The organism is Pseudacidovorax sp. DMC4 (assembly GCF_056314265.1).
Genome location: NZ_JBQUYR010000013.1, coordinates 1 through 55,630 on the forward strand (window position 1 = coordinate 1; position 55,630 = coordinate 55,630).

51 protein-coding genes (1 of these 51 cut by a window edge) are annotated in these 55,630 nt (G+C 70.2%); 28 read left to right on the forward strand and 23 right to left on the reverse strand.

The annotated features are described in order from the left end of the window. Nucleotides 1-259 precede the first annotated feature (259 nt). Complete coding sequence (gene glgX, locus ACT54X_RS21720; RefSeq protein WP_294366396.1) at nt 260-2,401, reverse strand: glycogen debranching protein GlgX; 2,142 nt, start codon at nt 2,399-2,401, stop codon at nt 260-262. Nucleotides 2,402-2,606: 205 nt separating this feature from the next. Between glgX and ACT54X_RS21725 the strand changes: the two genes are divergently transcribed. Continuing rightward, complete coding sequence (locus tag ACT54X_RS21725) at nt 2,607-3,506, forward strand: NUDIX hydrolase (protein WP_294366397.1); 900 nt, start codon at nt 2,607-2,609, stop codon at nt 3,504-3,506. Nucleotides 3,507-3,671: 165 nt separating this feature from the next. Here the strand turns inward: ACT54X_RS21725 and ssb are convergent, their stop codons facing one another. Then, a complete protein-coding gene (ssb, locus tag ACT54X_RS21730; protein ID WP_476348529.1) occupies nt 3,672-4,238 on the reverse strand; it encodes a single-stranded DNA-binding protein in 567 nt (188 codons plus the stop codon). Between the two features lie 169 nt (nt 4,239-4,407). Between ssb and ACT54X_RS21735 the strand changes: the two genes are divergently transcribed. Next, nucleotides 4,408-5,874: a chloride channel protein gene (locus tag ACT54X_RS21735; RefSeq protein ID WP_476348531.1), complete on the forward strand. Its 1,467-nt coding sequence runs from the start codon at nt 4,408-4,410 to the stop codon at nt 5,872-5,874. 51 nt (nt 5,875-5,925) lie between these two features. Then, nucleotides 5,926-8,988, forward strand: a complete 3,063-nt coding sequence (uvrA, locus tag ACT54X_RS21740; RefSeq protein ID WP_476348532.1) for an excinuclease ABC subunit UvrA — start codon at nt 5,926-5,928, stop codon at nt 8,986-8,988. 119 nt (nt 8,989-9,107) lie between these two features. On the opposite strand, the gene ACT54X_RS21745 is transcribed toward uvrA, so the two are convergent. After that, nucleotides 9,108-9,398, reverse strand: a complete 291-nt coding sequence (locus tag ACT54X_RS21745; protein WP_294366404.1) for a nucleotidyltransferase family protein — start codon at nt 9,396-9,398, stop codon at nt 9,108-9,110. A 183-nt stretch (nt 9,399-9,581) separates the two neighbouring features. Between ACT54X_RS21745 and ACT54X_RS21750 the strand changes: the two genes are divergently transcribed. After that, nucleotides 9,582-9,788 (forward strand): type II toxin-antitoxin system VapB family antitoxin, encoded by a 207-nt coding sequence (locus ACT54X_RS21750; protein WP_476348535.1) that lies wholly within the window; start codon nt 9,582-9,584, stop codon nt 9,786-9,788. 64 nt (nt 9,789-9,852) lie between these two features. On the opposite strand, the gene ACT54X_RS21755 is transcribed toward ACT54X_RS21750, so the two are convergent. The 7 genes from ACT54X_RS21755 to metC all read right to left on the reverse strand — a co-directional run bounded on the left by ACT54X_RS21755 (nt 9,853) and on the right by metC (nt 19,022). Beyond that, a complete protein-coding gene (locus tag ACT54X_RS21755) occupies nt 9,853-10,776 on the reverse strand; it encodes an ABC transporter permease subunit (RefSeq protein ID WP_476348537.1) in 924 nt (307 codons plus the stop codon). Nucleotides 10,777-10,906: 130 nt separating this feature from the next. Further along, nucleotides 10,907-11,692 (reverse strand): taurine ABC transporter ATP-binding protein, encoded by a 786-nt coding sequence (locus ACT54X_RS21760; protein WP_476348539.1) that lies wholly within the window; start codon nt 11,690-11,692, stop codon nt 10,907-10,909. Nucleotides 11,693-11,720: 28 nt separating this feature from the next. Further along, nucleotides 11,721-12,743 carry a taurine ABC transporter substrate-binding protein gene (gene tauA, locus ACT54X_RS21765; protein WP_476348541.1) on the reverse strand — a complete coding sequence of 341 codons (1,023 nt, stop codon included), beginning with the start codon at nt 12,741-12,743 and terminating at the stop codon, nt 11,721-11,723. Between the two features lie 251 nt (nt 12,744-12,994). Further along, the gene (locus tag ACT54X_RS21770) at nt 12,995-13,972 is read right to left on the reverse strand and encodes a tripartite tricarboxylate transporter substrate binding protein (protein ID WP_476348543.1); all 978 of its coding nucleotides are present in this window, start codon (nt 13,970-13,972) and stop codon (nt 12,995-12,997) included. 56 nt (nt 13,973-14,028) lie between these two features. After that, complete coding sequence (locus ACT54X_RS21775) at nt 14,029-15,651, reverse strand: hydantoinase B/oxoprolinase family protein (protein WP_476348545.1); 1,623 nt, start codon at nt 15,649-15,651, stop codon at nt 14,029-14,031. After that, nucleotides 15,648-17,756: a hydantoinase/oxoprolinase family protein gene (locus ACT54X_RS21780; RefSeq protein WP_476348547.1), complete on the reverse strand. Its 2,109-nt coding sequence runs from the start codon at nt 17,754-17,756 to the stop codon at nt 15,648-15,650. Before ACT54X_RS21780 ends, ACT54X_RS21775 begins: the two co-directional genes overlap by 4 nt. Before the next feature lie 45 nt (nt 17,757-17,801). Beyond that, entirely contained in the window at nt 17,802-19,022 is a 1,221-nt protein-coding gene (gene metC, locus ACT54X_RS21785) for a cystathionine beta-lyase (RefSeq protein ID WP_476348549.1), read from the reverse strand. 108 nt (nt 19,023-19,130) lie between these two features. Between metC and ACT54X_RS21790 the strand changes: the two genes are divergently transcribed. Further along, nucleotides 19,131-19,589 carry an Lrp/AsnC family transcriptional regulator gene (locus tag ACT54X_RS21790; protein ID WP_476348551.1) on the forward strand — a complete coding sequence of 153 codons (459 nt, stop codon included), beginning with the start codon at nt 19,131-19,133 and terminating at the stop codon, nt 19,587-19,589. A 58-nt stretch (nt 19,590-19,647) separates the two neighbouring features. Here ACT54X_RS21790 and pdxR read toward each other — a convergent pair whose 3' ends face one another. Then, on the reverse strand, nt 19,648-21,198 hold the full coding sequence (gene pdxR / locus ACT54X_RS21795) for a MocR-like pyridoxine biosynthesis transcription factor PdxR (RefSeq protein ID WP_476348553.1): 1,551 nt from the start codon (nt 21,196-21,198) through the stop codon (nt 19,648-19,650). Between the two features lie 178 nt (nt 21,199-21,376). Between pdxR and ACT54X_RS21800 the strand changes: the two genes are divergently transcribed. From ACT54X_RS21800 to ACT54X_RS21850, 11 genes are all read left to right on the forward strand, one after another. Beyond that, nucleotides 21,377-21,778 (forward strand): nuclear transport factor 2 family protein, encoded by a 402-nt coding sequence (locus ACT54X_RS21800; protein WP_476348555.1) that lies wholly within the window; start codon nt 21,377-21,379, stop codon nt 21,776-21,778. Between the two features lie 20 nt (nt 21,779-21,798). Further along, the gene (locus ACT54X_RS21805; RefSeq protein ID WP_294366433.1) at nt 21,799-23,199 is read left to right on the forward strand and encodes an NAD(P)/FAD-dependent oxidoreductase; all 1,401 of its coding nucleotides are present in this window, start codon (nt 21,799-21,801) and stop codon (nt 23,197-23,199) included. Between the two features lie 45 nt (nt 23,200-23,244). Further along, nucleotides 23,245-24,843 carry an ABC transporter substrate-binding protein gene (locus tag ACT54X_RS21810; protein WP_476348557.1) on the forward strand — a complete coding sequence of 533 codons (1,599 nt, stop codon included), beginning with the start codon at nt 23,245-23,247 and terminating at the stop codon, nt 24,841-24,843. A 7-nt stretch (nt 24,844-24,850) separates the two neighbouring features. Beyond that, nucleotides 24,851-25,825, forward strand: a complete 975-nt coding sequence (locus ACT54X_RS21815; RefSeq protein ID WP_476348558.1) for an ABC transporter permease — start codon at nt 24,851-24,853, stop codon at nt 25,823-25,825. Between the two features lie 3 nt (nt 25,826-25,828). After that, nucleotides 25,829-26,731, forward strand: a complete 903-nt coding sequence (locus tag ACT54X_RS21820; RefSeq protein ID WP_017758606.1) for an ABC transporter permease — start codon at nt 25,829-25,831, stop codon at nt 26,729-26,731. Between the two features lies 1 nt (nt 26,732). After that, nucleotides 26,733-27,764, forward strand: a complete 1,032-nt coding sequence (locus ACT54X_RS21825) for an ABC transporter ATP-binding protein (RefSeq protein ID WP_476348560.1) — start codon at nt 26,733-26,735, stop codon at nt 27,762-27,764. A 20-nt stretch (nt 27,765-27,784) separates the two neighbouring features. Continuing rightward, nucleotides 27,785-28,834: an ABC transporter ATP-binding protein gene (locus tag ACT54X_RS21830; protein WP_476348562.1), complete on the forward strand. Its 1,050-nt coding sequence runs from the start codon at nt 27,785-27,787 to the stop codon at nt 28,832-28,834. Nucleotides 28,835-28,916: 82 nt separating this feature from the next. Next, nucleotides 28,917-30,566, forward strand: coding sequence for an amidohydrolase (locus ACT54X_RS21835; protein ID WP_294366445.1), 1,650 nt, complete (start codon nt 28,917-28,919; stop codon nt 30,564-30,566). A gap of 40 nt (nt 30,567-30,606) precedes the next feature. Next, on the forward strand, nt 30,607-31,647 hold the full coding sequence (locus ACT54X_RS21840) for a CobW family GTP-binding protein (protein WP_476348565.1): 1,041 nt from the start codon (nt 30,607-30,609) through the stop codon (nt 31,645-31,647). Beyond that, complete coding sequence (locus tag ACT54X_RS21845) at nt 31,644-32,579, forward strand: EamA family transporter (protein WP_476348567.1); 936 nt, start codon at nt 31,644-31,646, stop codon at nt 32,577-32,579. Before ACT54X_RS21840 ends, ACT54X_RS21845 begins: the two co-directional genes overlap by 4 nt. Nucleotides 32,580-32,626: 47 nt before the next feature. Next, nucleotides 32,627-33,511, forward strand: a complete 885-nt coding sequence (locus ACT54X_RS21850) for a DMT family transporter (RefSeq protein ID WP_476348569.1) — start codon at nt 32,627-32,629, stop codon at nt 33,509-33,511. A gap of 33 nt (nt 33,512-33,544) precedes the next feature. On the opposite strand, the gene andR is transcribed toward ACT54X_RS21850, so the two are convergent. Further along, complete coding sequence (andR, locus tag ACT54X_RS21855) at nt 33,545-34,573, reverse strand: anthranilate 1,2-dioxygenase regulatory protein AndR (RefSeq protein ID WP_476348571.1); 1,029 nt, start codon at nt 34,571-34,573, stop codon at nt 33,545-33,547. A 210-nt stretch (nt 34,574-34,783) separates the two neighbouring features. Here andR and andAc point away from each other — a divergent pair, with 210 nt between their 5' ends. The 7 genes from andAc (at nt 34,784) to ACT54X_RS21890 (ending at nt 41,258) form a co-directional block, all read left to right on the forward strand. Continuing rightward, entirely contained in the window at nt 34,784-36,070 is a 1,287-nt protein-coding gene (andAc, locus tag ACT54X_RS21860; protein ID WP_294366453.1) for an anthranilate 1,2-dioxygenase large subunit AndAc, read from the forward strand. A gap of 13 nt (nt 36,071-36,083) precedes the next feature. Continuing rightward, on the forward strand, nt 36,084-36,596 hold the full coding sequence (gene andAd, locus ACT54X_RS21865; protein ID WP_476348573.1) for an anthranilate 1,2-dioxygenase small subunit AndAd: 513 nt from the start codon (nt 36,084-36,086) through the stop codon (nt 36,594-36,596). Between the two features lie 98 nt (nt 36,597-36,694). Then, nucleotides 36,695-37,873: an ABC transporter substrate-binding protein gene (locus ACT54X_RS21870; RefSeq protein ID WP_476348575.1), complete on the forward strand. Its 1,179-nt coding sequence runs from the start codon at nt 36,695-36,697 to the stop codon at nt 37,871-37,873. 13 nt (nt 37,874-37,886) lie between these two features. Next, a complete protein-coding gene (locus tag ACT54X_RS21875) occupies nt 37,887-38,807 on the forward strand; it encodes a branched-chain amino acid ABC transporter permease (protein WP_114801859.1) in 921 nt (306 codons plus the stop codon). Between the two features lie 5 nt (nt 38,808-38,812). Further along, entirely contained in the window at nt 38,813-39,790 is a 978-nt protein-coding gene (locus ACT54X_RS21880; RefSeq protein WP_476348577.1) for a branched-chain amino acid ABC transporter permease, read from the forward strand. Continuing rightward, nucleotides 39,787-40,539, forward strand: coding sequence for an ABC transporter ATP-binding protein (locus tag ACT54X_RS21885; RefSeq protein WP_476348579.1), 753 nt, complete (start codon nt 39,787-39,789; stop codon nt 40,537-40,539). The genes ACT54X_RS21880 and ACT54X_RS21885 overlap by 4 nt, the downstream gene beginning before the upstream one ends. Further along, nucleotides 40,536-41,258 (forward strand): ABC transporter ATP-binding protein, encoded by a 723-nt coding sequence (locus tag ACT54X_RS21890; protein WP_476348581.1) that lies wholly within the window; start codon nt 40,536-40,538, stop codon nt 41,256-41,258. The genes ACT54X_RS21885 and ACT54X_RS21890 overlap by 4 nt, the downstream gene beginning before the upstream one ends. 40 nt (nt 41,259-41,298) lie before the next feature. Here the strand turns inward: ACT54X_RS21890 and ACT54X_RS21895 are convergent, their stop codons facing one another. After that, nucleotides 41,299-42,183: an acyl-CoA thioesterase gene (locus ACT54X_RS21895; protein WP_476348583.1), complete on the reverse strand. Its 885-nt coding sequence runs from the start codon at nt 42,181-42,183 to the stop codon at nt 41,299-41,301. Nucleotides 42,184-42,275: 92 nt separating this feature from the next. On the opposite strand from ACT54X_RS21895, the gene ACT54X_RS21900 reads away from it, so the two are divergent. Further along, nucleotides 42,276-42,593 carry an N-acetyltransferase family protein gene (locus ACT54X_RS21900; protein WP_476348585.1) on the forward strand — a complete coding sequence of 106 codons (318 nt, stop codon included), beginning with the start codon at nt 42,276-42,278 and terminating at the stop codon, nt 42,591-42,593. 12 nt (nt 42,594-42,605) lie between these two features. Further along, entirely contained in the window at nt 42,606-42,776 is a 171-nt protein-coding gene (locus tag ACT54X_RS21905) for a GNAT family N-acetyltransferase (RefSeq protein ID WP_476348587.1), read from the forward strand. On the opposite strand, the gene ACT54X_RS21910 is transcribed toward ACT54X_RS21905, so the two are convergent. Beyond that, a complete protein-coding gene (locus tag ACT54X_RS21910; RefSeq protein ID WP_476348589.1) occupies nt 42,719-43,153 on the reverse strand; it encodes a VOC family protein in 435 nt (144 codons plus the stop codon). The two genes, ACT54X_RS21905 and ACT54X_RS21910, sit on opposite strands and share 58 nt — an antisense overlap. A gap of 125 nt (nt 43,154-43,278) precedes the next feature. Between ACT54X_RS21910 and ACT54X_RS21915 the strand changes: the two genes are divergently transcribed. Then, nucleotides 43,279-44,265, forward strand: coding sequence for a hypothetical protein (locus ACT54X_RS21915; RefSeq protein WP_294366472.1), 987 nt, complete (start codon nt 43,279-43,281; stop codon nt 44,263-44,265). A gap of 19 nt (nt 44,266-44,284) precedes the next feature. On the opposite strand, the gene ACT54X_RS21920 is transcribed toward ACT54X_RS21915, so the two are convergent. The 5 genes from ACT54X_RS21920 to ACT54X_RS21940 form a co-directional block, all read right to left on the reverse strand. Beyond that, the gene (locus ACT54X_RS21920; protein ID WP_476348591.1) at nt 44,285-45,643 is read right to left on the reverse strand and encodes an FAD-dependent oxidoreductase; all 1,359 of its coding nucleotides are present in this window, start codon (nt 45,641-45,643) and stop codon (nt 44,285-44,287) included. Nucleotides 45,644-45,752: 109 nt separating this feature from the next. Continuing rightward, complete coding sequence (locus ACT54X_RS21925; protein ID WP_476348593.1) at nt 45,753-46,436, reverse strand: hypothetical protein; 684 nt, start codon at nt 46,434-46,436, stop codon at nt 45,753-45,755. Then, a complete protein-coding gene (locus tag ACT54X_RS21930) occupies nt 46,423-46,968 on the reverse strand; it encodes a hypothetical protein (protein ID WP_476348595.1) in 546 nt (181 codons plus the stop codon). The genes ACT54X_RS21925 and ACT54X_RS21930 overlap by 14 nt, the downstream gene beginning before the upstream one ends. 136 nt (nt 46,969-47,104) lie before the next feature. Beyond that, nucleotides 47,105-48,079: a Bug family tripartite tricarboxylate transporter substrate binding protein gene (locus tag ACT54X_RS21935; protein ID WP_476348597.1), complete on the reverse strand. Its 975-nt coding sequence runs from the start codon at nt 48,077-48,079 to the stop codon at nt 47,105-47,107. An 83-nt stretch (nt 48,080-48,162) separates the two neighbouring features. Then, on the reverse strand, nt 48,163-49,071 hold the full coding sequence (locus ACT54X_RS21940; RefSeq protein WP_476348599.1) for a LysR family transcriptional regulator: 909 nt from the start codon (nt 49,069-49,071) through the stop codon (nt 48,163-48,165). A 115-nt stretch (nt 49,072-49,186) separates the two neighbouring features. Between ACT54X_RS21940 and ACT54X_RS21945 the strand changes: the two genes are divergently transcribed. Together ACT54X_RS21945 and ACT54X_RS21950 are read left to right on the forward strand one after the other, a co-directional pair. After that, entirely contained in the window at nt 49,187-50,173 is a 987-nt protein-coding gene (locus ACT54X_RS21945) for a Bug family tripartite tricarboxylate transporter substrate binding protein (RefSeq protein ID WP_017758682.1), read from the forward strand. Between the two features lie 17 nt (nt 50,174-50,190). Then, nucleotides 50,191-51,378, forward strand: coding sequence for a M20 aminoacylase family protein (locus ACT54X_RS21950; RefSeq protein WP_476348739.1), 1,188 nt, complete (start codon nt 50,191-50,193; stop codon nt 51,376-51,378). A gap of 12 nt (nt 51,379-51,390) precedes the next feature. On the opposite strand, the gene ACT54X_RS21955 is transcribed toward ACT54X_RS21950, so the two are convergent. The 4 genes from ACT54X_RS21955 to ACT54X_RS21970 form a co-directional block, all read right to left on the reverse strand. Beyond that, on the reverse strand, nt 51,391-52,338 hold the full coding sequence (locus ACT54X_RS21955; protein ID WP_476348741.1) for a Bug family tripartite tricarboxylate transporter substrate binding protein: 948 nt from the start codon (nt 52,336-52,338) through the stop codon (nt 51,391-51,393). Between the two features lie 181 nt (nt 52,339-52,519). After that, the gene (locus tag ACT54X_RS21960) at nt 52,520-53,662 is read right to left on the reverse strand and encodes a cupin domain-containing protein (RefSeq protein WP_476348601.1); all 1,143 of its coding nucleotides are present in this window, start codon (nt 53,660-53,662) and stop codon (nt 52,520-52,522) included. Between the two features lie 172 nt (nt 53,663-53,834). Next, on the reverse strand, nt 53,835-54,536 hold the full coding sequence (locus ACT54X_RS21965) for a fumarylacetoacetate hydrolase family protein (RefSeq protein WP_294366486.1): 702 nt from the start codon (nt 54,534-54,536) through the stop codon (nt 53,835-53,837). A gap of 118 nt (nt 54,537-54,654) precedes the next feature. Then, nucleotides 54,655-55,630, reverse strand: the 3' portion of a protein-coding gene (locus ACT54X_RS21970; RefSeq protein ID WP_294366488.1) for a 3-hydroxybenzoate 6-monooxygenase. The gene runs 251 nt beyond the window's last position; 976 of the gene's 1,227 nt are visible here — the last part of the coding sequence; the start codon falls outside the window, past its right edge; the stop codon is at nt 54,655-54,657.

Sequence of the window (55,630 nt, forward strand, 5' to 3'; positions counted from 1 at the left end):
CCTGCTTCGTGAACTGACTCGCGGCAGTTGTTTGAGCGCAGCGCGAAGCGCGTAGCGAGTTCTGCCGCGGCCCGTTCGTCCGAGCACCGCAGCGGAGTCGGCCCACAGGGCCGACCGACCCCGTATGAGCCCGCGCGCCCTGGGCCCGGCGCCGGCGCGCGCCCCCACAGGCAATGCGCCTCAGTGTCCCGAAAGCGCGACCACCCCAGGACCCAGGTACACAGGCACCGAGGCCCAGGAACCCGGACGCCTGAACGCCTCAGCCCGCCACCATCACGATCATCGACCGCGCCGTCACCGTATACGTCTGCCCTGCCTCGAACGCAGCGCCGACCTGATCCACCGGTGCCTGCGGATCGACGTCATGCGCCGTGTCCACCGCCAGCGTCCACTGCGTGCCCTCGCCATGCTCGGGCAGCTTGAAGTCCAGCGCATCTTCCCAGGCGTTGAAGACCAGCAGCACACTGCGGTCCAGGCTGCGGCGCGCGATGGCGGTGGCGCGGGCGTGGCCTTCCAGCAGCATGCCGAAGCAGCGTGTGCGCGAATCGTCCCAGTGGCTGGAGTCCATCTCGGAGCCGTCGCACGACAGCCAGGTCACGTCCTTGACCTGCAGCTCCTCGTCGAAGGCACCGGTCAGGAAGCGGTTGCGCCGCAGCACCGGCAGCGTCTGGCGCAGGTGCGTGAGCCGCTTGAAGAAGGCGATCAGCGAGCGGCCCCGGTCGTCGATGCCCTCCCAGTCGAACCAGGAGATTTCGTTGTCCTGGCAGTAGGCGTTGTTGTTGCCCTGCTGCGTGCGGCCGAACTCGTCGCCGGCCAGCACCATCGGCGTGCCCTGCGACAGCAGCAGCGTGGCCAGCATGTTGCGCTGCTGGCGGGCCCGCAGTGTCAGCACGGCCTCGTCGTCGGTCGGCCCCTCGGCACCGCAGTTCCAGCTGCGGTTGTCCGAATGGCCGTCGCGGTTGCCCTCGCCGTTGGCGTCGTTGTGCTTGTCGTTGTAGCTGACCAGGTCGGCCAGCGTGAAGCCGTCGTGCGCCGTCAGGAAGTTGACGCTCGCCCACGGCCGGCGCCCACGCCGGTTGAAGCGGTCGGCGCTGGCCGTAATGCAGCCGGCCAGGTCGGCCACCATGCCCTCGTCGCCCTTCCAGAAGGCGCGCACGGTGTCGCGGAAGCGGTCGTTCCATTCCGCCCAGCCGGGTGGAAATCCGCCCACCTGGTAGCCGCCCGGGCCGCAGTCCCAGGGCTCGGCGATCAGCTTCACGCTGCTGAGCACCGGGTCCTGCCGGCAGCTGTCCAAAAAGCCGTGGCCCTCGTCGAAGCCGTAGGGTTCGCGCGCCAGGATGGTCGCCAGGTCGAAGCGGAAGCCGTCGACATGCATTTCGGTGACCCAGTAGCGCAGACTGTCCGTCACCATCTGCAGCACGCGCGGATGACTGAGGTTGAGCGTGTTGCCGGTGCCGGTGTCGTTGATGTAGTAGCGCGGGCCGGGGCCGCCGTCGCCACCGGGCATCAGGCGGTAGTAGCTGGCGTTGTCGATGCCCTTGAAGCTCAGCGTGGGGCCCAGCTCGTTGCCCTCGGGCGTGTGGTTGTAGACCACGTCCATGATCACTTCCAGGCCCTGGCCGTGCAGCAGGTCGACCATGCCCTTGAACTCGTCGATGGAAGGCTCGCTCAGGTAGCGCGGCTCCAGCGCGAAGAAGCCGATGGTGTCGTAGCCCCAGTAGTTGCGCAGGTCCTTCTCCTCGAGGAAGGACTGGGTGATGAAGCGCTGCACCGGCAGCAGCTCCACGCTGGTCACGCCCAGCTCGCGCATGTGGCGCATCACCTCGTCGTTGGCCAGGCCGGCGAAGGTACCGCGCAGGTGCTCGGGCACGGCGGGGTGGCGCATGGTGTGGCCGCGCACATGGGTCTCGTAGACGATGGTGCGCTCCCACGGCACACGCGGTGCACGCGGCTGCTTCCATTCGAAGCGCGAGTCCACCACCACGCACTTGGGCACGAAGGGCGCGCTGTCTCGCTCGTCGAAGCTCAGGTCGCCGTCCTCGTGGCCCACGGTGTAGCCGAAGATCTCGGGCGCCCACTTGAGCTCGCCCATGTGCGCCTTGGCATAGGGGTCGAGCAGCAGCTTGTTGGGGTTGAAGCGGTGCCCGTTCTCGGGCTCGTAGGGGCCGTGCACGCGCAGGCCGTAGCGGGCGCCGGGCAGCAGGCCGGGCACGAAGCCATGCCAGACTTCGTCGGTGTATTCGGGGAGGGTGACGCGGCCGGTCTCGTTCTGGCCGGCCTCGTCGTAGATGCAGACCTCCACGCGCGTGGCGTGGGCGGAAAAGACAGCGAAGTTGACGCCGTCGCCGGTGAACGTGGCGCCCAGGGGATGTGGCAGGCCTTCCCGGACTTCGAGAGACATGGTGGGGGCTCCTTCAAGCATGCGACATGGCCCGAGCGTTGTGCCCCCACAGGGGAGGACTGGCGACCGCCAGCCGGTGCGCTTCGAGGCGAGGCCGTCAGCCTAGCTGCGGTGCAGCATGTCGCCTGTAGGACGCCACAGGCAGGCCCGGCCGGCACAATGGCTGCTGCCGCTCCGCCGACGGGGCGGGTTCAGGAACCCTCCGATGACGCCGCCCTCCACGCCGCCTGTCCTGCCCATCGAAGCCGCCGCCAGCGTGCTGCTGCTGCGCGACGGGCCGGGCGGGCTGGAAGTGTTCATGGTGCGGCGGCACGACCGCTCCTCGGTGCTGGGCGGCGCCTGGGTGTTTCCGGGCGGCAAGGTCGACCTGGCCGATGCCCATCCCGAGGTCGCCCCCGACGCCGACCCGCAGGCCCTGCCCTTCCGCCTGGCCGAGCCGGAACTGCCTGCCTCGGTCGCGCTGGCGCTGCACATGGCGGCCCTGCGCGAGGTGTTCGAGGAATGCGGCGTGCTCTTCGCGCATGGCGCCAGCGGCGCCACGCCGGCGGCCTGGGTGGCGCGGGTGCATGCGCTGTGCGACGACGGCCTGCGGCTGGACGCCGCGATGGCCGAGGCCGGGCTGCAGCCGCAGCTCTTGTCGCTGCATCCCTTTTCGCGCTGGATCACGCCGGAGCGTTCGGTCTCCTTCCAGGGCCGGCGCTTCGACACCCGCTTCTTCATCGCCGCGCTGCCGCTGGGCCAGATCGCCGAGCACGACGACCACGAGGCCGTCGCCAGCGCCTGGCTGTCGCCGCGCGAGGCCCTGCAGCAGTACTGGGACGGCCGCATGGCGCTGGCGCCGCCGCAGATCATGAGTCTGGTGCACCTGGCGCATGCGAGTGCTCAGGGCGACCTGGCGGGCCTCATGGAAGCCACCCGCGAGCGCGGCCCCTACTGCGTGCGGCCGCATGTGATGGACATGCCCGGCGGCGGGAAGGCCATGGCCTATCCCGGGGACCCGGCGCACGACGTGCCCGAGCGCGCCATGCCCGGGCCGCTGCGGCTGTTCGTCAAGGGGCCGGGGCGCTTCGAGCCTGAGGGCGGCATCGACGGCTTCTGGGCCTGAGAGCCTGAGCAGCACGCCCCGACGCCGCGATGGCGGCTCGGCATCCGGCTCTCCGGGTGCCCCGAAATGCGACAAGGCCCGCGCCTCCGATGAAGGAGCCGCGGGCCTTGTCATGCGTGGGCTTCGATGCGCCAGCCTGTGCCGGCCGGCGCCGTCCCCGCGCGATCAGAAGGGGATGTCGTCGTCCATGTCGTCGAAGCCCGTGGGCGCGCGCGAGGGCGCGGGCGCCGGGGCCGGACGCGGGGCGGGTGCGCGGGGTGCTGCGGCCGCGCGCGGGGCATAGCCGCCACCGCCGCCACCCCCATTGCCGCCGCCGTAGCCACCACCACCGCCGCCGCCACCGCCCATGCCGTACTCGTCGTCGCCACCGCCGCCGCCACCGGGGCCGCCCATGCCCTGGCGGCTGCCCAGCATCTGCATCTGGTCGACGCGGATGTCGGTGGCGTACTTCTCGACGCCGTCCTTGTCGGTGTACTTGCGGGTGCGGATGGCACCTTCGACGTAGATCTGCGAGCCCTTGCGCAGGTACTGCGCGGCGATCTCGGCCAGGCGGCCGTTGAACACCAGGCGGTGCCACTCGGTGGCTTCGCGCATCTCGCCGGACTGCTTGTCCTTCCAGCGGTCGGTGGTGGCCAGCGTCACGTTGCAGACCTGGTCGCCACTGGGGAAGGTGCGGGTTTCGGGATCGCGGCCGAGGTTGCCGACGAGGATGACTTTGTTGACGCTTGCCATGGTGTGTTCGCTGCCCCTGATGAGTGGAAAAAGAGGAAGGTTGCGGAAAAAAACGAGCCGGCCATTGTGCCCGATGTGCCTCGCCCGGACGCCGGCGCAGGCCCCGGCGGCCGTGAACTTCTGCGCTCAGGCGGCCGGCCGCGACCGAGCAGAGAGAATGGGCCGCTCCATGAATGGCGAACCCGACTTCCTCCAGAACCTGCGCGCCGAGTTCTCCAGCTTCCGCATGTGGTTCGACCGCGCCATCGTGCTGGGCTATGCGGTGCTGGCCGGCCTCTTCGTGGTGGGTTTCACGCTGGCGGCCGAATGGGCCTTCGGCCTGTTCGAGCGCCTCTACCACGCGCAGCCCTGGGCGGTGCTGATCTGGACGCCGCTGGCCACGGCCGGCATCGTGGCCGTCACCCGGCGCTGGTTCCCGTCGGCTTCTGGGTCGGGCATTCCGCAGGTCAAGGCCGCGCTCGACGACGAGCTGCCGCCGGCCGGGCGCAGCCGCTTCGTCTCGCTGCGGCTCACGCTGGGCAAGATCGTCCTGGGCACGGCCAGCTTTGCGGCCGGGCTGTCGGTGGGGCGAGAGGGCCCCTCGGTGCAGGTGGCGGCCGGCGTCATGCAGCATGCGCGGCGCTGGCTGTCGCCGCGCACCACCATCGACGCGCGGGCGCTGCTGGTGGCGGGCGGGGCAGCCGGCATCGCCGCGGCGTTCAATGCGCCACTGGCGGGCGTGGTCTTCGCCATCGAGGAGCTGGCCGGCCGGCTGGAGGCGCGTGCGAGCGGCGTGGTGATCGCCGCCATCGTGCTGGCTGGTCTGGTGGCCGTGTCGGCCTTTGGCAACCTCAGCTACTTCGGCCGGATCCAGGTGCCGCGGCTGGGCTGGGACATTGCCGGTCCCGGGTTGGGCGTGGCCCTGGCCTGCGGCGTGGCGGGCGGCGTGTTCTCCCGGCTGATGATCGCCTCGCTCACCAATGCGCCGCAGCGCCTCACCCGGCTGCGCGCGCGGGCGCCGGTGCGTTTCGCGGCGGCCTGCGGTCTGCTGGTGGCGGCGATGGGCCTCGCCTCGGGCGGTGCCACCTTCGGCGCCGGCTCCGAGGCGGTCAAGCTGATGCTGGAAGGCCACGACCCGCTGACGCCGGTCTACACCCTGCTCAAGTTCATCGCCACCTGGATCACGGCCTGGAGCGGCGTGCCCGGCGGCATCTTCGCGCCTTCGTTGTCCATCGGCGCCGGCATCGGCGACGCGGTGGCCTCGGTCACGAGCCATGGCCTGGGGCCGGCCCTCATCGCCATGGGCATGGCCGGTTTCCTGGCCGCGGTGACGCAGGCGCCGCTGACGGCCTTCATCATCGTGATGGAGATGGTGGACGGCCACGCCATGGTGCTGAGCCTGATGGCCAGCGCCATGCTGGCCAGCCTGGTCTCGCGCATGATCAGCCGGCCGCTGTACGAGGCCCTGGCCGAGCACATGGTGGCGGCCGTGGTGCGGCCCGAGCCGGTGCCGCCCCCGGTGGAGCCAGTCGCCACCGAGCCCTCAACCGAAGCCGACGCCGAGCCGCCGGCCGCTGGCGCCGCACCGGCGTCTGCGTCGGAGCCCACGCCGGAGCCCCCGCCGCCAGCCGGGCCGCAATCCGCGCCGGAGCGCTGAAAACCCCGCGCGGTCTATCATGCCCGGTTGCCCTGCACGAACCGCCCGCCTGTGACCGCCCCCCACGACGACGCCTTCGACGACTCCGCCCCGGCCGCGGCCGACCGCGCCTACCTGGGCCGCCTGCTGGCCCAGCAGCGCATCAGCATCCGCGGTGCGCGCACCCACAACCTCAAGAACGTCGACCTCGACATCCCGCGCAACCAGCTGGTGGTGATCACCGGGCTGTCGGGCTCGGGCAAGTCCAGCCTGGCCTTCGACACGCTGTATGCCGAGGGCCAGCGCCGCTACGTCGAGAGCCTCTCGGCCTATGCCCGGCAGTTTTTGCAGCTGATGGACAAGCCCGACGTCGACCTGATCGAGGGCCTGTCGCCCGCCATCAGCATCGAGCAGAAGGCCACCAGCCACAACCCGCGCTCCACCGTGGGCACGGTGACCGAGATCCACGACTACCTGCGCCTGCTGTTCGCCCGCGCCGGCACGCCCTACTGCCCCGACCATCACCTGCCGCTGCAGGCGCAGACCGTGTCGCAGATGGTGGATGCGGTGCTGGCCATTCCTGACGAACCGCGATTGATGGTGCTGGCGCCGGTCGCGCGCGAGAAGAAGGGCGAGTTCCTCGAACTCTTCGCCGAGATGCAGGCCCAGGGCTACGTGCGCTTCCGCGTCGATGGCCAGGTCTACGAATACAGCGAGCTGCCCGCCCTCAAGAAGACCGAGAAGCACGACATCGACGTGGTGATCGACCGCCTGCGCGCGCGGCCCGACATGCAGCAGCGCCTGGCCGAAAGCTTCGAGGCCGCGCTGCGCCTGGCCGAGGGCCGCGCCATCGCGCTCGAGCTGGGCGGCGAGGGCAAGGAAGAGAAGAAACACCTCTTCAACGCCAAGTTCGCCTGCCCGCTGTGCCACTACTCGATCACCGAGCTGGAGCCGCGCCTCTTCTCCTTCAACTCGCCGGTGGGCGCCTGCCCGAGCTGCGATGGCCTGGGCCACCGCGAGTTCTTCGATCCGGCGCGGGTGGTGGCCTTCCCGTCGCTGAGCCTGGCCAGCGGCGCCATCAAGGGCTGGGACCGCCGCAACGGCTACTACTTCAGCATGCTGGAGAGCGTGGCCAAGCACTACAAGTTCGACCTGGACACGGCCTTCGAGTCGCTGCCGGCCTCGGTCCAGCAGGTGCTGCTCCACGGCTCGGCCGGCGAGGAGATCAAGTTCAGCTACACCATGGAGTCGGGCAACTTCGCGGGCAAGAAGGTCACGAAGAAGCATCCCTTCGAGGGGATCATCCCGAACATGGCGCGGCGCTACCGCGAGACCGACTCGGCCATGGTGCGCGACGACCTGGCGCGCTTTCGCAGCCTGCAGCCCTGCCCCGACTGCGGCGGCTCGCGCCTGCGGGTGGAGGCGCGCAACGTCTTCCTGGTGGACCAGTCGGCCGAGCCGCCCACCGAGCGCTCCATTCATGCGCTGAGCCACCTCACGCTGCGCGACAGCCTCGCCTACTTCGAGCAGCTCAAACTGCAGGGCAGCAAGGCCGACATCGCCGACAAGGTGGTGCGCGAAATCGGCCTGCGGCTCAAGTTCCTCAACGACGTGGGCCTCAACTACCTGAGCCTGGACCGCAGCGCCGAGACGCTGTCGGGCGGCGAGGCCCAGCGCATCCGCCTGGCCAGCCAGATCGGCTCGGGCCTCACGGGCGTGATGTACGTGCTGGACGAGCCCAGCATCGGCCTGCACCAGCGCGACAACGACCGGCTGATCGGCACGCTGCAACACCTGCGCGACATCGGCAACAGCGTGATCGTGGTCGAGCACGACGAGGACATGATCCGCGCCGCCGACCACGTGATCGACATGGGCCCGGGCGCCGGCATCCACGGCGGCGAGGTCATGGCCCAGGGCACGCACCAGCAGGTGGCGGACAACCCCCAGTCGCTCACCGGCCAGTACCTGAGCGGCGTGCGCCGCATCGAGGTGCCGGCCCGCCGCACGCCGCGCCTGCCCGTGGTGGCCGCCGCCCAGACGCCGGCGGAGACGAAGAAGAAGCCTTCGCGCTTTCCCATGAGCCCTGCCGCGGAGCGCCGTGCCGAGCGCGAAGCCCAGCACCTGCTCACGCAGGGCGCGCTGCAGGAAATCCGCGTGCTGAACGCGACCGGCAACAGCCTCAAGAACGTGAGCGCGGCCTTCCCCGTGGGCCTGCTCACCTGCGTGACGGGCGTGTCGGGCTCGGGCAAGTCCACGCTGGTCAACGACACGCTCTATGCGGCCGTGGCGCGCACGCTGTACCGCTCGCACGACGAACCCGCGCCGCACGAGGCCATCGAGGGCATCGAGTACTTCGACAAGGTCATCAACGTCGACCAGTCGCCCATCGGCCGCACGCCGCGCAGCAACCCGGCCACCTACACGGGCCTGTTCACGCCCATCCGCGAGCTGATGGCCGAGACCAACACCGCCAAGGAGCGCGGCTATGGCCCGGGCCGCTTCAGCTTCAACGTGGCGGGTGGCCGCTGCGAGGCCTGCCAGGGCGACGGTGTCGTGAAGGTGGAGATGCACTTCCTGCCCGACGTGTACGTGCCCTGCGAGGTCTGCCACGGCCAGCGCTACAACCGCGAGACGCTGGAGGTGCAGTACAAGGGCCGCAACATCGCGCAGATCCTCGAGATGACGGTGGAGGACGCGCACGCGTTCCTCCAGGCCGTGCCCACCATCGAGCGCAAGCTGCGCACGCTGCTGGACGTGGGCCTCAGCTACATCAAGCTGGGTCAGAGCGCGACCACGCTCTCGGGCGGCGAGGCCCAGCGCGTCAAGCTGGCGCTGGAGCTGTCCAAGCGCGACACCGGCCGCACGCTCTACATCCTGGACGAGCCCACCACCGGCCTGCACTTCGCCGACATCGAGCTGCTGCTGAAGGTGCTGCACCAGCTGCGCGACGCGGGCAACACCATCGTCGTCATCGAGCACAACCTCGACGTCATCAAGACCGCCGACTGGGTCATCGACATGGGCCCCGAAGGCGGGGCCGGCGGCGGGCAGGTGGTGGTGGCCGGCACGCCGGAAGATGTGGCGGCCTGCGAGGCGAGCCACACGGGGCGGTATTTGAAGCGGTTGTTGTAGGGCGGGGCAGTCGGCCTCGAGCAAGTGCTCGCAGGCTGGCGACCCCCTGCAAACGGGTCTACGTGCTCAGGACCTCTCAGCCGTGCGCGACCGGACGTCTCTGACCCGTGGGGCTTGCGTCATACCGGCTCCGCCTCAGCCAGCACGGCGGCGCGGAATTTGTCCGGAAGAGCATCCGGCGTGAGCACGTCGACCTTGATCCCGAGCAGTTCTTCCAGATCGCCTCTTAGCCCGCCGATGTCGAACATGGTGGTGTCCGGAAGCGGATCGACAAGCAGGTCGAGATCGCTGCCCTCTTGATCATCGCCATGCAGCACGGAGCCGAACACGCGAGGATTGGCGACGCGGTGCCTGCTCGTCACGGCGCGGATGGCTGATCGCTTTTGTTGAAACAGCGTCGAGGGTTTCATGGCGGGTGGGGCGGGGCTCTGAACCTGGTCGCGGATTGTGCCCATGTGACGAGGGCGATTCGATGCCGCTCTTTGACAAACGGAGGTAGCTGGACATGTCCCGGCGGGTCCAGAATCTTTTTGTCCCAACCAGCGGCGGCTCCATGGATGACCTCAGCCCGTCCGACCTCATGGGGGAGCGTCATGCGCGCTACGGTCACCATCGACGACGAGCTCTACGAACAAGCGCTGGAGATGGCAGAGCCCGGTATGGATAAGTCCGAGCTGTTCCGCGTAGCGGTCGAAACTTTCGTTCGGGTGCAAGCAGCGAAGCGTCTGGCTGCCTTGGGTACTGGGCAGCCCGACATGCAGGAGGTGCGCCGACAGCGGTCATGGCCCCAGGGCAAATGAATACCAGCGCGCCCTGCGAGACGTAGATTTGTCGCCAGGGTCGCTGCCGCCGGCCCCTGCTCGGCTACATCCGCCCCTTCCACGGCACCGCCCACCCCTCGATCCGCCGCATCAGCAGGTCGAACAGCAGCGCCACGACGCCGATCACCAGGATGCCCATCACCACCACGTCGGTGCGCAAAAAGTTGGACGCGTTGAGCACCAGCTGGCCCAGCCCCGCGGTGGCGGCCACCATCTCGGCGGCGACCAGGGTGGTCCAGCCGAAGCCGATGGCGATGCGCATGCCGGTCAGGATGTCGGGCAGGGCGGCGGGCAGCACGACATGGCGGATCACCTGCCAGCGGTTGGCGCCCAGCGAGAGGATGGCGTCGATCTGCTCGCTGCCCACCGAGCGCACGCCGGCCCGCGCAGCGACGGCCAGGGGCGCGAAGCAGGCCAGGTAGATGAGCACCACCTTCGAGGTCTCCTCGATGCCGAACCAGATGATCACCAGCGGCAGGTAGGCCAGCGGCGGCAGTGGGCGGTAGAACTCGATGACGGGGTCGAACACGCCGCGCAGCGTGCGCGACACGCCCATCAGGATGCCCACCGGCACGGCCGTGACGCAGGCCAGCGCGAAGGCACCGAACACGCGGCCCAGGCTCCACAGAAAGTGCTCCAGCAGCGGCTTGCCGCCCTGGCCCTTGCCCTGGACGGCGGCGACGAAGGCGTCCCACACCGAGGCGGGGGAGGGCAGCACCAGCGGTGGCAGCCAGGCCAGCGCGGCGGCGGCCCACCAGAGCAGGAAGAGCACGGCGACGGTGGCGATGCTGATGGCGGTGGTGCGGCCTTCGCCCGGGCGGCGGTGGCCCTGGGTGGGGCGGCTGCGGGCAGTGGTGGGTGCGGGGCGCGCAATTGCGGGCGGGGCGGTGGGCGGGGCGGTATCCGAAGCGGGGCGCACAGGGGACGGTGCGGCGGCCATCTTTATCGGTGGGGCGGTGGGCGTCATCGTGTGTTCCTCAAGGAAAGGCCGGGGGCGGCGCTTCGACAGGCTCAGCGCGAACGGGAACGGGTTGGCGCGACATGAACGGAGAGCGCTTGGCGCGAATGGAAAGGGACTCGGCGCAAACCGGTGCGGCTCAATGCACCGCCGCGCCCGCATGGATCGCGTCGATCACCTCTTCGCGCAGGCGGATGAACTCCGGCTGCGACTTGATGGCACGTGCGCTGCCGCCGGCGATGTACTGGCGGCCGAAGTCCAGCTGGTAGCGGCGCGAGACGCGGCCGGGCGAGGGCGTCATCACGATCAGCTCGGTGGCGAGGAACAGCGCCTCTTCCACGTCGTGCGTGATGAAGAAGCACAGCTTGCCCTCGCGCGCCCAGATCTGCAGCACCAACTCCTGCACCTGCTCGCGCGTGAGCGAATCGAGCGCGCCGAAGGGCTCGTCCATCAGCAGCATGGCCGGGTTGGCGGCCAGGGCCCGGGCGATGCCCACGCGCTGCTGCTGCCCGCCGGAGAGCTGGTAGACGGGTTGCGTGGCATAGCGCTCCAGCCCCACGGCGCGGATCTGCTTCATGGCCGCCTCGTGCCGCTCGGCGCGGCCCAGGCCGCGCAGGCGAAGGCCCAGGGCCACGTTGTCGATCACGTTGAGCCAGGGCATCAGCGCATGCTTCTGGAAGACCACGCCACGGTCGGCACCCGGGCCTTCCACATGGCGGCCGTTGACGAAGATGTGGCCCTCGCTGGGCGCCATGAAGCCCGCGATGCACGACAGCAGCGTGGTCTTGCCGCAGCCCGAGGCGCCGACGGCGACGACGAACTCGCCGCGGGCGAAGCCCAGGTCCACCTGCGACAGGGCCGTGACCTCGGCGCCGCCGCGGCCGGCGTAGGTCACGCCCACGTTCTCGATGCGCAATCCGTCCATGGTGTGCGTCTCCGGTCGGGGGCGACGCTCAGGGCTTGGCCTTGGCCGCGTAGCTGGCGTTCACGCCCACGCTGTAGTCGGGCAGCACCTGAGCGATGGTGCCCTGCGCCTTCAGAAAGGCCGCCGTGGCCGCCAGCGACTGGGCCGCGCCGCCCTTGGCGCCGCCGCCCAGCCAGGTGGCCGAGGCCTGCTCGGCCGGCGGCACGAAGCGGTACAGGGCCATGGCGGCGGGCACGTCGGCCTCGGTGGCACCGGTGACCTGCGCCACGGCCTTCACCTGGGGCGAGCCGGCCACCCATTGCGCCTTGTTGGCGGCATAGGCGTCATCGGCCTTGGCGATGGCCGACAGGAACTTGACCATGAAGTCCGCATTGGCCGCGGCCCAGGGCTTGTTGGCGATGATGCCGTCGAAGGTGGCCTTGCCCGTCTGCTTGGAGATCTGGCCGCTGCTGGTGATCTGCTTGCCGCTGGCCTTGACCTTGGAGAGCACCGGGTCCCACACGAAGGTGGCGTCGATGTCGCCGCGCTCCCAGGCGGCGGCGATCTCGGGCGGGCGCATGTTGAGGATCTTGACCTGCGACGGATCGACCTTGGCCGCCTCCAGCGCCACCAGCGTGTGGAAGTGCGTGGTGGAGGTGAAGGGCACGCCGATCTTCTTGCCCTTGAGGTCGGCCACGCTGTTCACGCCCGAGCCGTTGCGCGCCACCAGGGCCTCGGCGTCGGCGATGTCGTCGAGGATCCACACCAGCTCCACCGGCAGGCCCTGCGACAGGGCCGAGGCCACGGGGGCCGAGCCGGCCTCGCCGATCTGCACCTGGCCCGAGGCCATGGCGCGGATCACGTCGCCGCCGCCCGCGAACTTGCGGAAGTTGATCTTGTAGCCGGTGGCCTTCTCGATCTCGCCGGTGACCTGCGCATAGCGCCAGGGCACCACCATGTCCTGGTGGGCGATCGTGACTTCCTTGGCGGCCTGGGCCTGCGCGCCGGCGGCCAGGGCCGACAGCGCGAGCAGCGCCAGGCTGCGGCGGGTGAAGCGGAACGGGGGGGTCATGAAAATCCTCCTGAGGGGTTGGCTTGGAATGAACTGTGCTGCCCTGCGCCGTGCCGCCCAAGTGCCAGAGGCCGGCGACCGAAAGAGCCAGCGCGCCAGCGCGGGCACCCGGCTGGTGCCTGGTGCGGCGCGCACTGCACTGCTTCGGCGCAGAGCCGACGATTCTGGGAAGCGGCTCGGAAGTCCGGCAACGAAGAAAAGCGCGCAAGCTCATGCGCCCGGCGCGCAAGTCGACCCCCCGCAGGTGCCTGTCAGCGCGCCAGGATGCGCTTGTCGTTGCGCACCACCGCCTGCCAGCGTTCCACGTCCCGGGCGATGAAGGCCTGGAACTCGGCGGCGCTGCCCTGCCGCAGTGCGATGCCGCTGCGCGTGGTCAGCGCATCCACCAGCGCGGGCATGGCCAGGACTTCGTTCACCGCCTTGTTCAGCTTGGCGACGATGTCGTCGGGCAGGCCGGACGGCCCCATCAGGCCGTAGTACACGTTCATGTCGTAGCTTGGGTAGCCCAGTTCGGCGAAGGTGGGCACATCGGGCGCCTGCGGCGAGCGGGCGCTGCCGCTGACGGCCAGCGACTTGACCTTGTCCGAGCTGACGTCGCCCAGCAGCGGATTGATGAGCACGTCGATCTCGCCCGCCATGAGCGCCGTCAGCGCGTCCGAGCCGCCCTTGTAGGGGATGTGGGTCATCCGGATGCCGGCGACCTGATCGAACAGTTCGGCGGCCATGTGCGGCGTGCCACCGACGCCGGACGAGCCGAAGTTGAGCTTGCCCGGATGCGCCTTGGCCTCGCGCACGAGGGCCGGCAGCGAATCGATGCCCTTGCCGGCACTGACCTTCAGGATGACCGGCCCGGCGCCGATGTAGGCGATGCCCCGCAGGTCCTTCTTGACGTCGAACTTGAGGTCGTCGTAGATCGCCGGGCCGATGGCGATGCTGTTGGCCACCACCAGCAGGCGGTAGCCGTCCGGCGCGGCCTGGGCCACCTGCTGGGCGGCCACGTTGCCGCCCGCGCCCGCGCGGTTCTCGACCACCACGGCCTGCCCGAGCTTCTCGCCCAGCCGCTGGGCGACGGCGCGGGCCACCATGTCGATGCTGCTGCCGGCGGAGAAGCCGACGACCAGCGTGATGGGCCGGCTGGGATAGGCGGTGTCGGCCCGGCTGCTGCCGATGCCTGCCCCCGCGAGCGCGGCGGCGAGCAATGCAGCTTGGAAATGTCTTCTGGAAGGCATGACGTTGAGTCCTATGGGATAGCGGAATGCGTGAACTTGCGGATGCAAGCGAGGTGCTACAGATAACCCAGGCGCCGGTCGCTCTCGACGGCCTGCGGCAATCGTTCGGCCGCCGGCCCGTAGCCGCCGCCGCCGGGTGTGCGCAAGGTGACCTCGTCGCCAGGCTGAAGTACCTGGGGGACGCGCGAATCGACGGGTTGCCCGTTGATCAGCACCGCCCCCAGCTCCCCGCTTGCGCCGCCATGCAGGCCCGGCGCGGGCACGTGGATGCGCTCGGTGAGGAACACCGCGGTCAGGGGCGTCGGGTTCTGGTTGACGAAGCTGATCTCCTCGCCCAGGCCGCCCCGGTGCTGCCCGGCGCCGCCCGAGCCGGCCACGAAGGTCTTGCGCCTGAAGTGCAGCGGCGAGTCCCGCTCGGCCACCTCGATCGGCGTGGGCGAGATGTTGCTGGGCCAGGACATGACCGATGCGCCGTCCTTGCCCTGCGTGCCGCCCATGCCGCCGTTGAAGAACAGCACGGTGGCGAAGGGCTTGCCATTGGCGCGGCGCCCGCTCAGGTTGGTGATCCACACCGGCGAGCCCACGCCCGCCATGACCCGCCCGGGCAGGATGTCCGCGAGCGCGCCGAAGACCAGCATGGGCACATAGTGGCCGGTGCACGAGCGGCCGCCCACAGGCGCCGGCGACACCGGGTTCAGCAGCGACCGCTGCGGTGCGAGCGTGGTGATGGGGAGCAGCAGTCCGTGGTTGTTCGGCAGGTCCGGCACGAGCATGCACTTGATGGCATAGGCCGTCATCGCATGGGTGTAGGGCAGCACGCAGTTAACGGCCCGGGGCTGCTCGCCGGAAGTGCCCGCGTAGTCGCAGACGATCTCGCCGTCGCCCACCACGACCTTGACCTGGAACTCGAAGCGCTGGTCGAAGCCATCCGTCTCCATGCGGTAGGCATATTCGCCGGCCGGCAGCTGGCGGATGGCCTGGCGCATCGCCTGCTCGCTGCGCTCGAAGAGCGCGGCCGCCAGGCTGTCCACCTCGGTCAGCCCATATTCGCCCAGCAGATCGCTCACACGCTGGGCGATCAGCTCCGTCGCCCCGGCATGGCACCAGATGTCGCCCACGGTCTGCTCCGGCGTGCGCACATTGCTGCGCAGCAGGCCCAGCAGCGTGGCGTCGGGCTCGCCTTGCCGCAGGAAGTGCATCGGTGGAATGTGGAAGCCTTCCTCGAACAGCTCGCGCGCGTCCACCGAGCGGATCTTCCCGCCGATGTCGGGCACATGTCCCGCCGTGGCCGCGAAGCCGATCAGGCGCTGCGCATGGAACAGCGGCTTGACCAGGCACACGTCGTTGAGGTGGCCCGTCCCGATCCAGGGGTTGTTGGTGATGTAGATGTCGTCCGGGCGCATGTTGGCGGCGCCGATCGCTTCCAGCATCGCCCGGACCGTGTTGCCCAGCGTGCCGATGAAGGAGGGAATGGCACCCGCGTTCTCCGCGATCGTGCGGCCCTGCGAGTCGGTCATGACGACGGCGAAGTCGTTGGCCTCCGACGAGAGGGTCGAGAACGAGGTGCGCACGATGAGCTTGGCCGCCTCGCTGACCGCCGAGCGCAGCCGTGTCCAGAAGATCTCCAGGAAGATGGGGTCCACGTCCTGCGCGGCCGAAGAGGGAGTCTGCGTCGTCATGCCTGGCGCTCCTGAATGTCGATCACGAGATTGGCGTTGGGGCTCACGCTGAGGGTGCCCAGGGGCCCGACCACCGTGGTGGTGCCGGCCTCTTCCACCAGCACCGGCCCGGCGATGCGCTGGCCCGGGCGCAGGTCTTCCCGGGCGTACACCGGCGTATCCACGAAGCCCTGGCGCTCCTGGAAATAGACGGGCCGGGTGGCCTTGGGCCGTGCGGGCTCGCCGGGCGGCAGCGGCCTGGGCTCGAAGCGCTGCCGTGGCGGCGCGCTGCCGGCCACGCGCAGGTTGACCAGTTCCACCGGCACGTCCGGCGGCACGCGCCCGAACTTCTGCCGGTACTCGGCCCGGAAGGCCTGATCCAGGCCGTCGCGCCAGCGCTGCTCGCCCTGCGCGTCGTCGAAGGCGTAGGGGCCATCGGGCAGCGCAACGGTCAGATTGAAGCCCTGGCCGACGAAGCGTCCATCGGCCCGGCGCTGCAGATGCCGGGGGCCGAAATCCTCCTCCAGCGCGGCCAGGGGCTGCGCGACCTCGGTCTCCAGTTCGGCGAAGGCCTGTTCCAGCTGCTGCAGGTCGTCGCTGACGGGCTTGAAGCTCACCGTGCGGGACCGGTCGGCCCTGGCTGCCGACACCAGCAGGCCGAATGCCGAGGCGACGCCGGCTTCCGGCGGGCAGACGATGGTGGAGATGCCGATTTTGCGGGCCACGTAGTAGGCGTGCAGCGGCCCGCCGCCGCCGGTGGCCACCAGGATGTACCGGCGCGGGTCCTGGCCCTTCTCCGCCACGTGGACGCGTGCGGCCGCTGCCATGTTCTCGGCCACGATGTTGTGCACACCCCAGGCGGCCGCCGTGGCCTCGTGGCCCAGCGCCTGCCCCAGCGCCGAGAAGGCCGCACGGGCTGGCGCGGCATCGATGGCGATCGATCCGCCGGCGAAGAAGTCGGCGTTCAGATAACCGAGCAGCAGGTTGGCGTCCGTCACGGTCGGTTCCTGGCCGCCGCGGCCGTAGCACACCGGTCCGGGCTCCGAGCCGGCGCTCCGGGGGCCCACCTTGAGCAGGCCCAGCGGATCGCGCTGCGCGATGCTGCCGCCGCCGGCCCCGATCTCGATCAGGTCCACCGTGGTGATGTTGATCGGCATGCCGCTGCCCTCGGCGAAGCGTTTGCGCCGGGCCGCCTCGAAGCCGAAGGCGATCGAGGGTGTGCCCTCGTTGACCAGGCAGAGCTTGGCGGTGGTTCCGCCCATGTCGAAGGCCAGCAGGTTCGCCATCTGCTCGCGCAGGCTGTGGTACGTGGCCGAGATGGCCCCCGCCGCAGGCCCCGACTCGAGCAGGGCGATGGGGTGCTCGCGCGCATAGTCGATGCGTGCCAGGCCGCCGTTGGACAGCATCATCAGAATGTCTTCGGGCAGGCCGATGCGGCCCAGCTGCCGCGCGAGGACGTCCAGGTAGCGCCGCGCCATGGGCTTGATGTAGGCGCAGGCCAGCGTCGTGCTCATGCGCTCGTATTCGCGGATCACCGGCGCCGTCGCGCTGGACAGCGTCAGCGTGAGCTGGGGAAAGGCCTGCGCGATGGCCTGCGCGAGTTGGCGCTCGTGCCGATCCGAGCGATAGGCATGCAGCAGGCAGATGGCCAGCGACTCCACACCCGCGTCCACCAGGCGGCCCACCTCGGCCAGCGCCGGCTCGATGGCCAGGGCCTCGACCTCCTGCCCCTGCGCATCCATGCGCCCCGCCACCTCGGCCCGCAGATGGCGGGGTGCCAGCGGCGGCGCGCGGTCGATCTGCAGGTCGTACAGGTCGTACTTGCGCTCGTTGCCCATCTCGATGATGTCGCCGAAGCCGCGGGTCGCGAGCATGCCCGTGCAGGCACCGCGCCGCTCGATCAGCGCGTTGGTGAACAGCGTGGTGGCGTGCACGACCTGCCGCACGTCCGCGGCGGCAATGCCGTTGCGCTGCAGCAGTTGGCCGATGCCCTCGGCCACTGCGAGCGTGGGGTCCGCGTAGGTCGTCAGGACCTTCAGGCTGCGCTGTTCCCCGCTCGCGTGGTTCAGTGCGACCAGGTCGGTGAAGGTGCCGCCGATGTCGATGCCAATGGCCCAATGAGGCAAAGCAGTACTCCTATGGATCTCGTGTGTGGCCGTGGCGGCCGGGGTTCAGGCAATCCCTGCGCGGGCATGCCGCTGCATGGCATCCAGGGCCTGGCACAGGTCGGCCCGCAAGTCATCGCACGATTCCAGTCCCGCGTGGATGCGAACCAGCGGGCCGGTGCATGCGAAGGGCTTGGCATCGCGCTGTGGAGGGTCCATGGGCAACACCAGGCTCTCGAAGCCGCCCCACGACAAACCGATGCCGAAGAGCTGCAGCGTCGAAAAGAAGACGGACAGCGATTGTTGCGCGACGGGCTGCAACTCGACGGCGAACAGTCCGGATGCCCCTGTGAAGTCACGGCGCCACAAGGCATGCCCCGGGTCGCCGGGCAAGGCCGGATGCATGACGCGTCGCACCATGGGGTGGCGGCTGAGCATCTCGGCCAACGCCAGGCCGCTCTCCCAGTGCCGCTTCAGGCGCACATGCAGCGTGCGCAGGCCGCGCAGGGCCAGGAAGAGTTCGTCCGGGCCCACGGTCTGTCCCCACGCCGCCGCGGCATCGCGCAGCCGGGGCCAGGCCTGCCGGCTGGCGGTCGCCACGCCCAGGATCGCGTCCGAGTGGCCGACGATGTACTTGGTGGCCGCATGGATGGAGACGTCCACGCCCAGATCGAAGGGGCGCAGGTAGATCGGCGTCGCCCAGGTGTTGTCCATGACCACGAAGGCGCCGCAGCGGCGGGCCTCCCGCGCGATGGCGGGAATGTCCTGCATCTCGAAAGTGCCGGACCCCGGGGCCTCCAGGTACACCACGCGGGTCGCGGGCTGCAGCAGGTCGCGGATGCCGGCGCCGATGGCGGGATCGTAGAAATCCGCCGCGATGCCCAGCCGCGCGAGCGTGCCCTTGGCGAAGGCCCGCATGGGGCCATAGACGCAGTCGGGCAGCAGCACGTGGTCGCCGGCACCGGCGAAGGCGAGCACGGCATGGGTGCAGGCCGCCAGGCCCGAGGGATACACCCGGGCGCGATAGCCGCCCTCCAGCGAGGCCAGCATGTCCTCGAAGGCATGGGTGATGGGCGTGCCGAAGCGGCCGTAGGAGGCATAGGGGTTGTCCGGCGTCTTCCGGGACTCCCACTGCTCCAGCGAGTCGGCAAGGATGGTCGAGCCCCGGTAGATGGGCATGTTGACCAGCCCGTGGTGCGCAGCGGGTTGCCGCCCTCCGTGCGTCAGCAGCGTGTCGGGCATGGGCGGATGGGATGGATGCGAGAGGATGCGGGCGTCGCCTGTCATGGGAGTAGATCTTCCTCAAGGAGCCCCGCGAATGGATTCCAAATCTGGCACCCTTCTTGCCTCATCTTGTAAATCCATCCTCATCTTCAGCGACCCAGGAGAATTTCCTTGCTCGACCGCCTCGACAAGCAGTTGCTTGCGGAGCTCCAGAGGGACGCATCCCTGTCCCTGCAGGAGTTGGGCGAACGGGTCAATCTGAGCTCGACGCCCTGCTGGCGCCGGGTGCAGAAGCTGGAGCAGATGGGCTACATCCGTGGGCGCGTCGCACTGCTGGACCCGTCCCGGCTCAACGTGGGCGTCACCGTCTTCGTGGCCCTGCGCGGCGAGCACAACGATGCCTGGATGCGCAAGCTCTGCGAGGTGGTCGACACCATTCCCGAGGTGGTCGAGTTCTACCGGATGAGTGGCGACACGGACTACTTGCTGCGCGTGGTGGTGCCCGATGTCAAAGGCTATGACCGCGTCTACAAGCGGCTGGTGGCCAATCTGGAGTTCAGCAGCGTGTCGTCCAGCTTCGCGATGGAGCAGATCAAGTACACCACCGCCCTGCCGCTGGACTACATCTGAGGAAAGGGGCCCGCACGCCGTAGCGGGTCGGTGCGCCCAGGCCCCGCAGGGACGGGCATCAATGCACCGGCGCCGCCCGCCGCACCCCCCGCGCCGCAGCCAGCTCGTGCACCGCCAGCGCCAGCGCACGCACGCCCGCTTCGATCTGCGCCCCTGAGATGGACGACAGCCGCAGCCGGAACTGCGGGCACGGGTACGGCGGCTGGTCGTAGAACACGCGGCCCGCCTCGATCAGCACGCCGTGGCCGCGCGCCACGTCGGCCAGCTCGGCCGAATCGAGCCAGTCGGGCCCTTCCACCCACACCGAGGCGCCGCCCTGCGGCGGCGTGAAGCGGAAGTCCGGCAGGTACTGCCGCAGCGCCTGCGCCACCCGCGCCAGGCGCTCCTGCATGATCTGGTTGACCCGCCGCGCATGCGACTCGTGGTGCCCCAGCGAGAGGAAGAGCGCATAGGCATGCTGCAGGAAGGCGCTGGGGTGGCGCACCATGGCATGGCGCAGCACCCGCAGCTCGGCGATCAGCTCGCGCGAGGCCACGATGTAGCCCAGCCGCAGCGCCGGGGACAGGCTCTTGGAGAGCGAGCCGATGTAGATCACCCGCCCGCCCGTGTCCAGGCTCTTGAGCGCGGGCATGGGCATGCCGGCGTACAGGTTCTCGGCCTCGTAGTCGTCCTCGACGATGACGAAGTCCTGCAGCTCGGCCTTGCGCAGCAGCCACTGGCGCCGCTCCAGGCTCAGCGTGCGCGTCGTGGGGCTCTGGTGGCTGGGCGTGACGAAGACGTAGTCCACCTGCGGCATGGCGTCCACCACCAGGCCGTCGTCGTCCACCGCGATGTTGACGAAGCGCGGGTCGCGCACGCGGAAGGAGTTGCGCGCATGCGGATGGCCCGGCTCCTCGAAGCCGACGCGGGTGCGGGCATCGAACAGCGCCTCGGCCAGCAGGTAGAAGGCATGCTGCGAGCCCACGGTGATCAGGATCTCGTCGGCCAGCGCATACACGCCGCGCTTGGGCAGAAGGCGCTGGCGGATCTGCGTGACCAGGTCGTCCACGTCCACCTGCTCGAAGTCGGGCGTCCAGTGCGGCAGCTGCACCCGCGCCAGGCTGCGCAGGCAGCATTCGCGGAAGTCGTCGGTGGGAAAGAGCTCCGGGTCGTAGGTGCCGTAGACGAACTGGTAGGGATAGTCGTGCCAGCGCTCGGGCTTGGCCAGCGTGGGCCGGTCGCGCTGCGAGCGCAGCACGCGGGCGCGCCAGTCGGGTGGGCGCGGCGTGCTGCCGGCCGCCGCCTCGGGCGCAAAGGGATTGGCTACTGCCGGCGCGGCCTGCAGCGGCGAGGCATCGGCAGCCACGAACACGCCGCGCCGCGGGCGCGCCTCCAGAAAGCCTTCTTCCACCAGCTGCTCATAGGCCGCCGTGACCGTGTTGCGGCTGAGGGACAGAGCCTGCGCCAGGTCGCGCGAGGAGGGCAGGGGCGTGCCCGGGCCCAGGCGTCCGTCGAGGATGGCCTGCACGATCACCGCACGCAGCCGCACCTGGATCGGCAGGCCGGGCTGCTCCGGCAGGCGGAAGAGGCGGGCCCACAGCGGGCGGGACGGGTCGTCGGTACTGGGCATCGGTGATGGGTTGAGGGTTGCGTGCGCATGCACACAAGCGGGGCGTGCTCACGCTGTTGGTGCGCCGCTGGCCTGTCGTGGCGTGGCCGATGGGCCGGCTCTGGCTCTATGGCGCTGCGCGGTCGCTTCCTAGACTGGCCTGCATCTTTCGCGCCACGCCCAGCCTGCTGCCCCTGCCATGACTTCTGCTCCTTCTTCGCCCGTCACCGTGGAGATGCTCGCCGCCTTCTCCGACGCCTGGAATCGCCACGACCTGCCCGCGCTGATGGGCTTCATGCATGCCGACTGCGTGTTCGAGACCGCCGCCGGTCCCGAGGCCTGCGGCGCCCGCCACAGCGGCACCGAGGCCGTGGCCGCGGCCTTCGAGGCGGCCTGGAAGAACTTTCCCGACGCGCAGTGGCGCAACGGCCGGCACTTCGTGGCCGGCGAGCGCGGCGTCTCGGAATGGACCTTCACCGGCACCGCCGCCGACGGCTCGCGCGTTGAGGCCGATGGCGTGGACGTGTTCACCTTCCAGGACGGAAAGATCCTGGTGAAGAACGCCTTCCGCAAGATGCGCCCCGCGCTGCCCAAGGCCTGAGCCTGCTGGAGCGCTGCACCATGGCCATCACCACCCCGCGCGAAGTCTTCGCGCCCTACGACCCGGCCTACGACCCGCTGGTCTCGGCCGGCCCCGGCCACAACCGCGACTACGCGCCCACCTACTGGGCCGCCACCGCCGGCACGCCACCGGACGACGACGGCCCCATCACCGCCGACGTCGATGCGGACGTGGTCATCATCGGCTCGGGCTTCACCGGCCTGGCCGCGGCCCTGTTCCTCGCGAAAGAGCACGGCATCAAGGCCACGGTGCTCGAAGCCAACCGCGTGGCCTGGGGCTGCACCAGTCGCAACGGCGGCCAGGGCCAGAACGCCAGCGGCCGGCTCTATCGCTCGCAGTGGATCGAGCGCTGGGGCCTGGACGTGGCGAAGAAGCTCGACGCCGAGATCCGCTTCGGCTTCCAGACCTTTGCCGACCTGGTGGCGCAGATCGACTGCGACGCGCAGCCGGGCGGCCACCTGTTCGTGGCGCATCGCGAGAAGAAGATGGACTTCCTGCGCCGGGAGACCGAGGTGATGCGCCAGCACTTCGGCTACGACGCGCGCATGCTCAGCGCCGAGGAAGTGCGCCGCGACTGGTGCGGCGACCAGGACGCCAAGGGCGCGCAGTACGAGTCCGAAGGCATCTCGGTGCATCCGCTCAAGCTGGCCCACGGTTACCTGAAGATGGCCCGCGAGCTGGGCGCCCGCGTGCACCCGGCCAGCCCGGTCATCGGCTGGGAGACGAAGAACGGCGTGCACCACCTGCGCACGCCCGGCGGCACGGTGCGGGCGCGCGCCGTGGGCATCGCCACCGGCGCGTACACGGCGCCGGGCCTGTACCCGGGGCTGAAGAACCGCTACTTCCCCGTGCTGTCCAACTCCATCGTCACGCGCCCGCTCACGCCGGCCGAGCTGGAGGCCACCGGCTTCAAGACGCGCATCGCCATCACCGACACGCGGACGCTGCGCTTCTATTACCGCCTGCTGCCCGACAACCGCGTGCAGATCGGCAGCCGCAGCGCCATCACCGGCGCGGATGCGCACCGCGAGGCGCACTACCGCCTGCTCACCGAAGGGCTGGCGCGCAAGTTCCCGGCGCTCAAGGATATCGAAATTGCCCACTCCTGGTGGGGCTGGGTGGACGTGAGCCACGACATGATGCCCCGCATCGTGCAACCCGATGCCGCGCAGCAGGTCTTCTACGCGCTGGGCTACGGCGGCAACGGCGTCTCCTTCTCGGCCCATGCGGGCCGCCGCATGGCGCAGCGCATCGCCGGCCAGGCCGATGCCGCCTTCGGCCTGCCCATCTACCAGGGCGCGCTGCCCTTTCCGGCGCAAGGCGAATGGGCGGCGCCTTTCCGCCGCCTGGGCCAGAGCTTGCTCTACCGCTGGTACTGGCTGCGCGACGAAGTGATCTGAGCCGCGACGTCTCCTCTCTTTCCATTCGATCCAGGAGTGCATTCCATGACCACCCCGTTCCTCACCCGCCGTGCCCTGTCGCTGGCCGCGGCCGCGCTGCTGGCTGGCAGCAGCCTGCTCGGCACCGCTGCCCAGGCCCAGGAGATCAAGAAGGGCGGCACGCTGGTGATCGGCACCACGCAGGCGCCGCGGCACCTCAATGGTGCCGTGCAGTCGGGCATCGCCACGGCCGTGCCCTCGACCCAGCTCTTCGCCAGCCCGCTGCGCTTCGACGACAAGTGGAACCCGCAGCCCTACCTCGCCGAGAGCTGGAAGCTGGCCGAGGACGGCAAGTCGCTCACGCTCAACCTGCGCAAGGACGCCGTCTTCCACGACGGCAAGCCCATCACCTCGGAGGACGTGGCCTTCTCCATCATGGCGATCAAGGCCAACCACCCCTTCTCGACCATGCTCGCGCCGGTGGAGAAGGTGGAGACGCCCAACCCCACCACCGCCATCATCCGCATGAGCACGCCGCATCCGGCCATCGTGCTTGCCATGTCGCCGGCCCTGTGCCCGATCATGCCCAAGCACATCTACGGCGACGGCACCGACCTCAAGAACAACCCGCGCAACAGCCAGAACCTGGTGGGCTCGGGGCCCTTCAAGCTGGTGGAGTTCAAGGCCGGGCAGCGCGTGGTGATGGAGAAGTTCGACAAGTTCTTCCTGCCCGGCAAGCCCTACCTCGACAAGATCATCCTGAACATCGTGCCCGACACCCAGAGCCTGGTGCTGGGCCTGGAGCGCGGCGACCTGCAGATGCTGCCCTACGCCGCCGGCGCGGTGGACCTCAAGCGCCTGAAGGCCAATCCCAACCTGGTGATGACCGACAAGGGCTTCGAGGGCATCGGCCCCATCAACTGGCTGGCCTTCAACACTGCGAAGAAGCCGCTGAACGATGTCAACGTGCGCAAGGCCATCGCCTATGCCATCGACAAGAACTTCATCACCAAGGCGCTGATGGGCGGCTTCGCCACCGTGGACGACGGCCCCATCGTGCCGGGCAGCCCCTTCGCCGTGCCCGACCTGGTGAAGTACCCGCTGGACCTGAAGAAGTCGGCCGAGCTGCTGGACGCCGCGGGCCTCAAGCCGGGCGCGGGCGGCGAGCGCTTCAAGCTCACCATCGACTACATCCCCGGCAACGACGAGCAGCAGAAGAACGTGGCCGAGTACCTGCGCTCGCAGCTCAAGAAGGTGGGCATCGGCGTGGAGGTGCGCGCCTCGGCCGACTTTCCGGCCTGGGCCAAACGCGTCGCCAGCCGCGACTTCGACATGACCATGGACACGGTCTTCAACTGGGGCGATCCGGTCATCGGCGTGCACCGCACCTACCTGTCGACCAACATCAAGCCCATCGTCTGGACCAACACGCAGGACTATGCCAACCCCAAGGTGGACGAGCTGCTGAATGCGGCGGGCGGCATCATGGACCCGGTCAAGCGCAAGGCCTACTACGCCACCTTCCAGAAGATCGTGACGGACGAGGTGCCCATCGTCTACATCAACCTGGCGCCCTACCACACGGTGGCCAGCAAGCGCGTGGGCAACCTGCCGACCACCATCTGGGGCCCGGCCTCGCCCATGGACGACGTCTTCCTGAAGTGAGCCGGCCATGAAGCTGCTGAAGCCCCTGGCCTCGCGGCTGCTCCAGGCCCTGGGCCTGGTGCTGGCGGTGGTGGTGCTCAACTTCGCGCTGGTGCATGCCGCGCCCGGCGATCCGGTGGAGACTATCGCCGGCATGAGCGGCGGCATGTCCGAGGAACTGAAGGCGGAGCTGCGCCAGAGCTACGGCCTGGACCGGCCGCTGCCGGTGCAGCTGGGCATCTACCTGACGCGGGTGGCCCGGCTGGACCTGGGCCAGTCCTACATCTTCAACCTCCCGGTGGTCGATCTGATTGCCGAGCGCATCCCGGCCACGCTGCTGCTGGTGCTCAGTTCGGTGGTCTGCGCCTTTCTCATCGGCACCGCGCTGGGCGTGCTGGCCGCGCGCAAGCCCAACGGCTGGCTGTCGCAGGCGATCACGGTGTTCTCGCTGGTCGGCTTCGCGGCGCCGGTGTTCTGGAGCGGGATGATGCTGATGATCCTGTTCGCCTCGGTGTGGCCGATCCTGCCGGTATCGGACATGCGCTCGGTGGACAGCGATGGCCGCGGCCTGGCCGGCGTGGTGGACGTGCTGTGGCACCTGGTGCTGCCCATGTTCACGCTGTCGATGGTGTACCTGGCGCAGTACAGCCGGCTGGCCCGCGCCAGCATGCTGGAGGTGCTGGGCGCCGACTTCATCCGCACCGCACGCGCCAAGGGCCTGGCCGAGGGCGTGGTGCTCTACAAGCACGCGCTGCGCAATGCGGTGCTGCCGGTGGTCACGGTGCTGGGCCTGCAGTTCGGCAACGTGCTGGCAGGCGCCATCCTGGTCGAGACGGTCTTCAACTGGCCGGGCCTGGGTCGCCTGGCCTACGAGTCGGTGCTGCGGCGGGACTACCCGACCATCCTGGGCGTGCTGCTGCTGTCGGCGGTGGTGGTGCTGGTGATGAACCTGCTGACCGATCTCTGCTACCGCCTGATCGACCCTCGAATCAAGAGCAAGTAAGCGATGTCCGCCCTTCCCATCTCCCCTGGCGAGCCCGCCCCGGCCGCCATGCCGCTGCCGGCCGCGCCCTCGCCCGCGCGCGAGGCGCTGGCCATGTTCATGCGCAATCCGGCCGCGGTGGCTGGGCTGGTGCTGCTGTCGCTCATCGTGCTGGTCGCGGTCGTCGGGCCGTGGCTGGTGCAGGCCGATCCCTTCGAGATCCGCGGTGCGCCGCTCAGCCCGCCGGGCACCGAGGACGTGTGGCTGGGCACCGACCAGCTGGGCCGCGATGTCGGCATCGCCCTGCTCTACGGCGGCCGGGCAACGCTGCTGGTGGGGGCCGTGGCTGCGCTGCTGTCGGTCACCATCGGCGTCACGCTGGGTGCGCTCGCCGGCTTCTATGGCGGCCGGGTCGATGCGCTGCTGATGCGCGTGACCGAGTTCTTCCAGGTGCTGCCGGCGCTGCTCTTCGCCATGGTCGTGGTCACGCTGTTCTCGCCCAGCCTGGTGACGGTGGTGCTCTCCATCGGCCTGGTGAGCTGGCCGGGCACCGCGCGGCTGACGCGGGCCGAGTTCATGAAGGTGCGCGACCTGGAGTTCGTGCGCGCCGAGCGCGCCATCGGCGCCGGCAACGCGCGGCTGATCTGGAAGGTGATCCTGCCCAACACCATCGCGCCGCTGGTGGTCTCGGCCACGCTGGCGGTGGGTGCGGCCATCCTGTTCGAGGCCGGCCTGTCCTTCCTGGGCCTGGGCGATCCGAACCTGATGAGCTGGGGAATGATGATCGGCAGCAGCCGGCAGTACGTGCTTTCGGCCTGGTGGGCGGTGGCGATCCCCGGCGTGGCGATCTTCCTGACCGTGCTGGCCGTGAGCCTGATCGGCGATGGGCTCAACGATGCCCTCAACCCCAAGCTGAGAGAACGTTGAGATGACCGAAGCCCTTCTCCAGGTCGACGACCTGCGTGTCGAGTTCGCCACCCGCCGCGGCAAGGCGATGGTGCTCAACGGCGTGAGTTTCGAGGTGCACGCAGGCGAGACGCTGTGCGTGGTCGGCGAGTCCGGCTGCGGCAAGAGCATGACGGCCCTGGCCATCCTGGGCCTGGTGCCGCAGCCGCCGGGCCGTGTGGCCGGCGGGGCGGTGCGCTTCCAGGGCGAGGACCTGGTGAGCGCCACGCCCGAGCGGCTGCGCGCGGTGCGGGGCAACCGCATCTCCATGATCTTCCAGGAGCCCATGACCTCGCTCAACCCGGTCTACACCGTGGGCGAGCAGATCGCCGAGTCGCTGCGCCTGCATGCGCAGCTGGACCGCCGCGCCGCCCATGCGCGTGCCATCGAGATGCTGCGCCAGGTGGGCATTCCCGCGCCCGAGCGCCGCGTCGACGAATACCCGCACCAGCTCTCCGGTGGCATGCGCCAGCGCGTGATGATCGCCATGGCCCTGGCCTGCCGGCCCGACATCCTGATCGCCGACGAGCCCACCACGGCGCTGGACGTGACGGTGCAGGCCCAGATCTTCGACCTGCTGCGCGAGCTGCAGCGCGAGCGCGGCACGGCCATCGTGCTCATCACCCACGACATGGGCGCCGTGGCCGAGATGGCCGACCGCGTGATGGTGATGTACGCCGGTCGCGTGATCGAGCAGGGCCGGGCGGACGACGTGCTGGGCGCGCCGCAGCACCCGTACACGCAGGGCCTGATCGCCTGCCTGCCCGAGCTGGGCAGCAGCCAGGCCGAGGGGCGCACCGAGTTGGCCGAGATCCCCGGCGTGGTGCCCTCGCTGTGGGAGCTGGGCCAGGGCTGCGCCTTCCGCGAGCGCTGCCCGCATGCCCATGCCCGCTGCGCGGCCGAGGTGCCGCCCATGTTCGAGGCCGAGGGTGCGCCCGGCCACGGCGCCGCCTGCTGGCTGCTGGCCGAGGCGGACGCGGCCCCGCCGGTGCAGGCCGCTGCGGCGCACGCCTGAAGACCCGCGCAGGTGCTGCCATGAGCCAACTCATTCCCTTCCCCAACATGCCCGCTCCCGTCACGCCACCGCCGCCGGTGCTGCTGTCCGTCACCGACCTCAAGGTGCATTTCCCGAGCGCCGGCGGCCGTGTGGTGCGCGCGGTGGACGGCGTGAGCTTCGAGCTGCGCCGCGGCACCACGCTGGCCGTGGTGGGCGAGTCCGGCTCGGGCAAGACCACCACCGCCCTGGCCGTGATGCGGCTCGCGCCCATCACCGAAGGCGGCATCCGCCTGGGCACCACCGAGCTGAGCCTGCTCAATGGCGAGAACCTGCGCCGCGCGCGCAGCCGGCTGCAGATGGTCTTCCAGGACCCGTATTCCTCGCTCAACCCGCGCCAGCGCGTGGGCGATGCGGTGCGCGCGCCGCTGGACCTGATGAAGATCGGCACGCCCGCCGAGCGCGCCGCCCGCGTGGACGAACTCTTCCACGCCGTCGGCCTGCGGCCCGAGCAGCAGCACCTGTTCCCGCACCAGTTCTCGGGCGGCCAGCGCCAGCGCGTCAACATTGCGCGCGCCCTGGCCACCAACCCGGAGCTGGTGGTCTGCGACGAGCCGGTCTCGGCGCTGGACATCGCCATCCGCGCGCAGATCCTCAACCTGCTGGCGCGGCTGCAGCGCGAGCTGGGCCTGACCTACCTGTTCATCTCGCACGACATGGCGGTGGTCGAGCACATCTGTGACGAGATCGCCGTCATGTACCTCGGCCAGATCGTGGAGCGCGCGCCGCGCCGCACCTTCTTCGCCCAGCCGCTGCATCCCTACAGCGTGGCGCTGATGTCGGCCGTGCCCACGGTGCGCGGCGGCCGCGCGCGGGCGGCGCAGCGCATCCGGCTGGTGGGCGATCCGCCCAGCCCGCTCGATCCGCCCGCGGGCTGCCGCTTCGCCGGCCGCTGTCCGGTGGCCGAGCCGGCCTGCGGCCAGCCGCAGCAGCTGCGCGAGGTGCAGCCCGGCCACTGGGTGGCCTGCCACAAGGTCTCGCTGCAGGCGGGCCGGCCGGTGCCGCCGCTGGCGCTGCCGGATGCCGCCTGAGGCAGCCCGAGGCCGACCTGAACATTTCCACGCCGTGGCCACTGCACAGCGGCCCTGGCCCTTCATCCGACACCACGACCCCATGTCCCCCATCACCGTCTTCCAGGCCCGCCAGATCCTCACCATGAACCCGCGCCAGCCGCAGGCCACGCATGTGGCCGTGCGCGAGGGGCGCATCCTGGGGGTGGGCGACCTGGCGCGCATGCAGGCCTTCGGCGACTTCACGCTCGACACGCGCTATGCCGACCAGGTGCTGATGCCCGGCCTGGTCGAAGGCCATTCGCACCTCATGGCCGGCGGGCTGTGGAAGTTCAGCTTCGTCGGCTTCCATGCGCGCACCTCGCCCGACGGCCGCGTGTGGGAGGGCTGCCGCAACTTCGACGAGGTGATCGCCCGCCTGCGCGCCGCTGACGCTGCGCTCACCGACCCCAAGGCCCCGCTGCTGGCCTGGGGCTTCGATCCGCTCTTCTTCGGCACCGAGCGCATGACGGTGGAGCACCTGGACCAGGTCTCCACCACGCGGCCCGTGGTCATCCTGCATGCCAGCCAGCACCTGATGAACGTCAACCGCGCCGCACTGGCCGCGGCCGGCATCGACCGCGACACCGACATCGAGGGCATCGCCCGGTTCGCCGACGGCGAGCCCAGCGGCGAGCTGCAGGAGTTCGCGGCCATGTTCCCCATCACGCGGCTGGTGGGCAACATCTTCCGCATCACCGGTTCGTCGCCGGAGAGCCTGCGCCTGTTCGGGCAGATGGCGCGGCTGGCCGGCGTGACCACCGCCACCGACCTGGTCAACGACCTGGCCGAGCCCAACCATGCGGCCATGATGCAGGTCACCGGCGAGCCCGGCTTTCCGGTGCGGCTGGTGCCGGCCTACCTGTGCCTGGACGGCAGCCTCAACCGCACGCAGGGCGCCGCGCGCATCCGCCAGCGGCAGGCCGAGGCCGAAGGCAATGCCAAGCTGCACTACGGCCTGGTCAAGATCGTGGCCGACGGCTCCATCCAGGGCTTCACCGCCCGTGTGCGCTGGCCGGGCTATCACAACGGCGCGCCCAACGGCATCTGGATCCTGCCGCCAGCGGAGCTCAAGGCCGCCATCCGCGACTTCCATGCGCAGGGCTTCCAGCTGCACATCCACACCAACGGTGACGAGGCCACCGAGTTGGCGCTGGACGGCATCGAGGAGGCCCTGGCCGCGCACCCGCGCGCCGACCACCGCCACACGCTGCAGCACTGCCAGATGGCCGACGCGGCGCAGTTCCGCCGCATGGCCACGCTGGGCGTGTGCGCCAACCTGTTCGCCAACCACATCTACTACTGGGGCGAGGCGCATCTGGCCCAGACCATGGGCCCCGACCGCGCCTTCCGCATGGACGCCTGCGCCACCGCGCTGGCGCACGGGGTGCCGCTGGCCATCCATTCCGACGCGCCCATCACGCCGCTGGCGCCGCTGTTCACCGCCTGGTGCGCCGTCAACCGGCTCACGTCGAGCGGCCGCGTGCTGGGCGAGGCCGAGCGCATCGGCGTGCCCGAGGCGCTGTGGGCCATCACCCAGGGCGCGGCCTACACCCTGGGCCTGGACGACCGCATCGGCTCCATCGAGGTCGGCAAATGGGCCGACTTCTGCGTGCTGGACGAGAGCCCGCTGGCCGTCGCGCCCGAGGCGCTCAAGGACCTGCGCGTGGCCGGCACGGTGATCGGCGGCGTGCCGACCGAGGCGGCCGCGTGAAGGGGCTTGCTGGGTGCGTGCGGCGGCGCGGGATGCAGGCATGAGGCCGCGCATCCCGCTCACCGTCATCGGCGGCTTCCTGGGCGCCGGCAAGACCACGCTGCTCAACCACCTGCTCGCGCAGTCGGGCGACCGGCGCATCGCCGTGCTGGTCAACGACTTCGGCGCCATCAACATCGACCGCGCGCTCATCGCCAGCGAAGAGGCCGGCGCCATCGAGCTGACCAACGGCTGCGTCTGCTGCGCCATCGGCGACGACCTGACCACCGCGCTCATCGGCCTGATCGAAAGGCACGAGCCGCCCGATGCCATCGTGATCGAGGCCAGCGGCGTCTCCGACCCCTGGCGCATCGCGCAGGTAGGCCTGGCCGATCCGGCGCTGGCGCTGGACGCCGTGCTGGTGCTGGCCGATGCCACCGTGCTGCGCGAACAGGCGGCGGACCCGCTGCTGACCGACAGCATCCGGCGGCAGCTGGATGCGGCGGACCTGCTGGTGCTGAACAAGACCGACCTGGTCGACGAAGCCGCGCTGTCTGGCCTGCGTGCATGGCTGGATGCCGAATGGCCAGCCACGCCGCGCATCGAGACCGTGCAGGCCCGCGTGCCGTCCGCGCTGCTGCAGGCACCGCGCCTGCCGCGGGCGGACGAAGGTGCCGCGCACTGCGCGGCCTGCGGTGGCGAGCACGGCCACGTGCATGCGGACCACCACCGGCCCGCGCACGACGCGTGGGACGCCGACGCGCTGCACGCTCACCACGACCACGGCGACGTGGACCATGCCCAGCTCTTCGAGACCTGGGCCCTGCGCGATGCGCCGGTCTTCCATGCGCCGGCCCTGCGTGCGCTGCTCAAGGCCATGCCGGCTGGCGTGCTCCGCCTCAAGGGCCTGGTGCGCACCGACGCGCATGCGGGCCTGGTGGAGCTGCAGTTTGCCGGCCGCCATGGCGCGCTGCGCGCCGCGCCCGGCACCGCGCCGGAGATCGCCGACACGATGGTCGCCATCGGCCTGCGCGGCCACCTGCCGGCGCACGAGCTGGCGCAACGCCTGCAGGCCGCCGCCGCCGTGAAGGAGGCCGCATGACGCGCCCCGCGCAAAGCTTCGCCGGCCTGGACCTGCTCGCCGCCCTGGGCGTGGTCGTCATCTGGGGCCTCAACTTCGTGGCGATGAAGTATTCGCTGCGCGACTTCACGCCCTTCCAGCTGGGCTTCTTCCGCTACGTGTTCGCGGTGTTGCCGCTCGTCTTCATCGTGCCGCGGCCACGCCTGTCCTGGCGCTGGCTGGTGCCGGCAGGCCTCGCGCAGCTGGGCCAGTTCGGCCTGCTGTTCGTGGCGCTCCAGGTGGGCATGACGGCGGCCCTGGCCTCGGTGCTGATGCAGACGCAGGTCTTCTTCACCACGCTGCTGGGCGTGGCCCTGCTGGGCGAGCGGCTGTCCGGGCCGCTGCGCGCTGGGCTGGTGCTGGCGGCCGTGGGCCTGCTGTGCTTCGGCCTCAACTTCGCGGGCGGCAGTGGCACGGCCGGCATCACCGTGCTGGGCCTGGTGCTGAACCTGGGCGGCGCCTTCATGTGGGCCGCCTCCAACATCGTGGCGCGCAAGGCCCAGGCCGCGCAGCCGGGCTACGACCCGCTGCAGTTCGTGGTGTGGATGTCGCTTGTGCCCATCCTGCCCTTCGGCCTGATGGCCTGGTTCTTCGAGCCCGCGGCCACGCACGACCAGTGGCGCCACGCCAGCCTGGGCGGCTGGCTGGGCGTGGCCTACCTGGGCTGGTTCGCCACCATCGTGGCCTATGCCATGTGGACCGGCCTGCTCAAGCGCCATCCCGCCAACCGTGTGGCGCCCTTCAGCCTGGGCGTGCCGGTGATCGGCCTGGCGGCCGGCATGCTCACGCTGGGCGAGGGTGTGACGGCCTGGCAATGGGCGGGCAGTGCCTGCGTGGTGGCGGCGCTGGGGGTGGTGATGTTCGGTGGGCGCTTTGGCGCGCGGCGGCGGCCCGCCGCAGTGCGGGGGCTCTGACCCGGTCTCCGGCGTCCGAGGCGGCGGACGTCCACAATCGCCCGCCCATGGAGACCCTCACCCGCCGCCAATGGGCGCTGCTCATTCCGCTGACCATCGCCTGGGGCATCAACTGGCCGATCATGAAGGTGGGGGTGACCGATCTGCCGCCCCTGACCTTCCGCGCGATGTCGCTGTGGCTGGGCGTGCCGGTGCTGGCGGTGGTGCTGCGGGCGATGCGCCTGCCCTTCCGCGTGCCGCGTCGCCACTGGCCCGAGCTGCTGTGGCTGTCGGCCACCAACATGTTCGTCTGGCACGTGTGCATCATCATCGCGCTGCGCCACCTGTCGGGCGGACGCGCGGCCATCCTGGGCTACACCATGCCGGTGTTCTCGGCCATCCTGGGCGCCATGCTCTTCAGTACCCGGCTGTCGGCGCGTGCCTGGATGGGCGTTGCTGCCGCGGCATTGGGCGTGACCTTCCTGCTGTGGCACGAGTTCACCGGCCTGGCCGGCAGCCCGGGCTTCGTGGCCCTGGCGCTGGGGGCTGCCGCCACCTGGGCGCTGGGCACGCAGCTGCTGCGGCGCACGCAACTGCCGGTGCCCACGCTGACGCTGTCCTTCTGGATGACCACGCTCACGGCCATCGTGATGGGCGGGCTGTCGGCGCTGGCCGAGCGTTCCGGCTGGCATATGCCCAGCCCCGGGGCGTGGGGCGCCATCGTCTACAACGCCGTGGTGATCTTCGGCTTCGCCCACGTCGCCTGGTTCGTGCTGGCCCGGGGCCTGCCGCCGGTCGCCTCGACCCTCAGCGTGATGATGATCCCGGTGCTGGGCGTTCTCAGCAGCGCGCTCTGGCTGGGCGAGGCCATCTACTGGCAGGACTGGCTGGCCATGACCTTGCTGATGGTGGCCATCGCCGCCGTGCTGCTGCCGGCGCGCGCCAGGGCCTGAGAGGGGCGCAGCAACAGCCCCGCGCCGCCTGCCTCAGCCGGCGGCGCGCAGCGTGTCCGAGGGCGACTCGCCGAAGCGCAGGCGGTAGGCCTGCGCAAAGCGGCTCAGGTGCGCGAAGCCGCAGTCCAGCGCCACGGCGGCGACGGTGATGCCGTCCTCGCCCGCGCGCAGGCGCTGGCGGGCGCGCTCCAGCCGCAGGTCGCGCAGGGTCTGCATGGGGCTCTCGTCGCGCACGCGGCGGAAGGCGTCGAGCAGCGTGCGCACCGATACACCGGCGGCCGCCGCGATGTCGGCCAGGCGCAGGGGTTCGTCGGCATGCGATTCCATGTGGGCCACCGCGCGCCGCACGCAGGCCGCCTGGCTGGGGCCCGCACCGGCACCCGCGGGCCGGGCCGCGATGCGCAGCGGCACGTCGTCGGTCCAGGGCTGGCCGGCGAGCAGCAGGTGCACCAGCAGGCGCTCCATCTCGGCCGCGACGATGGGGCTGGCCTGCACCGCCTGCATCAGGGCGTCGGAACTCAGCAGCAGGTGCAGCTGGGCGCGCCAGGCCTGCAGGGCCGGGCGCTGCAGGTCCAGCCCAGCCTCGAAGCGTAGCGGGCGACCGGTGTGCGATTCGAGCATGCGGCGGTCCAGCCGCAGCACGAACTGCTCGCAGTCGGGCGACAGGTCGGCCAGGAAGCGGCTGCCGGGTGCGCACACCATGCCATGGTGGCCATCGGCCTGCAGCGGCCGGTCGTCGGCCAGCACCTCGGCATGGCCCTGCAGGCAGAACATCAGCAGGTGGTAGTCCTCCACGGGGGATACGTCCACTCGGGTGGTCTCGCCGAAGCGGATGGTGCCCAGGCCAATGCCGCCCACGCGCACGAAGTCCATGTGCGAGCGCCCGCCGCGCGGGCGCTCCAGCGCCTGCAGCCGGTGCGGCTGCATCACGCGCGAGATGCGCTCGCGGGCGTCGTCCAGGTCCGAGGACTCGAAGAGGCGGTGCGCACGCAGCAGCCCCGGCGCGAAGGCGGCACCGGAGGCGGGCGGGTCGGCGACAGGGGAGGCGGCGGCTGGACGCATGGTCTGGCGGGGCTTCCGATCAGGACCTGATGCAGCGCAAGAAGCGCGCCAGCCGTTTGTGGCATCGGCGGACCTGCAAGTCCTGCGCGATCCGGACAGCCGCGCCACCGAATCCGCGCGATTCGGATAGCCGCCGCGCGCCGCGCCTTCGACCATGCGGCCCATGACGCCCGGCACTGGCCGGGCCCGCACAAGGAAGGAGTTCTTGCCATGAATCAACCGGTCGATCCTGGTGCACTGCAGGCCGCAGCCGCCGAGCAGCAGCAGCGCGTGGTGCACTTTCCGCAGGCCGACGGCTCGCGCGTGCCCTATGCCGTGTTCAGCTCGCAGGAGGTCTTCGAGCGCGAGCAGGAGCGCATCTACCGCGGCCCCACCTGGAGCTTCGTCGCGCTGGAGGCGGAGATCCCGAACCCCGGCGACTACAAGAGCACCTTCGTCGGCGACACGCCCGTGGTGGTGACCCGCGCGCCCGACGGCGAGCTGGCCTGCTGGGTCAACCGCTGCGCCCACCGCGGCGCGATGGTCTGCCGCAATGCGCGCGGCAATGCCAAGGTGCACACCTGCGTCTACCACCAGTGGGGCTTCAGCGCCAAGGGCGACCTGCAGGGCATTCCCTTCAAGCGCGGGCGCGACGGCGCGCCGGGCATGCCGCCGGACTTCGACAACAAGGCGCACGGCCTGCGCAAGCTGCGCGTGGACAGCTACAAAGGGTTGGTGTTCGCCAGCTTCAGCGACGAGGCGCCGACCTTGTCCGACTACATCGGCGAGCAGATGCGGCCGTGGGTGGACCGCGTGATGCACAAGAAGGTGGTGTACCTCGGCTGCACCCGCCAGTACGCGCGCAGCAACTGGAAGCTCTACTACGAGAACGTCAAGGACCCGTACCACGCGAGCCTGCTGCACCTGTTCCACACCACCTTCAACATCTTCCGCGTGGGCATGAAGGCGCGCTCGATGGCCGACAGGACGCACGGCCTGCACAGCATCATCACCGCCACCAACATCGAGGAAGAGGCCGACACCGCCACCGCCTACAAGCAGCAGGCGATCCGTTCGATGGACGACGGTTTCCACCTGGAGGACGCCTCGGTGCTCGGCTTCATCTCGGAGTACGAGGAAGACTGCACCAACCACATCCAGACCATCTTTCCGCAGCTGGTGCTGCAGCAGATCCACAACACGCTGGTGGCGCGGCAGGTGCTGCCCAAGGCGCCGGGCGAGTTCGAGCTGGTCTTCCACTTCTTCGGCTACGAGGACGACACGCCCGAGCTGCGCGCGCTGCGCATCAAGCAGGCCAACCTGGTGGGACCGGCAGGCTTCATCTCGATGGAGGACACCGAGGCTACTGAGCTGGTGCAGCGCGGCACCGCGCGCGATGCCGACGCCACCTCGGTGCTCGACCTGGGCCGCACCGACCCGAACCGGGAGGACACCATGATCACCGAGAACCTGATCCGGAAGTTCTGGACGGGCTACCAAAAACTCATGGGGTATTGAGATGAGCACCGTGATGGAAGCCCCCAAGACCGCTGCGGCTGCCGCAGCGCCCGACGTCGACATCGCCCTCTGGTTCCAGATCCACCAGCTGAACGAGCGCTACTGCGCCCTGCTGGACAACGACCAGCTGGAGGACTGGACGGCCCTGTTCACCGAGGACTGCCTCTACGAGATCGTGCCCAAGGAGAACGCCGACATGGGCCTGCCCATCGGCCTCGTGCACTGCACCAATGCCGGCATGCTGCGCGACCGCGTGGTGGCGCTGCGCCACGCCAACATCTACGAGTCGCACAGCTACCGCCACATGACCAGCGGCCTCGCGATCACGCCGGTGGATGCGCAGACGGTGACGGCCGAGTCCTCGTACGTGGTGGTGCAGACGCGCACGAACGGCGAGTCCTTCATCTTCCAGGCCGGCCGCTACCTCGATCGCCTCGTGCGCACGCCCGCGGGCTGGCGCTTTGCGCAGCGGCGCGTGGTGTACGACACCTCGCGCGTCCTCACGCTGCTGGCCACGCCCATCTGATCGATCCGCAGGCGCGCGACGCCATCGGGCCGGACCCGATGGCATGCCGATTGCTGACAGCCATCCATCCATTCACGCATTCCCCGGAGAGGAAGCCCATGACCCCCGTTTGCACCCGGCCGCTGCTGGCCGCCGCCCTGGCCCTGGCCTTCGCCACGCCCGCCCTGGCCGCCGACCCCATCAAGGTCGGCCTGGCGCTGGACATCTCCGGCCCCTTCGCGGCCGGCGGCGCCGAGACGCGCGACGCCATCAACCTGGCCATCAAGCTGCTCGACAACAAGCTGGGCGGCTACCCGGCCGAGTTCATCCAGGCCGACACGGCGGGCAGCCCCGACCAGGCCAAGCAGATCGTCGACCGCTTCATCCAGCAGAACAAGGTCGACTTCTTCACCGGCCCCACGCCCTCGAACGTGGCGCTGGCCGTGGGCCCGGCGCTGTTCGCGGCCAAGGTGCCCTTCATCACCAGCAACCCCGGCCCCAGCCAGTATGCGGGCGCGCAGTGCAACCCCTACTTCTTCGGCCAGAGCTACCAGAACGACACCTGGGACGAGGCCGCCGGCCAATGGGCCAGCGACCAGGGCCTGAAGAGTGCGTTCATCCTCGCGCCCAACTACCCCGCCGGTCGTGACCACCTGACGGGTTTCAAGCGCCTGTACAAGGGCCAGGTGGTGGCCGAGGTCTACGGCAAGGTGGGCCAGCTGGACTATGCGGCCGAGCTGGCGCAGATCCGCGCTGCCAAGCCCGAGGCGGTGTTCTTCTTCCTGCCCGGCGCCATGGGCATCAACTTCATCAAGCAGTTCGTGGCCTCGGGCCTGTCGAAGGACGTGCGGCTGGTGACCAACCCCGCCTCGGCCGACGAGGACACCATTGCCGCCGTGGGCGAGCCCATGCTGGGCCTGTTCTCCACCTCGCAGTGGTCGCACGACCTGCCCAACGCCGCCAACCAGAAGTTCGTGAGCGAGTTCCGCAAGGCCTACAAGCGCTACCCCACCTTCTATGCCGCGCAGGCCTACGACGCCATCCTGGCCATGGACGCCGCGACCCGCGACGTGAAGGGTGAGGTGAAGAACAAGGAGGCCGTGCTCAAGGCGCTGAAGGCCGCCAACTTCCAGTCCATCCGCGGGCCCTTCAAGTACGGCAACAACAACTTCCCGATCCAGGACTACTACCTGCGCGTGATCGGCAAGGACGCCGAAGGCAGGATCACCAACAAGACCCTCTCGACGCCGCTCAAGGGCTACCGCGACGCCTACCACCAGCTCTGCAAATTGAAGTGACAGCGCGCCCGCGATGACCCCCATCCTCTTCATCGAGCAGATGCTCAACGGCCTGGGCTACGGGCTGATGCTCTTCCTGCTGGCGGCGGGGCTCACGCTGGTGTTCGGCATCATGGACGTGATGAACCTGGCCCATGGCTCGCTCTTCATGGGCGGGGCCTACGTGGCCGCCACTGTGCACACGGCCAGCGGCTCCTTCGTGATGGCGGTGGCCTCGGCCGTGCTGCTGGTGGTGGTGCTGGCAGTGCTGCTCGAATGGCTGCTGGTGCGCCACCTGTACGGGCGCGATCACCTGTCGCAGGTGCTGGCCACCTTCGGCGTCATCCTGGTGGCCGACGACGTGGCCAAGATGATCTGGGGCCCGGCGCCGGTCATGGCCTCGGCGCCGCAGGCGCTGTCGGGTGCCGTCGAGCTGATGCCCGGGCTGCCCTACCCGGCCTATCGCCTCGTCATCCTCGCGGCCGGCGTGCTGGTGGCGCTGGGCCTGTATGCGCTGGTCAACCACACGCGCATGGGCATGCTGGTGCGGGCCGGCGCCTCCAACCGCGCCATGGCCGAGTTCATGGGCGTGCGGGTGGACCGGGTGTTCTCGCTGGTCTTCCTGCTGGGCGCCGCGCTCGCAGCGCTGGCCGGCGCGCTGATGGGACCGCTCACCGCGGTGCAGGTGGGTATGGGCGAGGAGATCCTCATCCCCTCGCTGGTGGTGCTGGTCATCGGCGGCATCGGCTCGGTGCGCGGCGCCTTCGTCGCGGCGATGCTGGTCGGCCTGGTGGACACCATCGGCCGCGCCTTCGTGCCGATGGCGCTGCGCGGCGTGCTGCCGCCCACGCTGGTGTCGGACCTGGGGCCGCTGATCGCGGGCCTGGCCACCTATGCGCTGATGGCGGTGGTGCTGGCCGTTAAGCCGACCGGGCTGTTCCCGGCGCGGGGGTGAGCGGCATGGCACGCGCATTCCCCTGGATCGCCCTGGCGCTGCTGGCGGCCTTTCCGCTGCTGGCGCCCCTGGTGGGGCTGGACTACTACGTCAGCTTCGTGCGCCGGGTGCTGATCTTCGCGCTGGCCGCGGCCAGCCTGAACTTCATCCTCGGCTTCGGCGGCCTGGTGGCGCTGGGCCACATGGGCTTCGTGGGCGTGGGCGCCTACACGCTGGTGGCGCTGGCCGATGCGGGCCAGGTGTCGGCCTGGCTGCTGTGGCCCGCCGCGGCGGTGGTGGCCGGCGGGGTCGCCGCGCTGGTGGGCCTGGTGGCGCTGCGCACGCGCGGCGTGTACTTCATCATGATCACGCTGGCCTTCGCGCAGATGCTCTACTTTGCGGCCGTGTCGCTGCGCGCCTATGGCGGCGACGACGGCTACAACCTGATGCAGCGGCCGGAACTGGGCCTGGGCCTCGACCTTGCCAGCGAGCCCACCTTCTACTGGGTGGTGCTGGCGCTGTTCGCGGCCGTGATGACGCTGATGAACCGCGCCACGCGGGCGCGCTTCGGCCAGGCACTGACGGGCCTGCGCGACAACGAGGTGCGCATGCAGGCCATGGGCTATCCGGTGTTCCGGCTCAAGCTCGTGGCCTTCGCGCTGGCCGGTGCCGTGGCCGGGCTGGCGGGTGCGCTGCTGGTCACGCACAACAACTTCGTCAGCCCTTCGGTCATGCACTGGACGCAGTCGGCCACGCTGATCGTGATGGTGGTGATCGGCGGCGTGGGCCATCGCTGGGGCGGCCCGGTGGGCGCCGCGGTGTGGATCGGGCTGGAGGAGCTGGTGCGCCGCTTCACCGAATACTGGCACCTGCCGCTGGGGCTGCTGTTGATCGCCATCGTCTTCCTGGCGCCGCGCGGACTGGCGGGCCTGCGCCTGCCGGTGCGGCGGCGCACCGCGACGTCTGCCGCCACTGGCGCGGTGGTCGAAGGGAGCGCGACATGAGCCTGTTCGAGGTCGAAGGCCTGCGCAAGAACTTCGGCGCCCTGCGCGCCACCGACGACGTGTCGCTCACCGTCGATGCCGGCCAGATCCATGCGCTGATCGGCCCCAACGGCGCGGGCAAGTCCACGCTGGTCAATCTGATCTCGGGCCTGATCGCGCCCGATGCCGGCCGGGTGCGGCTGGACGGCGTGGACCTCACCCCCTTGCCGATGCACGCCCGCGTGCGCGCCGGCCTCTCGCGCTGTTTCCAGATCACCAGCATCTTCCGCCAGTCCACCGTGATGGAGAACCTGCTGCTGGCCGCGCAGGCGCATGCCGGCAGCAGCCTGCGCTTCCTGGGTGAGCGCAACCGCGAAGCGGCATTGCGCGCCACGGCCGATGAGCTGGCCGCCCGCGTCGGGCTGTCGCAGGCGCTGGACCGCATCGCCGGCACGCTGCCGCATGGCGCGCAGCGCCAGCTCGACGTGGCGCTGGCCCTGGCCGCGCGCCCCAGGCTGCTGCTGCTGGACGAGCCCATGGCCGGTATGGGTCCCGAGGACTCGCAGCAGATGACCGCCCTCATCCACGAACTCAAGCGCGACATGGCGATCCTGCTGATCGAGCACGACATGAAGGCCGTCTTCGAACTGGCCGACCGCATCTCGGTGCTGGTCTATGGCCGCGTGCTCGTGGCCGGCAGCGTCGATGACATCCGCGGCAACCCGCAGGTGCAGGCCGTGTACCTGGGCACGGAAGAGGTGGACGCATGAGCGAAGGCGCAACCCTGCTGCTCGAAGCCCGCGGCCTGGAGGCCGGCTACGGCGCCAGCCAGGTGCTGTTCGGCATCGACCTCGACATCCGCCATGGCCAGGTGCTCACGCTGCTGGGCCGCAACGGCATGGGCAAGAGCACCACGCTCAAGACGCTGATCGGCGCACTGGCATTGCGCCGGGGCAGCATCCGCTTCGGCGGCGAGGCGGTGCACGGCCGCCGGCCCGACGCCATCGCCCGAATGGGCGTGGCCATCGTGCCCGAGGGCCGCCAGTGCTTTCCCAACCTGACGGTGCGCGAGCACCTGGTGGCCTTCGCCGACCAGCGCAACGGCCTGCGCGACGGCTGGACGCTCGAGAAGCTCTACACGCTCTTCCCGCGCCTGGCCGAGCGCGCGGACAACCTGGGGCATCAGCTGTCGGGCGGCGAGCAGCAGATGCTGGCCATCGCGCGGGCGCTGTCGACCAACCCGCGCCTGTTGATTCTGGACGAGGCCACCGAGGGCCTGGCGCCGGTGATCCGCGAAGAGATCTGGCGCTGCCTGCGCCAGCTGAAAGAAGCCGGCCAGACCACGCTGGTGGTCGACAAGTACATCGACCGCCTGCTGGGCCTGGCCGACCGGCATGTGGTGCTCGAGCGCGGCCGCGTGGTGTGGCAGGGCGACTCGGCGGCACTGGATGCCGACCGCAGCATCTGGTCGCGCTACCTGGGCGTGTAGGCGGGCAGGCGCTGCGACGGAGGCGAGGGGTGGCGGGGCTTCAGCCGCGCGGCTCGCGCACCCGCAGCATGCCCTCCTGCGCGGTGGAGGCCACCAGCCGCCCGTCGCGCGAGAACACGCTGCCGCGGCACAGTCCGCGCGCGCCGCCGGCGCTGGGCGAGTCGATCACGTACAGCAGCCAGTCGTCGAAGCGGAAGTCGCGGTGGAACCACATGGCATGGTCCAGGCTGGCGGCGCGCACCTGGCCGGTGAGAAAGCTCAGGCCGTGCGGAATCATGGCGGCGCGCAGCAGGCCGTGGTCCGAGGCATAGGCCAGCAGCGCGCGGTGCACGTTGGGGTCGTCCGGCAGCGGTGCCACGGCGCGCATCCAGACGGCGCTGCCGCCTTCGCGCGGCAGGGGGGCGAGCAGGTCGTCCTGCTCGACGGTGCGGAACTCGATGCCGTGGGGCGCCGTGCCCTTCACGCGGAAGGGCACGGGCAGGCGGTTGCCGAGGGTCAGACGGCGCTCGCGGTCGCTGGGCAGCGCGTCGGGCGGCGCCACCTCGGGCATGGCCAGCTGGTGCTCCACGCCGCGGTCGCGCGTCTGGAACGAGGCCGCCATCTCGAAGATGATGCGGCCCGACTGCCGCGCCAGCACGTGACGGGTGGTGAAGCTGCGGCCGTCGCGCACGCGGTCCACGCTGTAGTCGATGGGCGCATGCTCGCCCGGCAGCAGGAAGTAGGCATGCATGGAGTGCACCGGCCGGTCAGGCTCGACCGTCAGGCAGGCCGCCATGAGCGACTGGCCCAGCACCTGACCGCCGAAGACGGCCGGCGTGCCGATGTCCTCGCTCTGCGCGCGGAAGCGGTCGTCGCCCAGCGGCTCCATGCGCATGAGGGTGACAAGGTCCTCGACGAGGCAGGCGGTGGTGGGGGCGTCGGTCATGGCGTGGGGCAGAAGCAGAGCAGCCCCTCACGTTAGCAAAGCCCGGGCCGGCGGGCAGCCACGCCCGTGACGCGGGTTGCCACAATCCCGCCATGCGCCGACCTGCCACGCCCGCCGACCTTGCCGCCGTTCATGCGATCTACATGCACCCGGACGTGGTGCCCTTCCTCACGCACGAGCCGATGCCGCTGGAGGCCTTCCAGCCGGTGTTCGACGAACTGCTCGCCTCGGGCTGCTTCTTCGTGTGGGAGGTGGCGGGCCAGGTGGCCGGCTTCTACCGCGCCGTGCGCTACCCCGGACGGGCGCGTCATGTCGCACTGCTCGGCACGCTGGCGGTGGACCCGCGCCACCATGGCCAGGGCGTGGGCCGCGCCATGATCGACGATGCCCTCACCCGTCTGCGCGACTAAGGCGCGCTGCGCGTGGAGCTCTTCGCCGAAAGCGACAACCCGCGCGCACTGCGCTTCTACCAGTCGCTGGGCTTCGTGCACGAGGGCACGCTGCGCGGCTTCTACAAGCGCGCCGCGCAGGACCACTACGTGGACGAATGGGTGCTGGGGCTCTGGATGGGGCCGCCCCCTTCGGGCGTGTGACAGGCCAGGCCCAGCTTGTTGCCGTCGAGGTCGCGGAAGTAGGCGCCGTAGTAGTGCGCGTGGTAGTGCGGACGCAGGCCAGGCGGGCCTTCGCAGCGGCCGCCCAGTTGCAGGGCCAGCGCATGCACCTCGTCCACCTGGCGGCGACTTTCGGCCAGCAGGGCCAGCATCGCGCCGTTGCCTGCGCTGGCCGCCTGGCCGTCGTAGGGACGGCCCAGCAGCAGCAGGGGCCGCGCCACGCCCGGCTGCTGCCAGCCGGCCCAGGGATGGTCGCGTTCGATGAAGCGCTGCTGCAGGCCCAGCGCGGCCAGCAGCGGCTGGTAGAAGGCCAGCGCGCGCTCGAAGTCGCTGGTGCCCAGGAAGACGTGCGAGATCATGCGCCAGCATAGGCGTCGCGGGCCGGCATCGTCCAGCCATGGGGGGTTGGCACAATGACCCGCAGACTGGCGCCCTCCGTGCAGGCAGGACGCCGGCCCATCATCACCAAAGACGGGAACTCCTGATGACATCGACACTTCGCCTGTCCCTGCTCGCCGCCGCTGCCGCCTCCGCCTTGCTCGCGGGCTGCGCCTCCAGTGGCAACAGCGCCAGCAGCGGCAATGCCGCCAGTGCCGCCACCCCGGGCGCTGCAACACCCGCCGCGGCCGCTGCGCCCGCCGTGGCACCCGCCCCCGTGGCGCCGCCCAGGCTGCCCGGCCTGGATTACGCCGCCATCCGCGATGCGGCCGACGACGGCAGCGCCGCCAAGATCCGCAAGGCCCTGGTCGGTGAGACCGTCTCGGTGGAACTCGCCCGCGCCAGTGGACGCGGCGTTCCCGCAGGCGCCTATGCCGTCGATGCCGACGACGGCATCTTCTTCCGCTGCGCGACGTCCGAGCGGGGCTTCAAGGGCGGCACGGTGACCGCCAAGGTGCGTTCGGTGCATGTCACGGCCAAGCCGAAGCACCGGGTGCTGGAGCTGGACCGTTGCGCCGAGGTGGCGGCCGCTGCGCCGGCCCCCATCCCCGCGCGTGCGGCTGCACCGGCCCCGGCACCGGCTGCTGCGGCCCCCGCCGCGCCGGCGCCCGTGGCGGCGTCATCCGCCAAGGGCTCGGGCACCCGTGGGGCTGGCAAGCCGGGCATGGACGCCAACGGCAACGTGGTCGATTCGTCCAAGGTCGAATCCGGCAGCGGCATCACCGTCAAGGGCATCAACGATTACGAAGGCGAGATCACCGGCAACCCGGCCGCCAACAGCAAGTTCACGCGGCTGCAGATCGGCATGCCCGTGCGGCAGGTCACCGACCTGATCGGCCCGCCCACGGACCAGGGCGCCTACATGACCGGCAAGGCCTGGATCCCCTTCTACTTCGGCGGCGACCGCCACCGCTTCGAGATGACCTACAAGGGCCAGGGCCGGCTGATCTTCGCGGGCGGCGGCATGGGCGACTTCACGAGCGGCTACCTGATCTGGATCATTCACAACTCCAGCGAGCCGGGGTATCGCTGAAGCCGACGCGACTGCGCGCTCAGCCGCGTGGCGCGTCCAGGTCCGCGCCAGCGGCCTGAAGGCGCTGCTGCAACGCCGGCACATCGACGTCGGCGAAGCGGCCCGCGCCGAGGTGCGCTGCGGCAGTTCCGGCCGCCTGGCCCATCGCGAAGCAGCCGCCGCTGGCGCGGGCGGCCGACTGGCCCTCGTGGGTCATGCTGGCGCAGCGGCCGGCCACCAGCAGGTTGTCCACGCCGTGGGGCACCAGCATGCGCCAGGGGAGGTGGTGGTAGGCGTTGTCGGCGTCGCGCGGAAAGCCCCATTCGATGCGGCCATCGGCATGCAGCTCCATGGGCCAGGCGCTGAGCCCGATCACATCGTCGAATCGGGCCGAGCCCAGGATGTCCTCGCCCGCCAGCGCGTAGAGGCCGCGGATGCGCCGGGTCTCGCGGATGCCCACCTGGGGTGCGATCTCCACGATGGCCGACTGCGCGAAGCCCGGGATCTCGGCCTTGAGGAAGCGATGGAACTCGGCAATCTGTCGCCGGCCCTCCAGCTCGCCTTCACTCAGCTGGCGCGCATCCACGCCGTTCATCGCCCGGCCTTCGGCATTGCGGATCTGGGTGACGTTGACCCGCCATTCGCGCGGGTCGATGTTGGGCCGCAGGATCGCGCCCTCGCGCGCGAAGCGGTACTCGCCCGGCTTGGCGGCCTTGACGCGCTCGATCCAGTCGTTGATGGCCTTGAACTCGCCGACCGCCTCCAGCGCCGGTCCGGCCTCGACCTGGCCCACGCGGAACATGGTGGTGGGAAAAAGCCCGCTGCCATGGCCGTCACCCACCTCGAAGGGCACACCGGCGAAGGCCGCCACGTCGGCATCGCCGCTGGCGTCGACGAAGGCTGCAGCGCGGATGGCCTGCCGGCCCGACTTGGTCTCCACCACCAGCGCAGCGATGCGGGTGCCCTCCATCACCACGGCCGCGGCCCAGGCATGGAAGAGCAGGTCCACGCCCGCGTCGGCCAGCAACTGGTCGGCGGCGCACTTGTAGGCCGAGGTGTCGTAGGAGCGCACGCGGATGCGGCCCTGCATGCCGTCCTGCGGCCGGTTGAGGCCGCCCAGCGCGTCGATGCGCGCCAGCAGCTCGTCGGCCACGCCGCGCACCAGCAGCTGCATCTCGCCGCCGCGCCGGCCATACAGGCCCGCGAAGTTGGTCACCCCGCCGGCCGTGCCCATGCCGCCGAGGAAGCCGTAGCGTTCCACCAGCAGCGTGCGGGCGCCCTGCCGCGCGGCGCTCACCGCCGCCGCGATGCCGGCGGGGCCGCCGCCGACGACCACGACGTCCCATTCGCCGAAAACAGAGAGGGTGCGGGCGGGTTCTTGGATGGTCTTGGAGCTCATGTCGATGTTCGGGGTTTCGGTTCTGCCGCGGTAGAGCGGTCACAGGGATTCACGGAATCGGCCTGGGCTCTGCAGTGCGCCCGCGACGCCGCCGGTCCGTGCAGTTCGCTCATGGGGAAAGGCGCCGAAGCCGGTCCAGGACCAGTTCCGCACGCTCCGGCTCGGCGATCAGTCCAGGAAGGACATTGGCGAAGTCCGGGTGCGCCAGCAGCCTGGCCACTGCGGTGGCGACGGCTGACCGCAGTGCCTCGGGCGCTACTGCCATTTCGGGGATCAGTTCCTCGCGGCCGTCCACGATGTTCATGACATCTTCCAGGTCATGGCTCATCAGAAAGTCGCCGCCACCCCGATCGGCGAAGGCTTCGAGCTTGGTGGCGACGAAGGCCACGGCGCTGACCATCCGGATCGTGAGGCCGGCGCCCAGGTCAATCCGCTCTGCCGATGCCACGGCATAGGGATACCAGCGGTTGGAAAAACCAAGGACTTCGGGCTCGACCGGCATCAGATCGAACAACAGCCCCGACGCCTTGTGTATCCATCGGCAGATCACCTCGCTGCCAGCATCGCGCACGAAGCCGAGCTGCTGCACCTGCGTCTCGACGTGGTGGAAGCCGATCCAGTCCGCCTGGATCACCGCGTCCACGTCACGGGTGGCGCGCACCGCCTCGGCCAACGGGTCGGTCACCAGCAACCCGGCCACCGCACCGCCGACGAAGACCACGCGTTCGCGCAGATCGCCCAGTGCTTCGGCGATACGGCGCAGGTGCGGCAGGTTCGGGTCAGTGGCGCGCATCGGCACTCTTTTCTTGGCCGGTCAATTCACGCGCGATGAACTGGGCGGCAAGCGCACGCTCGCGCGCGCGTCCTGCTCGCAGTGCATCGAGAAGTGCCAGCAGGCGGTGCAAGGCAGGGTCCGCCAGCGCTGCCTCGGGAGCCGTCCGATACAGGGGCGACAGCGTCGGGCCCTTGCTGCTGCCCGAGGGATGGGCCCAGACCGGCGCCTCGCCTGCAGCGGCGCTCAACGTGCCGGCCAGTGGCTCGGTTCCGAAGGAAGTCGGCACGCCACGCTTGGCCGGCCCCAGGGCGGCCGGCCAGACATAGCGTGCGCCATGCACGACGAACTCCAGCAGGCTCGGCCGGACTGGCGACCATTCGCCTCGTGCGGGCGCCACGGCCAGACCGCTGGCGGTTGCGCGTCGCACACAGGCGTGGACCTCCGAAGCGCTCATGGCCAGCGCCGCTCCCAGCGCCGCATAGGTCCAGCGTTGAGGGGGGTTGGCCGCCACCTTCAGCAGCACGAGCAGATCCTGTGGTTTGAGTTCCATGCCTCGCCTTGTTCGCAATTCGCGAATGACGAATATCGACGAAGGCTCGGGCCTTTGCAACCCCTTGGACCGGGTCGCGCGACGTTCGGTCAGTGCCCCGCGCGACGTGTCGGCATCCAGCGCGGCCGTCAGCCTCTCACTGCAGCTTGATCCCGCGCGCCTGGATGATCTTGCTCATGATCGCCGCCTCGTCCTGCACGCGCAGGCGCATGCCCTCGGGCGAGGTGCCGACCGGCTGCCAGCCCTTGTCGAAAAGCTGCTGGCGCACTTCGGGGTTCTTCATGATGACCGCGATCTCCTTGGTGATGCGGGCCTTGGCCTGGGGCGACAGGCTGGCGGGGCCGAGCAGGGCGGTCCACACCTCCAGGTTGAAGTCGCGCACGCCGATGTCGGCCAGGGGGGCGTATTCCGGGGCCAGGGTGCTGCGGCCGCTGGTCAGGCCGATGGCCTTGAGCTTGCCGGCCTTGACCTGCGGGATGGCGATGGCCGGCGGCACCAGGGCCAGCTGCAGCTGGCCGCCGATCATGGCGGTCACCACCTGCGGGTTGCCGGCATAGGGGACGTGCGTGGCGTCCATGCCGGGGATGCGGTTCTTGAGCAGCTCCATGCCCAGGTGGCCCACCGAGCCCACGCCCACCGAGCCGTAGTTCCACTTCGTGCCCGAGGCGCGCGCCGCGGCCAGGAAGTCCTTGCCCGTGGGAATGTCGTTGCTGGCCACCAGCACCAGCGGCGCGGTGGCGATCAGCGAGAGGTAGCTGAAGTCCTTGGCCGGGTCATAAGGCAGCTTGGAGTACAGCATCTTCGACGACGTGAGGTTGCCGTTGATGACGATGCCCAGCGTGTGGTCGTCCGTGGCCTTGGCCACGGTGTCGGCCGCGATGTTGCCGGAGGCACCCGGCTTGTTGTCCACCACCACCGGCTGGCCGAGGGCCTTGGCCAGCGGCTCGGCCAGCACGCGCGCCGCGATGTCGGGCGTGGAGCCGCCCGGAAAGCCCACCACCAGGCGGATCGGCTTGGTGGGCCAGGTGGCGGCAGCGGTCTGGGCCTGCGCACCGCCAGCGGCCAGCAGGGCACAGGCGGTGGCGAGAAGGGTTCTGCGTGCAATCGACATGGGATCGGTCAGGTGCCGGAAAGGGAGGAAGGCGCCGAGTCTAGGGGGCTTGGCCGGCATTCGCGTGTCGCCCGCGTCATGGTCTATGGGAGCGGCAGGGCGGCCGCGGGACCATCGTGCATGGCCTGTTGCATCAGGCCGCGGATGACCGGCAGGAAGGGCGGCTCGGACTTGCTGGCGATGGTGACCAGGCCGAAGCGCGCCTGCGTCTTCAAGGGCGGCGACATGGGCAGCTCCGCCAGGTGCGGCGCGCTGGCGCGGATGGCGAGCAGCACGGCGTCCGTGTCCTGCGTGACCTGCACGAGGTGCGAGATCTCGTCGCTGGCGAGCTTGACCAGCACCGCCGGATGCGCCTGCTCGCCGTAGCGCTCGACGAGGATGCGGGCCGTCTCCTCGCTCAGCGGCGTGGAGCACACGGGGTAGGCGTTCAGTTGCGCGAAGCTCACGCGCGCCAGGCGGGCCAGCGGATGCCCGGGCCGGCACATGAACACGCCGTCCAGCTCGGCGATGTCCGTCACTCGCAGGTCGGGCGCGGGCCGCAGCGAGCGGATGTCGACCACCAGCGCGTCCAGCAGCCGGTCGCGCAGCATCTGCGCCAGGCTGGCGGTGTTGCTGCGGACGATGTCGACATGGAACTTGGGATAGTGCTGCGTGAAGTGCGACAGGATCACCGCACTCAGCAGCGCGCCGGGGCCCGAGCTCAGCCCCACGCGGATGCGCCCGCTGTCTTCCGGGCTCAGGGCGCGGCCGCAGTGGCGCAGCTGTTCGGCCTCTTCGACCAGCGCCTGGCTGCGCGCCAGCACCTCCTGGCCGAAGGCGGTCAGCTCGATGCGCTTGCCGATGCGGTCGAACAGCAGGCGGCCCAGCTCTTCCTCCAGGGCCTTGATGCTGCGGCTGAGGGCCGGCTGCGTCATGCACAGCACGTCCGACGCCCGCACGAAGGAGCCGGCGCGGGCCAGTTCGATGAAGTGCCGCAGTTGAACCAGGGTCATGTTCCATCCATGCGTTTTGGATCATTTATATCCAATCAGCAATGCATTGGACGACATGAATGGCCACTCCTACGATCCCGCTCCGTCCTTCACCCCACGGCCAGGAGCCACTCGCATGAAGCCCTCGTTCAAAGCGCTGACCGGCGCATTCCTCAGCCTGCTGCTCGGCGCGAGCGCCTGGGCCCAGAGCTTTCCGACCCGGCCCGTGACGCTCATGGTGCCCTACCCGGCGGGCGGGGTGTCCGACGTCATCGCGCGCAGCCTCAACAACGTGCTGGCGCGCCAGCTGGGTCAGCCGGTGATCGTCGAGAACCTGGGCGGTGCCAGCGGCGGCATCGCGGCGCAGAAGGTGCTCAACAGCCCGGCGGACGGCCACATGATCTTCCAGGGCTCGCCTAACGAGCTCGTCCTCGCGCCGCTGTCGAATGCGGCCATCAAGTACAAGCCGGAGGACTTCCGGCTGGTGCAGATGATCACCATCAACCCGCTGGTGATGCTGGCCCGCAAGGACCTGCCCGCCGCCAACGGCGACGAACTGGTCGCCTACGCGCGCAAGTCGGCCGCCGAGGGCAAGCCGCTCACCTTCGCCAGCGTGGGTCCCGGCTCGCTGTACCACCTGCTGGGCGAGCACCTGTCCAAGGTCACCGGCATCCCCATGACGCACGTGCCCTACAAGGGCGGCGCGCCCGCGCTGCAGGACGTGATGGCCGGGCAGGTCGACATCTTCATGACGCCCTACGGCCGAGGCCAGGTGGACATGGTGGAGCAGGGCAAGCTCAAGGCCACGGCGGTGCTCTCCGCCGACCGTCAGGCGCTGTTTCCCAAGGTGCCGACGCTCGACGAGAGCAAGGCCCTCAAGGGCTTCGTGTTCGAGACCTGGGCCGGCTTCTTCGTGCGCAAAGACACGCCCGAGCCGATCGTGCAGGCCCTGCACAAGGCCCTGAGCGAGGTGGCCGCCGACCCGACGGTGCGCGCGGCGCTGGAGGCCCAGGCCATGGTCGTGCCGGCGCCGCAGCCGCTGCCTGCACTGGGCAAGCTGTATGCGGACAACACCGCCCGCTACCAGGCCATCGCCCGCTCCATGCACCTGCAGCCGCAATGACGCAGGCCGCGACGACGATGCAGGACGCGCCGTACCTGGGCCAGGCCCTGGCGCAGCGCGTGGGCGAGTTCATCCAGATCCGCCGCGCCATCCATGCCCGGCCCGAACTCGCCTTCGAGGAACACGAGACGGCGGCGCTGGTCGCGCACAAGCTGCGCGGCTGGGGCTACGCGGTGACCACGGGCGTGGGCCGCACGGGTGTGGTGGGCACGCTGCGGCGCGGCAACGGGCGCCGCGCCCTGGGCATCCGCGCCGACATGGACGCCCTGCCGATGGCCGAGCCCACCGGCCGCGCCTGGGCCAGCCAGCGGCCCGGCCTGATGCATGCCTGCGGGCACGACGGCCACACCGCCACGCTGCTGGCCGCCGCCCGGCTGATCGCGGAAGACGTGGACTTCAGCGGCGTGCTGCACCTGATCTTCCAGCCCGCCGAGGAAGGCGCGGGCGGCGCGCTGGCGATGATGGCCGACGGCCTGTTCGAGCGCTTTCCCTGCGATGCGGTCTATGCGCTGCACAACATGCCGGGCATCGAGGCCGGCCGCTTCTGCTTCCGCACCGGGCCGGCCATGGCCTCCAGCGACAACGTCACGATCATGCTGAAGGGCCGCGGCGGCCACGGCGCCTTTCCGCACCAGGCCTGCGACACCGTGGTGGCGGCTGCGTCCATCGTCATGGCGCTGCAGACCGTGGTGGCGCGCAATGTCGATCCGCTCAAGACCGCCGTGGTGACGGTGGGCGCGCTGCACGCGGGCCAGGCCAACAACGTCATTCCCGAGGAGGCCCGGCTGGAATTGAGCATCCGGGCGCTGGACGAGGACGTCCGCCAGCTGGTCAAGGCCCGCATCCTCGCGCTGGTGGACCTGCAGGCGCGCAGCTACGGCGTGGAAGCCGCTGTGGACTGGCGCGACGGCTATGCGGTGCTGGTCAACACCCCGCAGGAGACCGCGCTGGCGGTGGACGTGGCGACCGGGCTCTTCGGCCCGGCGCGCGTGGATGCCCAGGGGCCGATGTTCACCGCCAGCGAAGACTTCGCCTTCATGCTGCAGAGGGTGCCAGGCTGCTACCTCTTCGTGGGCAACGGCGCGCCCGGTACGCCGGGCGGCTGCCATGTGCACAACCCGGGTTACGACTTCAACGACGACATCATTGCGCCCGCCGCCGCCTTCTGGAGCCGCCTCACGGCGGCCTACCTGCAGGACGCTTGAGCGCTTGGCCGATCAGTCCAGGCTGATGTTCCCGCGCCGCACCAGCTCGCCGTAGACCTTGGACTTGATCTCGGCCTGGCGCGCGATCTCCTCGGGCGACCAGTCCAGCGGCTCGAAGGCGAAGGTGTCGAAGCGGGCGCGGATCTCGGGGTCGGCGATCACCTTGGCCACGTCGGCATTGATCTTCCTCTTGACCGCGTCTGGCACGCCCTTGGGCGCCAGCAGCGACACGAAGGAGTTGACCTCCAGCTCGGCCGGCCCGCCCGACTCGGCCATGGTGGGCACGTCGGGCATCTGCGGCACGCGCTTCTTGGCCGCCACGGCCAGGTACTTGAGCTTGCCGGCCTTGTAGATGCCCTGGCTGGACGGGATGCTGGCGAAGGCCCACGGCACTTCGCCCGTGCCTACGTTGGCATACAGCTGCGACACCTCGCGGTAGGGCGCGTGGTTCATCTGCGTGCCGGTGAGCGCGTCCAGCTGCTGGCCGCCCAGGTGGCCCGGGCTGCCCACGCCCCAGGAGCCGTAGGTGATCTGGCCCGGCTTCGCCTTGGCGTCGGCGATCAGGTCGCGCATCGACTTCCACTTCGACTCGCTGCTCACCGCCACGAAGAAGGGTGTGCGAAAGAGCGCAGCCACGGGGTCGAAGTGCTGCAGGGTCACGAAGTTGCGCGACTTGTACAGGTGCGGCAGCGCGGCCAGGTGCTCGCTGTCGAACTGGATCAGCGTGTAGCCGTCGGGCGCCGCGCGCCGGGCCGCGTCGATGGCGATGAAACCACCGCCGCCGGGCTTGTTGTCGATGGTCACGCGCTGGTTCCAGAGCTTGCCCAGCTTGTCGCTGACCAGGCGCAGCACCGCGTCGGGGCCGCTGCCGGCCGCGAAGGGCGTGACGATGGTCACGGGCTTGGTGGGGTAGTCGGTGGTCTGGGCGAAGGCGGCCGAGGCCGCGAAGGTGGCGGCCATGCTGGCGGCCAGGGCGGGAAGCAGGAATTTCAAGGATGTCTCCGGTGTTGTTGGCAGGAATGGGAAAGCGGCTTCGGGCAGGCGCGCAAGCAATGCGGTCAGTTGACCTACGACCGCTCGGGCTGAGCCTGTCGCAGCCAGGGCAAGCGCGGGCCGACGTCCTGCCTGATGGTTATGGCGCTCAGGCGACAAGATCGTCGACCTGCATGCGGTACTGGTTCAGCGCCTCGAAGATCGGCGCATCGCCGAAGCGGAACAGGTCCAGCGAGGCGGCCTGTGCGTCGCAGGCGGCCGAGAAGGGTTGCCACGAGGGCACGACGAACAGGTCGCCGCGCTGCACGCGCCAGGTCTTGTCGCCCACGGTCACGCTGCCGGTGCCGTCGAACACCTGGTATACCGAGCCGCCCACCTCGCGCCAGGTGCGGGTGTGGCCACCGGCGCGCACGCGGTGCATCTCGCAGCGCATGGTGGGCAGCACGTCGCGGCCCGTGCCCGGGTGGGTGAAGCGCACGGCCGCATGGCCGGGGCTCAGCACGCCGGGGTGGCCCTCGTCCTCCAGCGCCAGCTGATCGGCCAGGGCGCGGTCGGTGTCGGCCCATCGGTAGGCCAGCAGCGGCGTGGCCGGCGTGTCGGCTTGCTGCGAAAGGGGCCGCAGGCCCGGATGGGCCCACAGCCGCTCGGAGCGCGAGCGCTCGGGCGTGGCGCATTCGGCCTCGCTCAACTGGTCACGGCCATGCTCGAAGAACTGCGACTCGGTGTAGTACGCAAAGGGAATGTCCAGCCCGTCGATCCAGGCCATGGGCTCGGTGGCGGCGTTGTGGTGGGCATGCCAGTTCCAGCCGGCCTGCGGCAGGAAGTCGCCGCGCGCCATGCGCACCGCGTCGCCGTTGACCACGGTCCACACGCCTTCGCCCTCGACCACGAAGCGGAAGGCGTTCTGCGTGTGGCGGTGCTCGGGCGCATGCTCGCCGGGCATCAGGTACTGGATGGCGGCCCACAGCGTGGGCGTGGCATAGGGCTGGCCGCCCAGCGCCGGGTTGGCCAGGGCGATGGCCCGGCGCTCGCCGCCGCGGCCCACCGGCACCAGCTGGCCGGCCTCGGCCGCGAGCTGCTTGAGCCGCTCCCAGCGCCACAGGTGCGGCGCCGCCTTGCTGCGCGGATGCGGCGGCATCAGGCTGCCGATCTGCGTCCACAGGGGCACCAGCAGCTCTTCCTCGAAGCCGCGGTAGAGCTGGCTCAGGGCGGGCGTGGGCTCAGGCTGGCCGGGAGCGGCCACGGCCTGCAGCCGCACGGGGGAGGGAAGGGTGTCGATCACGGCAGCCATATGAAGCGTCTCCTGGTGGGGGCACCCTCTCCCGCTGGGAGAGGGCGGGGGTGAGGGCCCGCGGCGATGGTGCAGCTGCAGCGCGTGAGAGGTCCGCGGCCCCTCACCCAGCCTCTCCCCAAAGGGGAGAGGAGCGGGGGCCATGCGCATGCTGCAGTCGCGCCGGCCGCCATCATGCCGCGGGGCCGATGGCCAGGGCGATCTCGCCCACGCCCTGCACGTGGCCCGTGATGCGGTCGCCGCTCTGGACCGGACCCACACCTTCGGGCGTGCCGGTGTAGATCAGGTCGCCGGGCTGCAGGTGGTAGTACTTCGACAGGTCTTCGATCAGCTCGGGGATGTTCCAGATCAGCTTGTCGAGGTCGGACTTCTGCTTGGTCTCGCCGTTGACCTGCAGCGCGATCTCGCCCTGCGACAGCACGGTACCGGCCATGGGCACGACCTCGGAGCAGACGGAGGACTGCTCCACGTCCTTGCCCAGGTCCCAGGGCCGGCCCTTGTCGCGGGCCACCAACTGCAGGTCGCGGCGGGTCATGTCCAGGCCGCAGGCATAGCCGTAGACCAGGCGGCCGGCTTCTTGGCGCGGCACGCGGAAGCCCGCGGCGCCGATGACCACCACCAGCTCCATCTCGAAGTGGAAGTTCTGCGTGCCGGGCGGGTAGGCCACGGTGGCGCCGGATTCGACCAGCGTCGAGGGCGCCTTGGTGAAGTAGAAGGGCTGCTCCACCGACTTGTCGACGGGGCGGCCCATCTCCACCGCATGGGCATGGTAGTTGCGGCCGACGAAGAAGAGACGGTTCACCGGCAGGCGTCGGCTGTCGCCACGCACGGGCAGGGAGGCGACGGGGGGCGGGGTCCAGAGGTAGTCGGTCATGGGGTGAGGGGATGACAGGATGGGTCGGGGTCGGCGCTTCGACAGGCTCAGCGCGAACGGTTGGGGGTGACTGAGCGTCGAAGGGGACGATTCGTGCGACTGTGCGGCGTGCACGGCTTCATGACGCGAGACAGTTCTTCTCGGTCCACCCGTACAGCCACTCCATCGCGTCATAGAAGCGCTCCGGCGTGCGGCCCTTCCACAGGTCGTTGCGCACCAGGCGCTCCACGCCCTTGGCGTGGAAGATGCGCCCCATCTCGCGCGCCGACAGCACCACGCGGGCCGTGCGCGCCACGCGCGAGCGCTGGTAGAGGGCGAAGGCCTTGTCCCACTGGTTGTCGTGCACGCGCAGGGCCTCGCCCAGCGTCACGGCGTCTTCCATGGCCATGCAGGCGCCCTGGGCCAGGTACTGCAGCGTGGGATGGGCGGCGTCGCCCAGCAGCGCCGCCCGACCGAAGACCCACTGCCCGATGGGCTCGCGGTCCGCGGTGGCCCAGCGCTTCCAGTCCTTGGGCAGGTCGATCAGCTGGCGGGCGCGGGCGCAGATGCCCTCGAAGTAGCTCTGCACCTCTTCGCGGCTGCCCTCGCGCACGCTCCACTCCTCCTGCTCGCGGCTGTGGAAGGTGACGACCACGTTGTACTGCTCGCCGCCGCGCAGCGGGTAGTGCACCAGGTGGCAGTTGGGCCCCACCCAGATGCTGGCGGCATTCCATTGCAGGTCGGGCGGAAAGTCGGGGCGGTCCACCACGGCGCGGTAGACCACGTGGCCCGACACGCGCGCGTCGTCGCCCACATATTGCCGCCGCACCGCCGACTTCACGCCGTCCGCGCCGATCAGCGCGCAGCCACGGAAGCTGCGGCCATCGCTGCTGACCACGGTCACGCCCTCGTCGTCCTGCGCAATGCGCTGCACCTGCGTGGCGGTGGCGATCTCCACCCGGCCGGTGGCATGGGCGCCTTCGAGCAGCGAGCCGTGCACGTCGGCGCGGTGGATCACGGCATAGGGGTTGCCGAAGCGCTGGCGGAAGGCCTCGCCGGTGGGGATGCGGCCCACCAGCGTCTCGTCCAGCGCGTCGTGCATCACCATCTCGTCG

Bases quoted from the DNA above. Each gene is read 5' to 3' on its own strand.
- ACT54X_RS21840 (WP_476348565.1), top strand. From the start codon at position 30,607: ATGAGGCCGCGCATCCCGCTCACCGTCATCGGCGGCTTCCTGGGCGCC.
- ACT54X_RS21735 (WP_476348531.1), top strand. From the start codon at position 4,408: ATGAATGGCGAACCCGACTTCCTCCAGAACCTGCGCGCCGAGTTCTCC.
- ACT54X_RS21800 (WP_476348555.1), top strand. From the start codon at position 21,377: ATGACTTCTGCTCCTTCTTCGCCCGTCACCGTGGAGATGCTCGCCGCC.
- ACT54X_RS21850 (WP_476348569.1), top strand. From the start codon at position 32,627: ATGGAGACCCTCACCCGCCGCCAATGGGCGCTGCTCATTCCGCTGACC.
- ACT54X_RS21820 (WP_017758606.1), top strand. From the start codon at position 25,829: ATGTCCGCCCTTCCCATCTCCCCTGGCGAGCCCGCCCCGGCCGCCATG.
- ACT54X_RS21945 (WP_017758682.1), top strand. From the start codon at position 49,187: ATGAAGCCCTCGTTCAAAGCGCTGACCGGCGCATTCCTCAGCCTGCTG.
- ACT54X_RS21885 (WP_476348579.1), top strand. From the start codon at position 39,787: ATGAGCCTGTTCGAGGTCGAAGGCCTGCGCAAGAACTTCGGCGCCCTG.
- ACT54X_RS21900 (WP_476348585.1), top strand. From the start codon at position 42,276: ATGCGCCGACCTGCCACGCCCGCCGACCTTGCCGCCGTTCATGCGATC.
- ACT54X_RS21950 (WP_476348739.1), top strand. From the start codon at position 50,191: ATGCAGGACGCGCCGTACCTGGGCCAGGCCCTGGCGCAGCGCGTGGGC.
- ACT54X_RS21725 (WP_294366397.1), top strand. From the start codon at position 2,607: ATGACGCCGCCCTCCACGCCGCCTGTCCTGCCCATCGAAGCCGCCGCC.
- ACT54X_RS21910 (WP_476348589.1), bottom strand. From the start codon at position 43,153: ATGATCTCGCACGTCTTCCTGGGCACCAGCGACTTCGAGCGCGCGCTG.
- ACT54X_RS21920 (WP_476348591.1), bottom strand. From the start codon at position 45,643: ATGAGCTCCAAGACCATCCAAGAACCCGCCCGCACCCTCTCTGTTTTC.
- ACT54X_RS21815 (WP_476348558.1), top strand. From the start codon at position 24,851: ATGAAGCTGCTGAAGCCCCTGGCCTCGCGGCTGCTCCAGGCCCTGGGC.
- ACT54X_RS21935 (WP_476348597.1), bottom strand. From the start codon at position 48,079: ATGTCGATTGCACGCAGAACCCTTCTCGCCACCGCCTGTGCCCTGCTG.
- ACT54X_RS21870 (WP_476348575.1), top strand. From the start codon at position 36,695: ATGACCCCCGTTTGCACCCGGCCGCTGCTGGCCGCCGCCCTGGCCCTG.
- ACT54X_RS21770 (WP_476348543.1), bottom strand. From the start codon at position 13,972: ATGCCTTCCAGAAGACATTTCCAAGCTGCATTGCTCGCCGCCGCGCTC.
- ACT54X_RS21895 (WP_476348583.1), bottom strand. From the start codon at position 42,183: ATGACCGACGCCCCCACCACCGCCTGCCTCGTCGAGGACCTTGTCACC.
- ACT54X_RS21925 (WP_476348593.1), bottom strand. From the start codon at position 46,436: ATGCGCGCCACTGACCCGAACCTGCCGCACCTGCGCCGTATCGCCGAA.
- andAc (WP_294366453.1), top strand. From the start codon at position 34,784: ATGAATCAACCGGTCGATCCTGGTGCACTGCAGGCCGCAGCCGCCGAG.
- ACT54X_RS21810 (WP_476348557.1), top strand. From the start codon at position 23,245: ATGACCACCCCGTTCCTCACCCGCCGTGCCCTGTCGCTGGCCGCGGCC.
- ACT54X_RS21940 (WP_476348599.1), bottom strand. From the start codon at position 49,071: ATGACCCTGGTTCAACTGCGGCACTTCATCGAACTGGCCCGCGCCGGC.
- ACT54X_RS21830 (WP_476348562.1), top strand. From the start codon at position 27,785: ATGAGCCAACTCATTCCCTTCCCCAACATGCCCGCTCCCGTCACGCCA.
- andR (WP_476348571.1), bottom strand. From the start codon at position 34,573: ATGCGTCCAGCCGCCGCCTCCCCTGTCGCCGACCCGCCCGCCTCCGGT.
- ACT54X_RS21955 (WP_476348741.1), bottom strand. From the start codon at position 52,338: ATGGCCGCCACCTTCGCGGCCTCGGCCGCCTTCGCCCAGACCACCGAC.
- ACT54X_RS21930 (WP_476348595.1), bottom strand. From the start codon at position 46,968: ATGGAACTCAAACCACAGGATCTGCTCGTGCTGCTGAAGGTGGCGGCC.
- ACT54X_RS21750 (WP_476348535.1), top strand. From the start codon at position 9,582: ATGCGCGCTACGGTCACCATCGACGACGAGCTCTACGAACAAGCGCTG.
- ACT54X_RS21915 (WP_294366472.1), top strand. From the start codon at position 43,279: ATGACATCGACACTTCGCCTGTCCCTGCTCGCCGCCGCTGCCGCCTCC.
- metC (WP_476348549.1), bottom strand. From the start codon at position 19,022: ATGACAGGCGACGCCCGCATCCTCTCGCATCCATCCCATCCGCCCATG.
- ACT54X_RS21775 (WP_476348545.1), bottom strand. From the start codon at position 15,651: ATGACGACGCAGACTCCCTCTTCGGCCGCGCAGGACGTGGACCCCATC.
- ACT54X_RS21960 (WP_476348601.1), bottom strand. From the start codon at position 53,662: ATGGCTGCCGTGATCGACACCCTTCCCTCCCCCGTGCGGCTGCAGGCC.
- ACT54X_RS21845 (WP_476348567.1), top strand. From the start codon at position 31,644: ATGACGCGCCCCGCGCAAAGCTTCGCCGGCCTGGACCTGCTCGCCGCC.
- ACT54X_RS21745 (WP_294366404.1), bottom strand. From the start codon at position 9,398: ATGAAACCCTCGACGCTGTTTCAACAAAAGCGATCAGCCATCCGCGCC.
- ACT54X_RS21755 (WP_476348537.1), bottom strand. From the start codon at position 10,776: ATGACGCCCACCGCCCCACCGATAAAGATGGCCGCCGCACCGTCCCCT.
- ACT54X_RS21805 (WP_294366433.1), top strand. From the start codon at position 21,799: ATGGCCATCACCACCCCGCGCGAAGTCTTCGCGCCCTACGACCCGGCC.
- ssb (WP_476348529.1), bottom strand. From the start codon at position 4,238: ATGGCAAGCGTCAACAAAGTCATCCTCGTCGGCAACCTCGGCCGCGAT.
- ACT54X_RS21760 (WP_476348539.1), bottom strand. From the start codon at position 11,692: ATGGACGGATTGCGCATCGAGAACGTGGGCGTGACCTACGCCGGCCGC.
- ACT54X_RS21965 (WP_294366486.1), bottom strand. From the start codon at position 54,536: ATGACCGACTACCTCTGGACCCCGCCCCCCGTCGCCTCCCTGCCCGTG.
- pdxR (WP_476348553.1), bottom strand. From the start codon at position 21,198: ATGCCCAGTACCGACGACCCGTCCCGCCCGCTGTGGGCCCGCCTCTTC.
- glgX (WP_294366396.1), bottom strand. From the start codon at position 2,401: ATGTCTCTCGAAGTCCGGGAAGGCCTGCCACATCCCCTGGGCGCCACG.
- ACT54X_RS21875 (WP_114801859.1), top strand. From the start codon at position 37,887: ATGACCCCCATCCTCTTCATCGAGCAGATGCTCAACGGCCTGGGCTAC.
- ACT54X_RS21880 (WP_476348577.1), top strand. From the start codon at position 38,813: ATGGCACGCGCATTCCCCTGGATCGCCCTGGCGCTGCTGGCGGCCTTT.
- tauA (WP_476348541.1), bottom strand. From the start codon at position 12,743: ATGACCCCCCCGTTCCGCTTCACCCGCCGCAGCCTGGCGCTGCTCGCG.
- ACT54X_RS21825 (WP_476348560.1), top strand. From the start codon at position 26,733: ATGACCGAAGCCCTTCTCCAGGTCGACGACCTGCGTGTCGAGTTCGCC.
- ACT54X_RS21835 (WP_294366445.1), top strand. From the start codon at position 28,917: ATGTCCCCCATCACCGTCTTCCAGGCCCGCCAGATCCTCACCATGAAC.
- andAd (WP_476348573.1), top strand. From the start codon at position 36,084: ATGGAAGCCCCCAAGACCGCTGCGGCTGCCGCAGCGCCCGACGTCGAC.
- ACT54X_RS21890 (WP_476348581.1), top strand. From the start codon at position 40,536: ATGAGCGAAGGCGCAACCCTGCTGCTCGAAGCCCGCGGCCTGGAGGCC.